The sequence below is a fragment of the Candidatus Nitrospira neomarina genome, assembly GCF_032051675.1.
Taxonomy (GTDB): domain Bacteria; phylum Nitrospirota; class Nitrospiria; order Nitrospirales; family UBA8639; genus Nitrospira_E; species Nitrospira_E neomarina.
Genome location: NZ_CP116968.1, coordinates 57,672 through 115,342 on the forward strand (window position 1 = coordinate 57,672; position 57,671 = coordinate 115,342).

The window sequence follows — 57,671 nt, forward strand, 5'->3', positions numbered from 1 at the left end:
GATTCCCCGTTCCTCAAGGGTATTTTTCAATTACCGATTGTCGGGAATGAGGGGCAGGTGCTGAGGTTGGCAAGGCAGGGCATGGAAAAAGTTGAGGAATGTCTTCATGGTCAAGGTAATGGCTTTGCATCAATAGCATAGGACAAGTTCCATGGTGACCCGACCTCGTATAGTATTAGCCGATGACCATGCATTGGTTCTGGAAGGCCTGGCCAAACTGGTCACGGAGGGCTGTGACCTTGTCGGGAAAGTGGAGGATGGACGAGCTCTTCTCCAGGCCGCTCAGAAGTTGGAACCGGATGTCATCGTCTTAGACATTTCCATGCCAAAATTGAATGGACTGGATGCCGCCCGTCAACTGAAAAAATTACTTCCATCGATCAAGCTGATTTTTCTGACCATGCATGCGGACCCTCTGTATGCAAAGGAAGCTTTTCAAATCGGGGCCTCCGGATTTCTCTTGAAACGTTCTGCGGCTTCAGAGTTGATGCAAGCTATCAATGCCGTAATGAAAGGGCAGTACTATGTGACCCCGGCCATTGCCAAGGATTTTCTGGGTACCATTACTCAGGAAATGCCGGCCTCTCCAGCTGAGGCAAACTCTCTCACGCCTCGGCAGCGGGAAGTATTGCAACTCATCGCCGAAGGCCACAGCACCAAAGAGATGGCGACGATGTTACATGTATCTCCCAAAACCATTGAATTTCATCGAGCCAAGATTATCCGGGAGTTGAATTGTCAAAGCACGGCGGAATTAACGAGATATGCCATTACCCATGGTCTCGTGTCTCCGGAATAGAGAATTGGTGAATTCTTTACACCAGGGATATTTCTCTCGAAAACTAGGGATTTTCCTAGTGGTGATGTGCCCACGCTTGTTGGTATTACCTACCCCATTCAGACAGGTATCAATTTTTTGAAGGGTCAAGTTGCCGTTGCCGGTCTCACATCCTTACCCCAGCTCATGTGACGGGAAATCCTCAAGGGACCTTCCGCGTATTATGTTGGCAGATGATCATCCCATGGTCCTGGAGGGGGTGGCAAAGCTTGTGGAGGAATTCGGCGAGGTCGTGGGGAAAGTGGAAGATGGACGATCGCTGCTTGAAGTCGCTTCACATCTGAACCCGGATGTGGTGATTATGGATATTTCGATGCCGAGTTTAAACGGGCTGGAATCGGCACGCCATCTTCAAAAACTTGTTCCCCGTTGTAAAATTATTTTTCTGACGATGCATGCGGATTCCGCCTATATTACCGCGGCATTTGAGGCCGGAGCCTCTGGATATCTCATGAAACGGTCTGCCGGTTCTGAACTTCAATTGGCGGTCAAGACGGTGTTGGCGGGCCGCCGGTATGTCACGCCTCTTGCCCTGCGGGGGGAGGCCTCGCTTAAGGATTTTCTGGGAGGGGGAAAATCGTTGTTTAAGCTACTCACTTCTCGTCAAAGGGAAGTCTTGCAGTTGATTGCCGAAGGCCGTTCCACCAAAGCTATGGCCAGCCTCCTCAATATTTCCACCAAGACGGTGGAATTTCATAAAGCCAAGGTCATGGAGACGTTAGGGATGCATACCATTCCAGAATTGACTCAGTTTGCGGTTGCCCACGGCTTGATTGAGAAGTAGACGATTCCAATCATTTCTCCCCACTTTATCCTAGGATTTTTTCCGGAAAGGACTAGGGGTTTCCCTAGTTCTTTTTTGTGACGTCGATCGGTATCTTACTCGCTCACCTTAGCGGCAAAAACCCCCTTTACTCTGATGGTTTCTATGGTTGAAACCGATGTGAAAGAGAGGCTCTCGGATGAACCACCTATTTTCATCTTCTCCGTTGGCGGAAGATCTGATGAACAGCGCAGCCGTTCCTCTTCGACCCGGTCGCTTTGAAAAGGGTCTGGCTTTGCAATTTCTCTCCGGGCAATACAGCGGCTGGCCGGTGGTCGATTCCACCAGAGAGATTCTTGGGGTCGTGACCGAACTTCGTCTGTTACAAGCCTGTTCACGCGTGAATTCTCTGGATGAACTCAGGGTCGAAGACACCATGACCACGCCGGTATATGTGTTTGAGCAGGATCCGCTCGATGTCGTGATGAAGGGGATGCTTCACAGTCAGGTTTTGAGGATGCCAGTGGTTCGTGATCGGCAACTTGTCGGAGTCATTTCCCGGGGAGAAGTCTTACGGCATAGCCTTCCGTTTTCTTCGCCTTCCTCCCAATTTGTGTTTTCCTGTGCCTGGTGTGAACGGGTTCATGACCCCTCTGAGGGGGGGGACGGAACAGAGGCCTGGCAAGTGTTGGATGCCTATTTGTCCAGGCATCAACTCACATTCTCTGATATCGAGCCTGCACAAACCTATTGTCCTTCCTGTCTGGAAATTCTTCAAACGCTCCGAACCACATCGCCGAGCGTGTCGACTGTCGAGACCGAGGCTCAGGGTCAGGAAGTCCGTCCCTGTTTGTTGGTGGTCGATGATGATCCTTCCATCTCCGGATTGTTGGATCAGGCTCTTCAGGAATGGGGATATGAGGTGCTAGTTGCGAGAAATGGGAGGGAAGGCCTGGATCTATTGGGCGGCCGTTGCGTGGATGGAATTTTATTGGATATGCACATGCCCATTATGGATGGGCGGACGATGCTGGATGAACTACGATGGCTGGGATATCAGATGCCGGTGCTCATGATGTCGGGCGCGTCGGAGGAACCATTGCTCCGGCGGATGGTGCAGGAAGGTGCTCAAGGATTTTTCCTCAAGCCGTTTCATCTCGTTTCTGTTCAACAAGCCTGCCGTAAGATCTTGCAAAACGATGGGGTCAAGGCAGAGGCAGCCTCTCGATTCCATGTGACTTAATGGAAGACGGAATTCCGGCTAGAGCTGATGGATGTAAAGAGGGACGCATTCATGAACATAAGGCCGGTCGTGTGGATGGAACCCTAAAAACCGCCAGGAGAGAAGTCTGCGCCCATCAACGCCTGGTAGACGAACAGATCAACATTCAAGGCGAGAAAACGGGGCACCTGGTTTGTCGGGAATGTGGTGAGGTCATTCATAAACCGGTGGAAGCCTGAAATCCACTGAGATGAGTGTTATCTCCTGTGTCCTATCGAAAGGAGGTGAAGGTCTGTGACGCTTCTCGTGCTTCACGACACTGAATGTGCCAAAAAGAGTGCGCTGTCTTGGCCGCGACAAGCCACACGGGATTGAACGATTGTATATCTATCTCTTCATCCATGAATGTTCAATCCGGTTTGATCGACGCAGGAAAGAATTTGTCAGAATTCTGCTCATCTGTCTTGAAGATGATATCGAGCTGACCATGATATCAAGGGAATACAAGGCGGAGGTTGATCCAATGAAAGATTTTTCATTCGTGTCCAACAAAGAGGGAGAAATGCAAAATCTGCCAGTTTCTGTCAATGAAAACACGGACGTAAGGAACGATGGTTCTACTGATTCGCTAGAGATCAAAATTGACAATCGGGCCCATGAGATCTCCCAGCGGGGAGGTGAGCCTCGTGGCCCGACTTTAGCCAGTTGGTTGAAAGCCGCAAGGGAGATTTTGTCCGAGGATTCTGAAGGCCCGCAATTGACTGCCTAAAGCCCGTTTGCTGATGCAACCGGTTTAATTTAAATGGGTTCTCATCCCCACGCCGGAATTCTGACGAATCAAGAATTTTTTTCTCATCTCTCTTGAAGCTGGGTCTGCTGGTAACGGCGGGGATGACTAAGGAGGAGGGATAGACTCGGTATTTTGATTCGGACATCTGACAGAACCCTAAGAGAACTTTCTTGGTTTCCTAGAATAATACCCAATATTCCTCTTACTTCTATATCAGGGACCGCGTAGGTAAATTCATAGCTTTCATGACAACATAGCTTTTATACAATTTTTTCCTACATACAAAAGGAAGGAGCTCCGCCCTATGTCTCAATCCCATGCCTTATGGTCCATTATTCTCGCCGGTGGGGAGGGGGAACGAACGCGCCCGTTTATTGAACGATGGTTAGGCTATCCTAAACCCAAGCAGTACTGCACATTCGTGGGAAACCGGTCGATGCTGCAACACACCTTAGACCGGGCGGATCGCCTTGGGGCTCCTCATCAAAAAATCACGGTGGTGGCCCAAACCCATCAAGGGTTCGCAGGTGAGGCCTTAGGAGGTCAGCGGGCAGGACAAGTGATTCTTGAACCGAACTATTGCGGCACCGCCTCCGGGATGTTTCTCCCTCTTACCTATCTCCGGGCGTGGGATCCAAGTGCCACGGTGGTCATCTTTCCTTCTGACCATTTTGTATTTCCGGAAAATCGTTTTCTGGAAATGGTTCGGCGTGCCGTACGCGGGAGTCGTATCCTTCAGGATCGCCTCCTGTTGCTGGGGGTACGCCCCACTCATCTTGAATTGGATTTTGGCTGGATGAATGTGGGCGGGGTGTTGGGTTGGAGTGGAGGATCCTGTGTTCGGCAAGTCGATTCCTTTGATGAGCAACTCGACCACGTCCAGGCCCTCAATGCCATGGCCAAAGGCGCACTCTGGAACACGTCGGTGATCGTGGGGAAAGTTTCCACCATCTGGAAGCTTGGCTGGCAATACGTTCCTGTCATCATGGAACGGTTTGAGCGATTAGGAAAAGCCATCGGGAGCACTCATGAGGGTCGCATGCTTCGTCAGTTATATCAGAAAATGCCCATATTAGATGTATCTTCCGAATTGCTCCAGCGCGTTCCGGAACGCCTGGGGATGATTGAGCTGGAAGACGTGCTTTGGAGTGATTGGGAAGGCTCAGACCGCATTCGTGACACGCTGAATGTTATCGGAAAGGAGCCTGCGTTCCCCTCTGATCTTGTCACCATGCCCTGTTCCGCACCTCATGCACTCTCTTTCCTTGAGGTAACTCGATGAGTCGTAAACCCGTCTTAACAAGTGACGGGAAGGAACCGGAAGAACTGCCTGGCTCAACTCGTCAAGGTAGGAGCGTGTCCGTTCTCTGCTCGGGTATCCCCCGCCGATCCTGAGGGGAACCTATCTTCGAACGACTTAATTCCGTCTGGGTTCCTTTTAATAAATCCAGGGAATCACAATAGGTCTGATTAGCGCTTTTCCTCCCTTGTTGTTGCAATCTTCAACAGTTCCCCATTAGTCCCTGTAGCTTTTTTGGCCAAGTAGACCTTTTCCGGCCTGGTTCGTTTTCTCTGAACCCATTGCAAACAGAGAGAATTGGTCCGAGGCCCTCTCCTGGCATAATCCTCGCTAGAAAAATAATACCGGGTCTAAACTGTTAGGGGCATGTGAAATGCTTTCAGGGCAAAGGAGGTGCGAGTGGAGCCAGGAAGAAAAATTTTAACCTGGGGTTCCTCCGTGGAACGTTCGCCGTGAGGGCCGGTCACGAATTGGTGTCTCGGGGGTGAAAGAAATGGGGGTGAAAGATATAAGATATGTATCGGATTTTAGATGAAAGTGAAGACGGAAGTGTGGGAATACGGGTTATGAGTAAATTATCAGCTGAAGAGTATGATCTCTTGAATGCATACCTGGAGCATCTGATGCAGGAGGTTGGCCCGATTAATTTCTTATGCGATATGGCAACCGTTGAAGGCGAAAATGGGCAAGCCTTATGGGAAGAGATGACCGATAACCTTCGGAACGCTCAAGAATATCAACGAATTGCGGTGGTGGGACACCGACGATGGTTGGAGAGCGAACCAAGGGTTGCTGTTCCCTGGCCCAGTGCTCAATTCAAATATTTCACACCAGACCAGACCGACGAGGCCTGGCATTGGGTAAAGGGGTGAGGATGCTCATGGCCAATGGGGTTTCATCCGGATCCCAGAGAACGTGGCCGTGAATAGGCTTGTAGCGATCGTGGCTGGACAGCTTTTTTGAGTTGGAACCTCCAGCAGGTATCCTTGGACTTTTAATGTCACCTAGGAACTTTTTCCTGGTTGACTAGGGAAATTCCTAGTTCCTTCCTTCCGGGTAATGTTTTATAAGGAACTTTTTATAATGGGGGGATGGCCCTCATTGTGCTTTAGCATTCACGACCCAGGGAGGGAGATGAAGAACATGCTGAGAGCCGGGGCCAATCCGTTGTGGTCGATTATTTTAGCTGGTGGTGAGGGGGAAAGGACCCGCCCGTTTATCGAACAGTGGTTGGGCGGACATAAACCCAAGCAGTATTGTACCTTTACCGGAAATCGATCCATGCTTCAACATACGCTGGATCGGGCAGACCGATTGGTCAGAGCTGAACAGAAGGTCACGGTCATCGGTCGGAACCATCGGGAATTTTTGAATAAAGCTGTGGAGGGAGATATTTCTGGACATGTTATTGTTCAGCCCCAGAATTGTGGAACAGCCGCAGGAGTGTTCCTTCCATTGACCTTTGTTCGAGCCTGGGATGCTGATGCCACAGTCGTCATTTTCCCATCCGATCATTTTGTCTTTCCGGAAGCCCGTTTTCTCGAAACGATCAGGCGAGGGATTCGCGCCAGTCACTTTCTCCAGGATCGTTTGATCCTGTTTGGCGTGTCTCCTTCACATCCTGAATTGGACTATGGGTGGATTAACCTGGGCGAAGTCCTGGGTTGGAGCAGTGGGTCATGTATTCGCCTCGTTGGTTCCTTTCTAGAAAAACCAGACCTCCTTGAAGGGCAACAGGTCATGGCAAGCGGCGCGCTTTGGAATACCTTGGTGATTGTGGCCAAAGTGACCACGCTCTGGAAACTTGGTTGGCAAAACCTACCGGTTTTAATGGAGCGGTTTGAACAGTTAGGAGCGTCGATTGGAACTGTGCACGAAAATGAGACGCTGCACGAGATCTATCGAGAGATGCCTAACCTAGACTTTTCTCGTGGATTGCTTCAAAGGATTCCTGAGCATCTGGGAGTGATGGAATTCGAGGAAGTGCTGTGGAGTGATTGGGGACAACCCGAACGCATTGCCCATACACTCAAAACTCTTGGGAAAAAACCTGCATTTCCTTCCGAAATTTTACAAAGGTCCTTGGCTCCCGCCGATGCCATTCCTCACATAGAGGTGACATGATGGGCCAATAAGCTATTAATTTAACCATCCGAAACATCTCAAAAGTCCTCCTCAGCCGGTAGGTTCAGGGGCGTAGTCAGAACAAAGACGACAGATAAGAGAGGTCCCTTGAGAAATCAGGAGAGCATGACCCCTGGTGGCACCGATTCCATGAACTCTCAATCGATCGTTGGGAAAATGCAAGGAGGTATCACCCGGCGGGCGTATGAATTAATTTATTGTCGAGAGGTGCACCCTGGGCAGGACCCCGATGATTGGGTCGTTGTTAAGCAAGAGATATTGGGCAAAGATAATTCATTATCGCCCAGGAAATCTGTTCATCAGCTAAATGGCAGGAATCCCCGTTCGCACATCTTCCCTTTTTGTCCGGTTTGACGGCCCGGTTTCCTGGAATACTTTTCGCTGTTTGTGTCGATGGATTGCCGCCTGCACAAAGCCATGTTGCCTTTACTATCGCTGAAGAGAAGATGTTTATATGATATGCAGGAAGAGGTTCTGTGGTTTCATCTTCATCTCGGTAGTCGTCCCAATCGATGGGCTTTGCAGGTTTTAGTTGGTCTCAAAATCAACGATGTGACCAACTCCAGACTCCGGGTGACTTTCAACAACCGGAAAAAAACAACACTGGACGGCAAAAACGGGATCGAGAAAACGAGCAGCTTTACAAACACGAATGTCACCTGGCCTGAAAGGCCAAAAGGATTCAATCCTAAAGTCCAATCGGAGAAAGTCGATCTCCCTCAATGGGAAAAGGTGGCGGTATGGGTCGGAAAGGACGGTAGGTAGCAAGACTCCGCTTGTTTCTTCCTCTCTCGGGCTGCCATGGATGAGAATCTATGTGCAGAACAACCAGAGTCTAGCGTTCAGCGCGTAGACATAGATCCAGTCCTGTTCACCAGTTTCCTTTTCCATGGGTTACCCCGTTTAGGATTTTATGGGCCTGATTGAGAGTCTACCTCGTGCAACTGAATTATAATGTTTTCTTCTCATGGAAGAAATGATGCGTAGTTCAAGATGGGCCTTGATCATATTGGGGATTTTTGTGGTATCCACGTTAGGGTGTTTGCCCACACCATTAGTGAGTGGAGACATCAGTTCTTTAGAGGAGTGGTATGGTAGGGCGCGACTGGTCAATGTACCGCTCTGACTTCGCTCCTTTCTCCAGTCAAAATGGTTTCAGATTCGACCTCTCATTCGCTTGTTTTTTCCTCCTTTCCCGGAAAAGCGTTCTAACCCCACTTAAAAACAAATGGGACAACACCTACCGAATCCTGGGTAGTTTCCGGTAATTCACAAAAGGGTCCGTTAAGGCAAAAGGCCGTTACAGGAGGCGGTGGATTGAAAGCGATCCACACGCAATTTTTTGTTGCGTGGAGTGGGATAGAGCTGCGGAAATACGAGTCGGCCTTGACCCAATGCGAATGCATGCCGACGCACCAACCTCTTTTTGTCTCATCCCGCCAAAGCCGGAAACAACCCCTTCAATCCGTTAGCAATAAATTCTACGGCGATGGCGGCCAGGATGAGTCCCATGATACGTGTAAAGATATTAATGCCGGTCTGGCCTAAACGCTGGGAGATCCACGGTGCCAAATGTAAAGACGTCCAAATGCATATGCCGACCGCAACAATCGCAAGGGCAATAAAGGCTTCATGAGCCCAGCCGATTCCTTTATGGGCCTGAAGTACGACGGTGCTCAACGAACCGGGTCCCGCCAGTAACGGAGTTGAGAGCGGGACGATGGCAATGTCCTGTTTCCTGTCGGACTCTTCAGCTTCTTCTTTGGTCTGCACCGTGAGGCTCCGTTGTGCCTGCAGCATGGAAATCGCCAGGAGTAAAATGAGGATCCCGCCACCCACTCTGAAAGAACTCACACTGATTCCGAATATTGCGAGGACCCCTTCACCTGCGACCAAGGCCACCAAGAGGATCAGAGTCGCGGAGAAGGAAGCGATCCTGGCAATGTGTTGCCGGTCTTTCATTTCTTTTCCTGGAGTGAGCGCGATGAAGATGGAGATAGCCCCCAGGGGATTAATGACGGCTAATAGCGCTACGAAGATTTTTACGTATTCGGTGTAGTCAAGCATCCGTTATCTGTATCCAGTCATTGGCAACCTTTAAGCATCCTGGGTAGGGAACCGGGTAGGAGCTCAAAAAATTATGGAATTCCAAAAGGCATAGGTCTTGCTGCTACAACAGATATGATGAGATTTTGTCGGGTCATTTCTTAAGAAGGATGGTACCCAATCTCACACCAACGCATTGTACCTTTTGAGGAGTGACTCTGCACATGTCCTACTGTTTGGGAAAGGTTGGAAGATTCAGAAAAACCCTTTGAGGCGACATTGAGTGAATTCCCAGGTTTGTCATCGGGGAGGGCTGTTCGAATTCCAGATTAACAAGAATTCGTCTTCGCTCAATTTCCGTGAATTGGAATGACAAAGAATGCTCTCAAGCAGAGCATGGAAGAATAATGAGTCAGGCCTTTGAGACTGAGTAGAGAACAAGGGTGTCATACGATAGACTAGGCAGTTGAAGTCCACTTCCATTCCAATGTGTTGAAAGGAGCCCGATAATGAAGGTATTGCTGGCGGTAGAGCAAACCCGCATTTCTGTAGGAGCCATTCGGATACTCACCAAGTTAATCCTTCCCAGCGGTTCAGATCTGATTCTTCTCCACGTGAATCCCGTCCCTCAAAAGATTACGGGTCTTGCGAAGGAACGGATTCTAAAAATCTCTCAGCAGGTTCAGGAGGTCCAAAAGGACGCACTTGAACAGGCGCGTCTGTTTCTGGGAAAGGTTGAGCGAACGTTACGTCCGCAGGATGTGCATTTTTTCCCGATGGTGAAAAGGGGATTTCCTGGAGAGGAAATTTTGAAAACCATTTCAAAGAAGGAAGTGGATCTGGTGGTTCTCGGAACCCGGGGCTATTCCAAAGCGACGGGTTTTTTGCTTGGCAGTGTGAGTCAATGGGTGTTACAGGAAGCGCCATGCTCGGTCTTGATCGCCCGACCCATGGCTCGCGAGAAAAAGGAGGGTCGAGGCATGAACCTTCTGCTGGCCACTGATGGATCTCCCGATTCACGGGCGGCGGTCGCCTTCGTCAAAACCGTGGAGCTACCGCCTTCCTCCCACATCACCATCCTTCATGTCGTCAAAAAACATGTATACGAAACCGAACGGGCTTTGACGGCTGATAGTCAAGATGAGAGCGAATTTGCCAAATTGGCCGAAGAAATTCTGGCGATTCGGGGCCGGGAAGGGGCGAAACTTCTTGAACAGACTCGAAAGGCATTGTCTTCTCCTAACCTTCAGATTCAGGAGCGGTTGGTGTTTGGCAATCCGGCCGACGAAATTCTTAAAGCCGCTCGCTATGTGCGAGCGGATCTCATCGTGATGGGATCTCGTGGATCGACTGGGGTCAAGCGGGTCTTCCTGGGGAGTATATCGAATAAAGTGGTCCACAGAGCCGGTTCTTCTGTGGCGGTCATTCGAAATACAACGAAGAAATGATCCTCCAAACGCGGGGCAGAAAACCCTGTTTGCTATGGAAAAAAATTGTCCTGGTGCCGCTTCTCTTGTGACAGAAGGAAGGGGGCCGCAGGATCTGCCGATCTCTCACTTCCACGCCGGGGAACATATCTCTTGAGTCATCGGGCATTACAGATGTATTGGACAATTTACATCTACGAATAACGGGACGTGTCATGAGCATTCGAAATTTCAACTACCTGTTTAAGCCCCGGTCCATTACCGTGATTGGCGCGTCAAATCGACCTCATCGAGTGGGAAGTGTGGTGATGCAGAATCTTCTGAAAGGGGGATTCGAAGGGCCTATTCTCCCCGTGAATCCAAAGTATCAGGCGGTGTGCGGAGTGCTGGCCTACCCCGATGTGAAGGCCCTGCCGGCCAATCCCGATCTCGCCATTCTTTGCACCCCTCCCAACACTATTCCCCGGTTGCTTCAAGAATTAGGCGAACGCGGAGTCCGGGCCGCGGTTATTCTGACAGCCGGCATCAGGCGAGAATCATCAGGGAAGGAGGGCGCGACCGATTGGACGGACATGCTGGAAACCGCAAGCAAATTCGGTATACGCCTTCTGGGTCCGAATACCGTTGGAATGCTCATCCCCCGGCTGGGACTCAATGCCAGTTTTGCCCATGTAGAAGCGCTCCCGGGATCGCTGGCGTTTCTTTCTCAGTCAGGCGCTCTTTGCACGGCTGTATTGGATTGGGCCCGGTCCAAAGGAATCGGTTTTTCGCATTTTCTCTCCCTGGGAGATAGCCTGGATATCGATGTGGGTGATGTTCTGGATTATCTGGGCAGCGATCCCGATACCCGGGCCATTCTTTTATACATTGAATCCATCACGCATGCCAGAAAGTTTATGTCGGCGGCCAGAGCCGCCGCTCGCAATAAACCGGTTTTAGCGATTAAAGCAGGACGACATCCGGAAGGGGCCACCGCCGCCAGTTCCCATACCGGGGCACTCATCGGTCGTGATGAGGTGTACGATGCCGCATTCTGCCGGGCTGGAATCCTGCGGGTGTTTGAAATTGATGAATTGTTCGATGCCGTCGAAACTCTGGAGCGATCCCGCCCATTACAGGGAGAACGATTAGCGATTGTGACGAACGGGGGAGGGCCGGGTGTTCTGGCCGCCGATGCCTTTGCCGAAGGCGGTGGTGCCCTCGCCGGCTTGTCAGAGGCCACCATCCAAGAATTGACCGCCCTGTTGCCGGCAAGCTGGTCGCACGGAAATCCTGTTGATATCGTCGGGGATGCGAGAGGAGACCGCTATGCGCAGGCATTGACCAGTATCCTGAACGCGCCGGATGTGGATGCGGTCATCGTGACCCATGCTCCCACAGCAGTCGTCACCAGCGAGGAGGCTGCGCTGGCCGTGGTGAATGCGGTTCGCGCCTCGTCCTCCAAGAAAAATGTGTTGACCAGTTGGCTCGGTGGCCAAACAACCCTTCAGGCCCGGCGCATGTTCGCCGAGGCCAATATCCCCACCTATGGCACACCTGAAAAGGCGGTGCGCGCATTCCTGCACCTGATTCGATACTCCCAGCGACAGCGCATGCTGATGGAAATTCCCCCATCCATTCCACGTGAGTTTCAACCGGCCACGTCTTCCGCACGATACGTGATTGAACAGGAGTTAGCGCAGGGGCGTTCTCAGTTGAATGAGCCGGAGGCAAAGGCCATTCTGGCTGCCTATGGCATTCCCACGGTGGAGACCCATATCGCGTCGACCCCCGACCAGGCCATTCGCTTCGCGGAGCAGGTGGGATTTCCCGTGGCATTGAAAATTCTTTCTCCCGACATTACTCATAAAACCGATGTCGGGGGAGTCGTGCTTGATGTGGAAAACGCCAAGGCCGTTGCCACAGCGTTTCAGGGAATGAGAGAACGGTTGGAGCACCTTCATCCGGGAGCGGAGATGCGTGGTGTGACCGTCCAACCGATGGCCAGACGGCCTGGTGCATACGAATTACTGGTGGGGGTGACCGTCGATGCCGCGTTTGGCCCGGTCATTGTGTTCGGTCAAGGGGGCATTGCCGTTGAGTTGTTGGGGGACCATGCCATGGCTCTCCCTCCTTTGAACATGAAATTAGCCAAAGATCTGATTAAGGCGACGAGAATTGCTTCCTTATTGCAAGGCTTCCGGACTCATCCTGCCGTCGATCTTGAAGCGCTCTGCCTGACCTTGATGCAAATTTCTCATCTCGTGCAGGATTTTCCTGAAATTGTTGAGCTGGATATTAATCCCCTTCTCGCAGACCAGAATGGGATATTGGCGTTGGACGCCAGAATGAAAATTGCCCCTTCTCGCATTTCCGGTCCGCACCATTTGGCCATTCGTCCCTATCCGGAAGAACTTGAGGAATGGATGACGCTGGGATCGGGGAAACGGATTCTGTGTCGGCCCATTCGTCCGGAAGATGAACCGGCTCATAACGAATTTTTTTCGCGGTTGTCCCAGGAGGATATTCGCTTCCGGTTTTTCGGACTCATTCGGGAATTACCCCATTCACAAATGGCTCGCTTTACGCAGATTGATTACGACCGGGAAATGGCGTTCATTGCGGTAGGCAAGGATGAGGGGAACCGGTCTGAGACCCTTGGTGTGGTGCGCACGGCCAATGATGCCAACAATCACACGGCAGAGTTTGCCATTATCGTCCGGTCGGATATGAAGGGACAGGGTTTGGGACGATTGTTGTTGGAGAAAATGATCCGGTATTGCCGGAAGCGGGGCATGGCACAGATCATCGGCCAGGTCTTAACGGACAATACCGGGATGCTGGAGTTGGCGCGGCGAACCGGATTTACCAAAAAACTTACAGCAGAGGGAGATGCGATTGAGATTACGCTGAGTCTCACCTCCGGAAGGCCCTCTGAATAAAGGAGAGAGGTTGGTGGCAAGGTACCTGCTCCAAGGATAACTTTCATCCTATGAAAGCCGAAGTGAACGATTCCCACCTATTCCCAAACATTTGGAGACAATCATTATGTATCAACACGTCACCGCGCCGGATCACGTGATTGCCATGCATCTCAGGGGAAAACTTACGGGCGACGACATCAAAACGTATAAGGGTATTCTTGATGAAAAACTGCTCAGCCATGATCAGCTTAGCATGGTGGTGGACTTCACAGGCTTGTCGGACATGAACGCCGATGCATTTGTCGAGGGGACGAAGGCTGATCTCGAGCTTCTCAGGCATATCAATCAATTCACCCGCTTTGGCTTTGTTTCGGATAAAGAATGGCCCCAAGCCCTCATCGGGTTCATGAGCGATTTATTTCCGACCGTGGAGATGAAGGTCTTCCCGCCCGACGAGGGCGATGAGGCCATCCAATGGGCATCGGAGCTGCTGAAGACACCAAAATTCCAAGCTCCGGCTTTCCGCTTCCTCCCCACATCAAAAGACGAGGTCCTGGCCTTTGAGATTAATGGAGTGATTTCGGGGAAGGAAATGCCCGAGGTCATCAAAAAATTCGAAAAATTTCTGGAGCGGCACCAGAAGGTGCGGTTACTGAACCGGATCAAACACTTCGGGGGGATCGATCCGGCAATATTTATGCAAAGCGGCCTTCTTTCGATAAAGCTGGCGGCCATTCAGAAGGTCGAGCGCTACGCCATCGTTGCTGCGCCAAGCTGGATGTGCAAGGTCATTGAGACCGTCAATCCCGCGTTTGCGGATATGGATATGCGGACATTTCCGGAAGATCAGGAAAGCGAGGCATGGGCTTGGTTGGGAGCAGAACCCGCTCAATAAACTTACCGGCAGCTTGGCCATGACAAGAATACAGGTTCGTTATGGTACAAAGAACAGTTCAATCGCATGACCTGCCGGCATTCGATCAACCCTATTGGTTTGGGATCATCCATCATGAGGTCAATCCGTGCACTGATCACGTTCCTGCTCAGCCTACAGGTCATAGGCTGTACGACCGTGGGTCCGGACTATGCCCCGCCGGAACGACAGACGCCCAAGACGTTTAGCAGTGAGCTGACAGGTGGGCTTCGCGCAACTCCAAACGATAAAGCCACTCTGAGTCAATGGTGGACGACCCTGAACGATCCGGAACTGAATACGCTGATTGAACCGTCGCGGGGAATCTTGATTTGCGCCAGGCCGCGGCGCGCATAGCAGGGATGATGGAGTAAGGTTGTGTGTTGATGCGATATTGAGAGATTGGAATTCGCAGATATCACCAACACTTTTGTTAATTCGGCATGACCGGAATGGTCGATCATGAACCCGTGTGCAGAACAGAGGAAAACTTGATTGCCACAACCGTTCCCAAGGGTCGCTCTCATGGGCATTAAGGGATGGAGACGAGCATGTTCCTTGTTTTATCTCAAGTGAAGGCCAGGGACATGTGACAGGAATAAACGATGAACGAAGGGCATGCCGATAATCCCGTAACCCGGGAGAAGTATGACGCGGTGCTTTTTGACTTGGATGGCGTTATTACGAACACAGCCAAGATGCATGCGACATGCTGGAAGAAGATGTTTGATGCGTATCTGAAGAAGCGCTCTGCCAAAACGGGTGAATCGTTTCGTCCTTTTGATCTTGTCACAGATTATACTGTGTACGTTGATGGGAAGCCCCGGTTTGATGGGGTACGAGATTTTCTGTTATCTCGCGGCATCCGGATGGCCGAAGGAACCCCCGATGATCCTCCCCTGACGGAAACCGTGTGCGGGCTGGGGAATCATAAAAACCAACTGATAGAGGCATTTTTAGAAACAGATGGGGTCGAGGCCTACGAAGGGACCGTCGCGTTCCTCAGGCTTGTTCGTGATGAGGGAATCAAAACAGCTGTGGTGACCTCGAGCCAGAACGGCAAAGCCGTCATCAACGCTGCGGGCATCGAAGATCTCTTTGATGTGGAAGTCGATGGGAATACCATTGTTCATCAACATTTGGCGGGGAAACCCGCTCCGGATTCCTTCTTGAAAGCGGCCGAAATGCTTGACGTCCAGCCCGCGCGTGCGGTGGTGGTCGAAGATGCCATCTCCGGTGTGCAAGCCGGGGCCAAAGGGGGCTTCGGACTTGTGATCGGCGTGGCCCGGAAAGGCAATGCGGAAGAACTGAAACAACATGGGGCCCATCTCGTTGTCGCCGACCTGGGCGAGTTCGTTCGGTGAATGCGCTGGGTTCCCATGAAAAGAAGGAATTCTGTATTTCAGAGTCAAGTGTATCAGACAGGGTCTGAATGGACTTTTTCACCAAACATTTGTGAGGTCGTGACGCATGATTCACCATGAACGCCTGATTCCGCCCCCCCACATTTATCCGCCGGATGAATGGAACCTGGTGGAAAAGCAGTTCAATCCGGATTTTTTGTCTCATACCGAAACCATATATTCAATTGGCAATGGCTACCTTGGCATGCGTGGATGTCCGGAAGAGGGAGTGCCTGCCGCCCAGAATGGTACGTTTGTGAACGGCTTTTATGAATCATGGCCGATTCTGTATGGCGAGGAGGCGTATGGCTTTGCCAAAACCGGCCAGACCATTGTGAATGTGACGGATGCCAAAAAAATCAAACTCTATGTCGATGATGAACCGTTCCACCTTTCCAACGCCACCCTGCTGAGTTTCGACCGTCGTCTCAATATGAAATCCGCCACGCTGGACCGGCAGGTTGTGTGGGAGACGCCATCAGGAAAGCAGGTGTTAATTACATCGCGACGTCTCGTGTCATTTCCCCATCGACACCTTGCGGCCATTTCCTACGAAGTTACCATGCTGAATGCCGAGGCACCGATCGTCATTTCTTCAGAGATGCTGTACCTTCACGATCAAAGCAAGCGGGACGGTGACCCCCGTCAAGGGAAAGGGTTCATGGAGCGAGTCCTTCACCCACGGAAGCATAACGTCAAAGATCGTCGGGTGATCCTGTGCCACGGAACCAAAAACAGCAAGCTGACACTCGCCTGTGCCATCGACCATGAACTCAAAACCGAATGTCCTCATTCCTACAAATGCAAGAGTTCTGAAGATTTCGGAGCGGTCGTGTTTTCGGTCGAGGCCCAGCCGGGCATGAAGGTCCACCTGTTGAAATACATCACCTATCACACAACGGACACTGCCTCTCCTGAAGGGTTGTGCGACAGGGCCGAACGGACCCTGGATCGGGCCATGGGCCATGGATTCGATGGCATTCTGGCCGACCAAGAGCAATACATGGATGATTTCTGGAAAAGGAGCGATGTCCAAATTTGCGATATCGACCCAGAGTGGGCCAAACGTTCCACCATTGAAATTCAACAGGCCATTCGCTTCAACCTGTTTCATATCCTGCAGGCAGCAGGGCGGGCTGATACCCTCGGTGTTCCGGCCAAGGGTCTCACCGGCCAGGCCTACGAAGGCCAGTATTTTTGGGACACTGAAATCTATCTCCTTCCCTTCTTGATTTATACCTCCCCGCGCCTTGCCAAGAACCTCCTCATGTTTCGGTATCGCATGTTGGATCATGCCAGAGAACGAGCACGAGCGTTGAATCAGAGAGGGGCTATGTTCCCTTGGAGAACCATTAACGGTGAAGAAGCCTCGGCTTATTATGCGGCGGGAACAGCCCAGTACCACATCAATGCCGATATTATGTATGCGCTGAGAAAGTATGTGAATGCCACCGGCGATGAGGAGTTTCTGTATGACTATGGAGCAGAAATGCTGGTTGAAACGGCACGATTATGGAGTGACCTCGGATTCTTTTCGGAGCAAAAGGACGGAAAGTTTTGCATCCATGGCGTGACCGGACCCGATGAATACAATACCGTTGTTAACAATAACACCTATACCAATCTCATGGCTCGTGAGAATTTGCGGTATGCCGCGGCGACCATCGAGGTGCTGTGCGAAAAGAAGCCCGACGTGTTCGCTGCCTTGGTCAGCAAGACGGATTTGAAAATGGATGAGGTCAAGGAGTGGCGGAGTGCGGCGGAGAACATGTACATCCCTTATGAAGAGAAAAGAGGAATTCATCCACAGGATGATGTCTTTTTAGACAAAGAGGTGTGGGATTTGAAAAATACACCATCAGAGAAGTTCCCATTGCTCCTCTTTTACCATCCATTGGTCATCTATCGATATCAGGTGATTAAGCAGGCGGATATTGTCTTAGCCATGTTTCTGCTTGGGCAGGATTTTTCTCCGGAACAGAAGAAACGCAATTTTGACTATTATGACCGTTTAACTACAGGAGATTCTTCTCTGTCATCATGCATTCAGAGTATTGTCGCGACGGAGATTGGCTATACGCAAAAGGCCTTTGAATTAGGCCTGGCCGCCCTGCTGATGGATCTGGCTGATATCGGTGGAAACGTTAAGGATGGTTGCCACATCGCTTCGATGGGAGGGACGTGGATGGCTCTGACATACGGGTTTGGCGGGTTGCGGGATGACGATGGAATTCTTACGTTTAGACCCAGACGCGCCAAGGGCCAACCGGCAAAGTTACGGTTTCCTCTGACCTATCGCGGCCAAATCCTGGATGTGGAACTCGGCCCGGATTTAGCCACGTATTCATTACGGGAGGGCGATGGCCTGGTGATCCGCCACGAAGAGGAAGAGATTCGACTTTCACCAACGACTCCCATGGTCACCCGACCGATCGTCAAGCGGGTTTCCTCCTGAGGCAAGTCAACCGTGCGGGTTGTGGTGCTCCTTCTATGGGAAAATGCCAGATTTTCGCCAATAATCATAGCTCGGAAGAATACCGCTCCCAAATACCACATCCTCCACACGATGCACGATCAGCGTTGTAAAGGCGAATCGGGCGTGCGGATGGCAAGCGGATGACCAAAGTTGTAGGCGCGCAACAGATACCGCATCCACCTTCATCATTGTCAAACCACAAAGGGTATGAAGAGATTGGCGGTGGAAACCAACGAGAGGTTCACGAAAGTCATTGTAAAGTCTTAGCTGTTTGAATGCCGCGTCATGCCTTGAGGTGTCGCCATCACCTCCCGTCGAGGTGATGGTGTCGACAGGCCCACAATCCCAGTTACGGAAAAACTCAGCCCTATGGTTTTCCTGCCTTATGAATGGTTGTCAGGCGAAGCCCGCATTAGGAACCCTGTGTGAAAAACGGCGGCAGTCATGCCGGAGTCTCCAAGGGTCTGGATAGCTTTTGGAAAGGCTCTTTGGCTGGATTCTTGACCAGGAAGTCTTTCTCTTGAGAATCTGCATCCGTCATGCTCTGAAGGAGATCTTCGGCTTGTTGGTATGATTGATCTGGATTGTCCGCCATCAGAAGGAAATGCCCCATTTTGCGTCCCGGCGCGGCGTGTGTTTTTCCATAAAGGTGAAGCCGGACCTGCGGATGAGCCAGAAGTCGATCCCATCTGGGCGGACCATTTCGCCATAGATCTCCGAGGAGATTCACCATCACGACGGGATGCATGAGGGAGGTATCCCCCAATGGTAATCCGCAAATGGCGCGGAGATGTTGTTCGAATTGGGACGTCACGCAGGCCCCAAAGGTGAAATGTCCACTGTTATGAGGCCGGGGAGCGATCTCATTGATCAACAAGGTGTCGTCCTCGAGAAGAAACAGCTCCACCGCCATGACTCCGCAGTAGTCAAGCGCTTCTGAAAGGGAAACGGCAAGCTCCTCCGCCCGTAAACGGATCGTGTCCGCCACCCGGGCCGGAACGCGTGTGGTATGGAGGATGTTCTGCCTATGTGCATTCTCAGCCAGGGGATAGAGTTGAATATCTCCCTGAAGACTGCGGGCGAGCACGACCGATAGTTCCATTTTGAAGGGCGCGACGGCTTCCAAAACACACGGGACTTCCTTTAATTCTCGCCAGACCTCATTCAGATGGTCCACGCCGGTAGCCCGGATTTGGCCTTTACCGTCATATCCTGAACGGCGCTTCTTTAAAATAGCCGGGAATGTCACGTGTTGAGCCGCAGCGGTCAAGGTGGTGTGATCTTTGACCGAGGCGAAGGGAGTTTGTGGAAAGCGGTGATCTTGAAGAAATTCTCTTTGCACCAGTCGATCCTGGATGAGAGCGAGCACGGAAGAGGATGGACGGGTCGCTTGGCCGGTTTCAATGTCGGCAAGAAGCATCCAAGGCACCAGTTCGGTCTCGATGGTCACCACATCAACCTGAGAGACAAAGTCCATCACGCGTTCCGTGTTCGTCAGCTCTGATTGCACACAAAAATCCGCAACCTGGGCGGCCGGACAATTCTCAACGGGATCTAACACGCCAATCCGATACCCCATCCGCCGGCCTTCCATGGCCAGCATGCGCCCAAGTTGGCCTCCGCCCAATATCCCGATCGTTCCACCAGGAAGGATGATATTCATATGAGTTTCTCCAGTGCTGGGGTGTGTCGTTGGTCATAATAGGCCTTGAGTCGCTGGCCGATGCCGTGATCAGATACGGCAAGAATGGCTGCTGCCTGCAAGGCGGCATTGACCGCTCCATCTTCTCCGATCGCATGGGTCGCAACCGGAATGCCCTTTGGCATTTGGACAATTGATAAGAGCGAATCAAAGCCTTGCAGGGCTCGAGACCGAACCGGCACTCCGAGAACCGGAAGAATCGTTTTTGCTGCGGCCATTCCCGGCAAGTGTGCGGCTCCTCCTGCCCCGGCAATGAGCACATGGATGCCACGGCTTTGGGCCGAGCCGACATACTCAAAGAGAAAATCCGGTGTGCGGTGGGCTGACACAATCCGGCATTCATGGGGAACGGCCAATTCCGTGAGGATCAGACTTGCGTGCCGCATGGTCTCCCAATCACTGCTGCTCCCCATGATAATCGCCACGAGTGGATTGGAATTATCAGATTCAGAATTCATCGAATAGGTTGCCTCCCCCAAAATATTCCCACTTTAACAGCATCCAAACTGAAAGCACCCGGCCCAGTGAACAGATCGAGCCTCGTCCTTTGTTTCCCCGGTTCAGGCTCTGACCGTATTTGTCGCAAGCCCCTCTTCTCAGTCCACCCTACTGTACCCCGCTTCACCATCATAATTCCATAATTTCTGCACCGCCGGCCACCACCACTTCCGGCTGAACGATTCCAGGACCGTGGTCCCAGGCAGTTTGGAAATCCTTTGTCCCAATAAACCCGCATCGGTATTCTTCATCAGCAGGTCCTGGCTCAAATACTCTGGTCACGCTTTTGTCCCCCGATTGCAAATGAATTCGTATTCGAACGGGGCAATTCCCTTGAATTGGGGATTACCCCCCTTGAACCGGTATCGTCAACAGATCATTTCGGCGATGACGTGGTGGTCGGAAAGAAAATTTGACAGAGAAAACCGGCTTTTGATTCGGAAATCTCTCCCCACCACGTGACGGCGTTTCGGAATCGCATACCCCGCTTGAAAGTTTGTACCACTTTCAACGGTGAAATTCCTCAATCCATCCATGCCGACAGCCAAAAACTGACACCAGATACAACAATTCATGAGAGTCCCGTGGAATAAGAATTTTGCAGAGTTCGACTCTTAGGGCTTCCTTTTCACGTTTTCTATAAATTCCATATTCCACGAAAAGCACTGTAGATATTTGCCACGTCCATGCAAAGTTTTTTGTAGCCAAATGGGTCATCGGTTTGGGGGTCGGTAAATGATGTCTGACGTCGGAAGCCCGATACAAAAGAAATTTTCATAATGGTACCGAACTTGAAAAGAATGGGAGAAAACACCAATCAAGTGAGCGAAACTATTGGAAGAACTGAAAGATCTTCACCCTGCTTGCATTCGCAGAAGCAAAAATTTTGAGAAGGGTTTTTGGGTTTAATGAAAAAGGGGACTCCATGAAAGACCAAAACACGGCACAGGGAGAACGCTGGTCAGTGATCTTGGCTGGAGGAGAAGGGGAGCGAACGCGTCCATTTATTGAGCGGTGGCTGGGGTATCACAAGCCCAAACAGTATTGTTCCTTTGTGGGCCATCGTTCCATGTTGCAACATACGTGGGATCGTGCGGACTTCTTGACGCATCCTGACCACAAAATAACCGTCATTGCTCAGAACCACTTTCGAGAAGTGGTATCTCAGTCGGCGAATCGATCCTGTGGCCAGGTGATTGGACAACCTCGGAACTGTGATACCGCTGCAGGGATTTTTCTTCCATTAACATATATTCGGGCTCAGAATCCCCATGCGACAGTGGTGCTGTATCCAGCAGACCATTTTGTATCCCCCGAACATCGATTTATGGACACGGTGGAGAAGGCTATTCAGGCGACCACCCTCTTCCATGATCGAATCATGCTCCTCGGTGTCAGGCCCACGTCTCTTGAGCTCGAGTATGGATGGATCGAACCAGGAGGCCCCCTGGGATCAAGTGGCGGACTGTGCGTGAGACGGGTGGATGCCTTTCTCGAGAAGCCAAACGCTATCCAGGGGCTAGCCGCTCAGGTTAATGGGGCGCTTTGGAATACCTTTATCATGACCGCCAAAGTCGAGACCTTATGGAGATCGGGGTGGAAATGTTTGCCCGAAGTCCTCGAACGGTTTGAACAATTGGAAAAAGTTATAGGCACACCTCAGGAGAGTCGGACTCTTCGTGAAATCTATCATGATATGCCGAAGCGGAACTTTTCATCTGATCTTTTGGGTTGTGCCCCTGAATCGGTTGGAGTGCTTGAACTCAAAAATGTCCTGTGGAGCGACTGGGGTCGGCCTGATCGTATTGCTGACACTATTCGCGCGATAGGAAAACCCCCGGCTTTTGGATTGGAATGCCTGACGGAAACGCGGCATACACGCAATGAGAGTCAATTGACGGAGGTCTTGTGATGCGAACGAGTCAACAAACAGGGAGCCGTGAAGCCGCCATGAATCCCATTTCCCCCTCGGGCTCAAGAAAAGCCGTTTTGAATAAAAAAGGGGAGGCTAACTCCTCACGGTCGGTTGTTTTTTTCCGTCATCCCCGCCCGTAGTAAGCGGAGATCTATGCCACTGGATCACAAAATGAATTTCCCATAACAGATGTTGGAAATGACGAGTGGTCAAACAAAAAACCCCAATATCTCAATTTGGGGAGTAATGGTTCACCTTTAGCCGGGAGGTTGCTATGTCTCAATTTTATCGAAATCTTGGACTGACGAGTGTGTTGACTGTTGTGATGATGGGAGGAATATCTGTGCCGGCGATGAGCGCTGGTTCCGGCCCGGCAGATGGCTATGATCTTCATGTCCAAGCGCCGCATCTCATGGCCAATGGAGAGATTGGTGGTCCATTTCACCATTTCTGTAAGGGAATCTCAGATACTATTTTTCAGTGTCTCTTGTTTGAGACCACTGATGCCAATGCTCCCCTCGTCGCCGTGGAATATTTTGTGGCCAAGAAGGCCTCCCGAAAGCTTCCGTTGATTCAATGGCACCGATACTTCCATGATCATCAGGAGGAGATTGACACCGGTCGCTTGTTTATCCTCGATGTCGATGATGAAAACAAGAAAAAAGAAATTGCTGAAGCCGCAGGCAAAACCGATGGGGTCATCTATCATCTGTGGCAAAAAGGACAGGCGTTTCCAGACGGAACCGTGACCTTTCCACAATCGATTGGTGTGCAATTTCCCCAACCTAACTAATTGGCAATGAGCTGACGGGGGATCTCAAAAATCCCCCGTTCTTTCCGGATATCGATGCCAAAACTCAAAATGGAGGCTTGCCTATCTCCAGCCAGGTTGTGAGGGAAATGATGGGTCAAACAATTTATGCATTATGACGTAGGAGAAATGAATACACGACAGTTTGGCATATTGGTCATGACGACTCTTTTTGCCGGGGTGATGGGTGGGGCTCTGTCCAACCTTGTTTTCGTGAATACGGGAGTATTGGCCGAGGAAACAGAACAAACAAAGAAAGTGGTGACGGCGGAGGAATTCCGCCTTGTGACGAAGGATGGGCAACCCCGGGCCACGCTGCTTCTGTGGAATGGGGAATTGCCGGCTCTGACCCTCGCGAATGAAACCTGTCATAACCGTGTGTTCCTCGGTGTCTTTAATGAAGCACAGCCGGCATTGATTCTCAACGATAAAGGCTGTAAGCAACGAGCGGCTCTGGATCTGCAGCCGGATGGATTGCCTTCCCTCACTCTCAGAGACAAGCATGACGTTCCACGTGCCCGGCTCCGTGTGTTGCTGGATGGAAGTCCTGTCCTGACCCTCTTTGATCAGAACGGCCAGGTTGCCTGGTCACCGTCATTATCCTCCTCCGAGCGTTAGAGGTCATTTAGAGAATGGCATCGTCTTGTTATGGAAGGGATAGAACATCCGGGAGGAACACAAGGACGTTTCCATAATTGAATCCGGCCATCCGGATCGAACATGTTGTGCGAGGTTATTCTTGAAAGGAAGAGAGAACTCTTCAATAGAGACTTCTGTTGAAATCAAAGGAGGCGAGACCGATGAGCAAAGAAAAATTCCACCATACCGCTAACATGCAGTGGGAGAAACTGCAAGAGTTCCCTGGGCCCGCAGACGTCAAGATTGTTCGAGAAGACCCATTTCTTGGCGCCAAGACCATGCTGGTTCGGATTCCTGCCGGCGGCCGGATTACGCCACATAGCCACCGCGGCATCGTTCAGCATTTTGTTCTTGAGGGTCAATACGAGACGGACGGCCAGGTATGTGAACCGGGCAGTTATCGGATGATGCCGGAGCATTGTAATGTGTCTCCTATTTCCACAAAAGAGGGAGTGACCATCCTCATGATCTATGACCCGGTTTCCAACTAAGCTTGGTATATTCGGTCCCTGCGCGACGGGGGAACTTTATAAAAGAGATTTTATGAACAATGTGTGAGTCTTGTTGTCTGTCGATGAATGTTGAAGGTTTTCCATTTGAATGGGAGGGGGTTATATGACTATTCAAGGGGTCCCAGCCACAGGGTTTAAGACTGTCGGACAAATTGTGCCAACCAATGAATTGAAATTCGGTAGGAAGCTGAATGCCCTAGCGGCGGCAATCGAGTTACTTTCCCATCATACCCCTGGGGGGCCGGTCGTCGACGAAAAAAACCATTTTATCGGGTTTATCAGTGAATTTGATGTCCTCCGTGCTTTGGAAGCGGGAAAAGACCTGAACAAAGTGACGGTCGAAGAGGTGATGAAAAAAGATCATATTTCAGTTGTTGATACGACATCGATCAAGGATGCCGTGCACATCATGGAAGAGAAACGATTGTTGAGTTTGCCGGTAGAGCGAAAGGGGGAGGTGATGTATACCGTGACACGGCATGATCTATTGAGGGCCTGGATTGGATTGGGTTTGGGCATAGAAGATGGGAATGAGTAGATAAATGGATTGGCGTTCACTCCCAGTATGGGAAAGACCACGTCACTTATAAGACCGACATGTTCATTGAGGATGAAATCTTAGAGATGTGGGAGAGGGTGAGGGGTTGGATCATACTGAGAGTGGAAAGTGACATCCTGGTCTTTGTGAGGGCATGAGGGGTGGTGCATGAATTCAGAATCTAACAGCTATGTCACCGTCAGGGTTTTTGACCCTTCAGATCCCGGTGAATGGGAACTTCTCGGGCCGGATGAAAAGGCCATTGAAGGATGGCATCTTCTGTCTGTGGGGCGTGACCATTCGGGGAGGTACTCGCTTCATGTGACCTTTGATCAATTTCACTGTGTCAATGCGGAAGGCCAGAAGGTCAACGTCCATCTGAGTGGGGTTTCCGCTCAGAAGTTGGAGGACGTATCACCTCCTCCGATTGCCCGTACACATCGCACCCCACGGCATGGAATTAAATAATCCGCTGATAAAAGAAGAAGAGAGCAGAGGAAAGTCACACAGTGTCTAGATGAGGATGGGACCTCAAAACAATGTAGCTTAGTCTGGGCGGAATGCTCCTGATAAGAAAGGAATGATGTAGAGATCGTATATGTCTAGGCGCAATCCAGAGCGTCTGGGTCGAAAGGGAAGCGAGGTGGAATGTTTTTTTAACCTTCACGACACTCTACGTATTTGTCATCCCGTACATACATTTAGAATACTTTGCAAGTCGATAATTCCAGGAATCAAGGGTTTTTCACAGCTGCATTAGAAGGTGCTTTTTTTATAGGTTGAGTAAAAGGAGCACTGAGAGGGTAAGTGCCGGTTTTCGTGGGAAAGGGAAGATATTGAAACTTGAAAAGAGAGAACTGTTTTATTGACTTCTTCTCAAGGTAGCAAGAGGTAAGCAACGCTTTAAGCAGGAGGGATTTTTATGCGTACATTGGCATATGTATTGATAGGCGTGTTGGGTGGAATGGGTGTGATGAGCCTAAGCCAAAAGGGAGGACCAAGTCCCACTATGTTGGCACCGGTGAGTTATGCGATGACGTCTTCAGAACAAGCTTCCGATTTAGCAGATGAGAAGCCCTGGACAGGTGACGATCTCTTGGAGATGGCGCAGGTCTATGATCACCAGGCTGATGAGCTTCAAAGTGAGGCTGTGCGATTGGAACAGCGAGCCATAAGCCTTGCAAAAAAGCCACATATGGATCCCAAGGGGTTTACCAGGTCGGGGTGGATGTTGATTGCCTCAACGCGATGGAAGTCGGCAAAAGAATTACGAGAATTGGCCGCCATGCATCGTTCGGAGGGACAACGTATCCTGGCATTGGAAAAAAACGGTGAGGTCCCCACGGAAGATTTAGATAAGGAAGGGAATGCCTCTCAGAAGCATGGCACATGAGTTGGGGTGTTTTTCAAGTGCACGTGAGGTTAGGGCGCCCCTAAGTCCAACCGGCAGCCCTTGTTCGTGCCAAAACATTCTTTGGATACCACCATTATTTGTTCAGCATGACCTGGCGGTGGAAATAGGAGCGGGGGAATTTTCTTGCTCGACCTCAAGAAGATTCTTCTCTAGTGATTAAGGCCCATGATGTCATGGCAGACCTTTTCAAAGGATTTGAGAAATTTCACGAGGAAATCCATCACCATAAACAGAGCTTGTTCAAAAAACCTGCTCATCACTAAGAACCTCAGGCCCTGTTTATCACCTGTTCCGATTCCCGCATTAACCCACATCTGCTTACGCAAACTGAGCCTGGAGACTTGTTTATCCTGCGAAATGCGGGCAACCTGGTTCCACCGTATGGAGCCGCGATCGGTGGCACCACGGCGAATATCGAATTTGGTGCGTCGGTCTTACAGGTCAAAGAAATCATCGTTTGGCGTCATACTGATTGTGGTGCCATGAAGGCGTTGGTTCGGCCGGAATCGCTTCAAGATCTTCCAGCTGTCAGGGATTGGCTTCGCATGGCTGCAAGTACACGTCAAATTGTCAAAGAAATGTACCAGGAACTCAAGGGTGAGGAATGGTTTGTCGCGACGATAAAAGAGAATGTGTTGTTCAGCTTGAGCATTTGAAGACTCATCCTGCGGTCGCCAAGCGGTTCCGCATGGGGAATTTGACGCTCCATGGATGGATCTATTCTATCGCCACAGGAGAGGTGTGGCTGTACGACCCGCATCAAGAAAAGTTCGTTTTCCCAAAATGCGCTAAAAAGGTCAAGGATGCCTAGATGTGGAAGCTCTTCCTGAATTTGGCATGTAGGATGACTCATGATGAAGAAGCTGCAGTATAACGAGCTTTTCACGATGACCTGGAAAGATGTGCAACGCGATTTCCTGGCGTCCATTGTGGTGTTTCTGGTGGCATTGCCATTGTGCATGGGGATAGCCATTGCTTCGGGTGCCCCTCCCGTAAAGGGGATTATCACCGGTATGGTCGGTGGCCTCGTTGTCGGATTTCTTGCCGGTTGTCCGCTGCAGGTCAGCGGCCCGGCTGCCGGTCTGAGCGTGATCGTCTTCGATGTCATTCAGCGCTTTGGCCTGGGCAAACTCGGGATCGTGGTATTGGTGGCAGGAGGAATTCAAATCCTGGCGGGATTTCTTCAGTTGGGTCAATGGTTCCGAGCCGTTTCCCCTGCAGTGATTCAAGGAATGTTAGCGGGAATCTGCGCGCTCATCCTGGCAAGCCAATTTCACGTGATGATTGGGGACACGCCAAAAGGAAGCGGACTTGAGAATATTTTGACCATTCCCGAGGCGGCGTGGAAAGGGTTGATCCCTCAGGAGGGAGTTGACTCGAGTCATTTAGTGGCGGCCCGCATTGGCATCCTCACGATCGCAGTCATTATTCTTTGGCAATTGCTGGTGCCTAAAAAGATTCAATTTATTCCTGCTCCGCTGGTGGGGGTATTGGTCGCGAGTGGAGAAGCGTACATGCAAAATCTCTCCATTGAATATATTGAATTCCAGGAGAGCCTCGGTAGCTCGATCCATTTTCTGAGGATGGGGGATTTTGCCTCCCTTCTCGATCCGTCCCTATTGTCCATGGCCATCGCCATTGCCTTTATCGCCAGTGCGGAAACCCTTTTATGCGCCACTGCTGTCGACCAGATGCATTCGGGACCGCGAACCCGATATAACCGTGAAATGTCTGCCCAGGGCATTGGCAATCTTTTATGTGGATTCCTTGGGGCATTACCCATGACCGGCGTAATTGTCCGAAGTAAAGCCAATCTTCAGAGTGGTGCCCGAACGCGTGTCTCAGCCGTGCTCCACGGTGTCTGGTTACTCTTGTTTGTCGGACTTTTTCCTGAAATACTCGAGTTGGTTCCCATCGCAAGTTTGGCCGCTCTTCTCGTCTACACCGGCTATACCCTCATCAATGTCCAGGCGATTCGGACACTTTCAAAATTCGGCCGGGGAGAAGTCGTCGTGTATGCGGTGACTGTGGTGACCATTGTGACAACCAACCTCTTAATTGGAGTGCTTGCAGGGCTTGGTGTGGCACTTGCGAAGTTAATTTATTCAACCAATACCCTTCAGGTTTCGGTGGACCGCAGCAAGAACAATAAACCGATTTCCATCAAATTTTCAGGTACGGCCACGTTCGTAAATCTCCCCAAATTTGCCAATGCGTTGGACAACGTTCCGTTGAAGAAAGACGTTCATCTCGATTTTGATGATCTACGGTGTATTGATCACGCCTGCCTGAACTTGCTGAGTTCCTGGAAGAAATTTCATGAGACCCAAGATGGAACAGTGTCCGTTGATTGGGAAAAATTGGAATCAAAGATGCTTGAGAAGCAGACAACTTCTCGCTAACTTTAACGGGTATTTGACATTCAATTTCCTTAAAATGTTCAAGACATACCGGGAGGGTCTTGCCTTTTCCTCTACGTCCTTTGGGCGTTTGATTGTGAATGACAAATATTTTGTCAAGATTTTCCCTCTACCCATGTTCTTTTGCTTTTTGTTTAACTGAAAGCACGCACGCAGAAATGGTTGTTTCCCGTCATCGTCGGGTTCTTGCCCAGGAGACCATGGCCCTGAGTAAAAACCGATGTTCGACGGTGCCGGTGTGGCGCCGCCAGGATTCAGGGGGAACGTCTCGGAGACTGTGAAAACCGAAATATCCGGGCCCGGCCTCGTGACATATCTTTACTAGAAAGGCTGAGGAGAGAAATGTGGTAAAACGGAAGGAGGCCAAATGGATGCCTTAATGTTACTGGGGGGATTGGCGCTCATCATCGGGGTGATCGGCTTTGTTGTTTTGGTGAAAGGTTGGAAAAAAAGACCTCCTGGACCTGAATAACCCGATGGTGCTCCGTTTCCGCCGATAAACAGCTAGGTTTGGGCCTTTGCAGGTGCTATCCCTGTTCAAATTATTCTCGATGGAGAGAGAGTCTTACTCCCAATGAGCATTGAAATCAAATGGAAGAAGGAGGAAGACGCTTGGCATTCTTGAAGCATCCGAAGGTATAGCGACATATTTCTGTTCCAAAATGTCCTGGAATTTCATCAGGCAGACGATTTTCGGATACCGTTCGCAATAGAGTGCAGGGAGCAAAGCTAGTGTTGGGAACAAAGAGTATATGACAGCCGTTGAACATCATGGTGCGGAAAGTGCAGAGGGGTCTATTTACTCATTGAGAATCACGGGGAGGCTGACAATGGGGCCACCTCGGGGTTAATCCAACGCGCTGTTCGATTCGCATCAATAAAAATTCCTTTTCTCCCCAAGAGGTCAAAAATGGCAAGGATGCCTTGATGCGGAAAACATGCCAATAAGAAATATCCGGGTATGAAAATTGTGTGTAGTAATTCCCCTAAAAGGGTTCGGATATGGGGCAATTTGCCTCTATGAGGAATGTCTCTTTCTTTGATTGTGTACAGGCAACCATGGTCCTGTGTGAGTTGTAGAGAATGTTCACTGATGTATTTACGAAATGGAAATGGTATAGAATTTGTATTCTCTGAATTTTGGAAGAGTGGCGGAGTAGTCCCTTGGGATTTGAGAGGGAGGTTATATCGGAATGATTATGATTGTGACATTTCACGAGGAATTTCGAGGAAAGATTTCCGCTTTTCTTTCTGAGAAGGGGTATGAAGTCTGTGTTCCTCCTCATAGACAGGATGTCATATCCCTGGTCAAGGAAAAATCCCCCTTAGTTGTCGTGTTGGACATGTATGTGGCGGAACCAAACGGACTAGACGTGCTCAAGGAGCTACGAGTCCAAAAATATCATGGAGGAATTGTGGCGCTGGCCGGAACGTCGGTGCGTTCCTTAATGTCTCAGGCTTCCCAGCTCGGGGTGGACCAGGTGATTGGAGGATTTCAAGGCGATGGCGGAGCGGTGAATCTTGATCAGGTGGAGTCAGCGATAAAAATGGCATTACACTCAAGCATTGCCAGACGCGCATTTGAATTGTATGTGGCACGGGGGCGGACGAAAGGGAAGGACCTGGAAGATTGGTTGGAAGCCGAGCGGCAAATTTTCAAGAAGAACTTGCCGTGGTCATCAGGGGAAAGCAAACAGAGAGCTAAAGCCGAAGCCGGATCTCAGAAGCCAAAGAAATCCCAAAAAAAATCAACTTGAAGGAACAAAAGTTTATTCAAGGTGAATGGACAAACATCCAAGAATGTTTTGCGGAAGTCATCAAGAATCAAGAAAACGTCAATTTCATCTTAATCCGTCAACTGAATAGTTTTTCATTGCATTCAGCCGGTAATCATGGTGTATCTGGCTAGAGGAAGTGGAATCGTATTGCATCCGACGTCCCTCCCGGAGGGATGGGGCATTGGGGATTCAGGACCCACGGCCTATCAATTGAAGGCTGCCGGTCAGAGTTGGTGGCAGATGTTGCCACTGGGCCAGACCGGATATGACAATTCCCACTACATGTGCTTTTCCGCCTTTGCCGGAAATCCCTTATTCATTAGCCCGGAAAAACTTGTGGAGGATGGACTTGTATCGGTACCCGATGCGGGACGGCCTCCGCCTTTTTCAGCTGACCATCCATGGGCGATGGGTGAAAGGTCCGGAAGGCGAATTGTTTGCAACCGTGAATGCCGCACTGGGAGATTTGCCGATGATCGCCGAGGACCTTGATGTGATCACTCCGGAGGTGGAGGCGTTACGGGATACCTGTGGTTTTTTCGGTATGCGAATTTTACAAATGGCCTTCGGCAACGATCCCAAAGCCCATCATGATCGACCCCATCACTATACCCGGAATTCCATCGTTAATACGGCCACTCATGACCATAATACGACGGTCAAATAAAAGCCTTTGCGAGAAAGGGAGATGATTGATGAAAATTTTAGTGGCGGTTGATTCTTCCGAACATGCGCAGGAGGCCATTCGATTTGTGAAATCGGTGGATTGGCCCAAGGCATCAGAAATCTATTTAATCCATGTGATCGAGATGAAACATGCGTCCCCTCTGATACCGTCGGGTGGACCTTCCAGTTGGGACCGGGTCATTTCCGAGGCAAGGGGAAAACTGTTCACCGAAGCGAAGGGTCTTCTTGAGCGCACGAAGAAGGAGATTCTCGAAGAAAGGGCTATGACCATTAAGTTTCTGGTGATGGAAGGGCTTCCGGGTGCGGAAATTTTACAGGTGGTGGAGGACTATCAAATCGACTTGGTCATCTTAGGAACCCGTGGCCTTTCCAATGTGAAACGGTTTCTTTTAGGGAGTACCAGTGATTGGGTGATGAGGGAAGCCCCGTGTTCAGTGTTATTGGTTCGTGAAAAACTCAGTAAGGTGACGATGGGAAAATCCGCCGCCAAGATTCTTTTAGCCACCGATGGGTCAGCGGTGGCTTTGAGTTCTGTGGATATGCTCGGTCTATTGACCTGCAGGACCCCTCCAAAGGTGACGGTGACGCATGTGGTGGGAAGACCGGCTTACCTGGAGGGTTGGTATTGGGGAAAAGGAAAAGCCGCATTTAAACAGTTAGCCGAACAAGTATCGGAAAACGCTCAAAAAGAAGGAGCGAGGCACCTGGAAGAGATGGGCCAAAGAGTCAAAGAACTCGGCATGGAAGTCGAGACAGTGTTGACCAAAGGAGATCCTGCTGAAGAAATTGTCAAAATTGGCGAGCGTTCGAAGGCAAAATTGATCATGGTTGGATCAAAAGGTTTCAAGGGGGGGAAGCTGGTCCCATTGGGAGGGGTCGTCAGAAAAATTGCTCGCTATGCTCCCTGTTCGGTGTTGCTCACACGCCCTGGCAGATCCGAGAAAAAAGTTTGATGAGTGATCTTTTCTCCAGGAACACTCAAGACCATCAACCTGTAAAGGACGGAAAGGCCAGGGTGTTCCCACAGGGAGGCAGGGAATTTTGAACCCGCTTCTCATGGGTTGTCCTTCAATCAATTGAAATGAGTACGATGCCGTTTTCCGATCGAAAAAAGTCAGACATGTGCTGGCATGCTCTGGATGGTGAATCCGTCCTCAAGGAAGTGGCCAGTCAGTTGGGGGGCCTAACTCAGGATGTTGCTGCCCAACGTCTGGCTCTCTATGGCCCCAATCGTCTACGTCCGCCTAAAAAGCAATCCTCCTGGCAGCGGTTTCTCACCCAGTTCCACAATATTCTCATTTATATTCTCCTGGGAGCGGGTGTCGTGACCGCCATTCTGGGCCATTGGGTGGATACCGGTGTGATTCTCGGTGTCGTGGTCATCAATGCCGTCATCGGATTCCTTCAAGAAGGCAAAGCCGAAAGGGCGATGGATGCCATTCGCCGGATGCTGTCCGTACAAGCCTGTGGACTTCGTGATGGCACCCGTTGTCCCATTCCAGCGGAAAGCCTTGTGCCTGGGGATATTGTGTTTCTTCAATCCGGGGACAAGGTCCCGGCGGATCTGCGTCTTCTCAAGGTGAAAGATTTGCGTATTGAAGAAGCCGCCTTGACCGGTGAGTCCGTCCCGGTTGACAAACACATGAAACCGGTGCCGGAAACCGCGTCTATTGGTGATCGAAAGGGCATGGCCTATTCGGGAACTCTGGTGACCTATGGAACGGGAACCGGGGTGGTGGTCGCGACTGGAGATGCCTCCGAAATTGGACGGATCAGCGCCATGCTGGCCAGGGTGCAGACCTTGACCACCCCACTTCTCCGGAAGATCGGAGAATTCGGGAGCCGGTTAAGCCTGGCCATCGTTATCGGAGCGGTTGGTGTGTTCCTCTTCGGAGTGTTGTTCCGGGAGTATGGGTTCAGTGACATGTTTCTGGCCAGCGTAGGATTAGCCGTTGCCGCCATTCCCGAAGGCCTTCCGGCCATTATGACCATCACGCTTGCCATCGGGGTGCAAGCGATGGCCCGACGTCAAGCGATTATTCGACGGCTGCCGGCTGTTGAAACCCTTGGCTCTGTGACTGTTATTTGTTCAGATAAAACCGGCACGCTGACACGAAATGAAATGACCGTTCAAACGCTGGCGACCGCGGCGTATACCGTAGATGTCAGTGGTGTTGGTTATGATCCTCATGGCGGATTTTCTCTGCTTGGCAACCCGGTTGTGCTGGCTGACCTTCCGGACGTAATGGAACTCGCTCGTGCCGGAATGTTGTGTAACGATGCGGATTTGTCCCACGTGGAGGGGGTCTGGCAGATCAACGGAGATCCGACGGAGGGGGCGTTGGTTACCCTAGGGAGAAAAGCCGGATTGGATTACCGATTCGAACATGAGATGTGGCCACGAACGGATGTGATCCCCTTTGAATCGGAACATCGGTTTATGTCGACGTTGCATCACGACCATGCCGGGCATGGATTTATGTATATCAAGGGTGCCCCTGAACGGGTGTTGGAGATGTGCGCGTTTCAGAGGAGTTTGGGGGAGGATCATCCCTTGAACAGCCGGTCGTGGCATGATCGGATCGAACAGATGGCGAGTCGTGGACAACGAGTGCTGGCGGTGGCCGTTGCATCCACCAATCACGAACATCGAGAGTTACGGTTTCGAGATGTGGAGCAGGGCCTGACGATGTTAGGTCTCTTCGGCATTATTGATCCCCCCAGAGCCGAAGCCATTGAAGCGGTCCGGCAATGCCAACAAGCCGGGATTCGGGTCAAAATGATTACCGGCGATCATCTCGTGACGGCGAGAACAATTGGTTTCCAGATGCATATCGGAGATGGGAAACAGGCTCTCTCGGGACAGGTGCTGGAAACCTTGAGCGATGAGGAATTGAAGCGTGTTGTTCGGGATATCGATATCTTTGCCCGGACAAGTCCGGAGCATAAGTTACGGCTTGTGCAAGCTCTCCAAGCCGGTGGGGAAGTGGTGGCCATGACCGGAGATGGGGTGAATGACGCGCCGGCACTCAAGCGGGCGGATGTTGGAGTGGCGATGGGAGTGAAGGGAACGGAAGTGGCGAAGGAAGCGGCGGAAATGGTGCTGGCCGATGATAATTTTGCCTCCATTGCCCATGCCGTCGAGGAAGGCCGTCGGGTTTATGACAATATTCAAAAGTCCATTCTGTTTATTCTTCCCACCAATGTGGCTGAAGCCGGAGTGATTGTATCCGCCATACTGTTAGGAACCATGCTGCCGATTACGCCGGTACAAATTCTGTGGGTCAACATGATCACCGCCGTGACATTGGCCTTGGCTCTAACCGTCGAACCTCCTGAATCGGATGTCATGCGACGTCCCCCTCGGAGCCCCGGGGAAGCCATTTTGTCACGGTTTCTGCTGTGGCGAATCGGATTTGTCTCCATCTTAGCGGTAGCCGGCACGTTTGGATTGTTCCTATGGGAAACTGACCGGGGGGCAACTATCGAAACCGCGAGGACGATAGCCGTCAACATGCTGGTGGTCTTTGAAGCCTTTTATTTATTAAATGCCCGGTCTTTTTATGGTTCGGTTCTGTCCCGCAACGGATTGCTTGGAAACCCCTATGTTCCTCTGACCATAGGAATGGTGTTAGGCATTCAAGGTCTCTTTACCTATACCGAAGTGATGCAGACGCTATTTCATACTACCGATATTGATGGACTTGCCTGGCTTCGAATTTTTGGAATTGGCGCGGTGATTTATTTGCTGGTGGAACTGGAGAAATCTGTATTTCGGATTATTCTGAAACTCAGAACTCCCGATCTGAAAATTTGACAAATGGGTTGTGAGTCAAAATGGCTTTCGAGTAGGCATCGGAAAGGTTTTGTGAGGAAACAGCACAATAATCTGTGCCTCGTACAAAGAGAAAAGACTGATATTGGGAAAAGGGTGAAATGGAGGAAAAAAATGAAAACCGGTGTGTCAAAAAAATCAGCAGTGACCAGGGACGAACTTCAGCGTATGGATGCCTATTGGCGTGCGGCGAATTATTTGTCCGTGGGGCAGATCTATCTTCATGATAACCCTCTACTCAAAAATCCGTTGTCGCTCGACCACATTAAATCGCGACTCCTGGGGCATTGGGGGACGACTCCGGGATTAAACTTTCTGTATGTCCACTTGAATCGGGTTATTAAGAAGCATGATCTCAACATGATCTATATTGCCGGTCCCGGGCATGGCGGTCCGGGGTTGGTGGCCAACACGTATTTAGAAGGGACCTATACCGAGGTGTATCCCAACATCTCCCAGGATGCCGAAGGCATGAAAAAGCTTTTTAAACAGTTTTCTTTTCCGGGCGGGATTCCCAGTCACGTGGCTCCCGAAACCCCGGGATCCATCCATGAGGGTGGTGAGCTCGGCTATTCGCTGTCGCATGCATTTGGCGCGGCGTTTGATAATCCGGATCTGATTGTGGCCTGTGTGGTGGGTGATGGCGAAGCTGAAACCGGTCCCCTGGCGACGGCCTGGCATTCCAATAAATTTTTGAATCCGAAGTTGGATGGCGCCGTGTTACCCATTTTGCATCTCAACGGTTACAAAATCGCCAACCCCACGGTGTTGGCTCGAATCAACCATGACGAATTGAACAGCTTATTGGTCGGATACGGCTATAAGCCGTTTTTCGTGGAAGGGCATGACCCGGAGGCCATGCATCAGGTCATGGCGGACACGCTGGATGAGGTGATGAAGGAGATTCACGCCATTCAGCATCGGGCCAGGGAAAAGGGGGAGACCGCACGGCCGTGTTGGCCGATGATTGTCTTGCGAAGCCCCAAGGGGTGGACCGGTCCAAAAGAAGTCGATGGGAAGAAGACCGAGGATTTCTGGCGTTCGCATCAGGTTCCGTTTTCTGAGATGGCAACCAAAAAGGATCATATTAAATTGCTTGAAAAGTGGATGAAGAGCTACAAACCTGAGGAATTATTTGACGGGACCGGCAGACTCATTCCAGAACTGGCCGAACTGGCTCCGCACGGCGAACGGCGAATGGGGGCGAATCCTCATAGTAACGGTGGCTTGCTGCTCAAAAATCTCAAGATCCCTGATTTTCAGAATTACGCGGTGGAAGTCCCTAAACCCGGAAAGGTCGTGGCTGAAGCCACGCGGGTGATGAGCGCTTTTCTCCGGGATGTGATGAAAAACAACATGAGCAATCGGAATTTTTTGGTCTTTGGTCCTGATGAAACCGCTTCAAACCGGCTAAGTGCGCTATTTGAGGTTACAGGCCGGCGCTGGGTTGCCGACACCATTCCGGAAGACGATCACTTAGCCCTGGATGGGAGGGTGTTGGAAATACTCAGTGAACATACCTGTCAGGGTTGGTTGGAAGGATATTTACTGACGGGACGACACGGGTTTTTCTCGTGTTACGAGGCGTTTATTCACATCATCGATTCGATGTTCAATCAACATGCCAAGTGGCTGAAAGTCACGGGGAGTGAGATCCCGTGGCGAAGACCCATTGCCTCCCTCAACTATCTCCTGACCTCCCATGTGTGGCGTCAGGATCACAATGGATTTTCTCATCAGGATCCTGGATTTATCGACCACGTCGCAAATAAAAAAGCCGAGGTCATTCGTATTTATCTTCCCCCTGATGCCAATAGCTTGTTATTCGTGACGGATAAATGTCTCCGGAGTCGAAATCGTGTCAATGTTATTGTGGCCGGCAAGCAACCTGGTCTGCAGTATCTGAACATGGATGCAGCCATCAAACATTGCACCGCCGGTATCGGGATTTGGGAATGGGCCAGTAACGATAAAGGGGGAGAACCCGATGTCGTCATGGCCTGTGCCGGTGATGTTCCAACCTTGGAAACATTGGCTGCGGTAGACCTTCTTCGCAAGCAGGTTCCGGACCTGAAGGTTCGGGTGGTGAATATTGTGAATCTCATGAAACTTCAACCTCAGAGCGAACATCCGCACGGGTTGTCGGACAAGGAGTTTGATACCCTCTTTACGACGGATAAACCCGTCATCTTTGCTTTTCATGGATATCCCTGGTTGATCCATCGTTTGACGTACCGGAGAACGAATCATAAAAATCTTCACGTTCGAGGCTATAAAGAAGAAGGCACGACGACCACACCGTTTGATATGGTTGTTCTTAACGACCTTGACCGGTATCATCTGGTGGCGGATGTGATCGATCGTGTGCCGAAACTAGGATATCTTGCGGCCTATGCCAAGCAGGCGATTCGCGATAAAAAGATCGATCATAAAACGTACATCGCCAAGTACGGCGACGATATGCCGGAAATTAAAGATTGGAAATGGCCGTTTTAGTTTTCACGCCCCATTAGGATAACGATGGGTATGCCGATGTATAGCCTGCTCCATTACCATAATTCGACCGCCTAGATTATTGTGGTATTCTCTCTCATGTGGATGCCCTAGATTTCTCGTTTACCCCGATTAATCTTTTAAGGAGTCATGCGATGGACCGCCGAGATATTTATATTACGGAATTCGACCTGAATCGACTCACTGAACTATTAGGAGTTTGGCAAACATTCAAAGGTAGCAAAAGTACCAGCATTCATCTGGAAAGCTTAATGGAAGAATTGGATCGGGCACATATCGTTCTCCCAAAGGATATTCCAGCTGATGTCGTCACGATGAACTCACGCGTCCGGCTATCAGACATGAGCAAAGGGGAAGAGCTGGAGTATACCTTGGTCTTTCCGCGTGATGCGGATGCTGCGACAGGAAAGATTTCTATTCTTGCCCCTGTTGGAACGGCCATTCTCGGGTATAGAGTAGGGGACACCATTGAATGGCCGGTCCCCATAGGGACGAGGAACTTAAAAATTAAAGAGATTCTTTATCAACCTGAGGCGGCGGGAGATTTCCATCTGTAAATTTCTCCTTGCTCTACCCATTCACATGAACCACATGGAATCGTGTTAAGATAAAGACGTAAAAAACCGATTAGCTGAACAGACCGGAGGAATGTTTTATGGATCATGCTGCCGGTCACCACGAGGGATAGAATTTCCAATAACATCTTGCCTGTCGAGTAGATCTTCCGGGACAAATGCGTTGGTTATCACTATGGAAGGTGTCTCATTTATGAAGAGATCCTTGCCCCAGATCTGTTCACAATGGATTTTTTATTCCAGGGCCCGTCCGGTTTGTCTGTTGGATTTGGCGTCTTTTTTCCCATACCTTTATAGCAGGGAGTACTGCCGCTGTCATTAAATCCCTGATCGTGTAGAATCCCTCAGTCAACTTGAATGGGACGGAGGGATGGAATCTTATGAAACCGCAATCTTCGGTTTTTTCGTCTCGCTCACACCCGCATCTCTATGAAATCAATACCTGGGTGTGGTTGCATGACCTCTCTCAGAAAATGAACCGAACGATTCGTCTTGGTGACGTGCCTGATCAGGAGTGGGATGAGCTTCAGGCAAAGGGATTTGATTACCTGTGGCTCATGGGCCTATGGGAGCGCAGTCCTCTTGGCCGGCGGATTGCAAGACAACATGCTGATTTACAGAAGGAATACACCAAAGCGCTTCCCGATTGGCAGGAATACGAGGTCGTAGGTTCCCCTTATGCCATCCGGGCGTATCAGCCTGATCCTGAGCTGGGGTCCTGGGAGCAATTGAAGGACGTATTGGGAAAACTTCATGACCGCGGAATCAAATTGATTCTGGATTTTGTGCCCAATCACACCGCATTGGATCATGAGTGGACCACCAGACATCCGGAGTATTATGTTCAAGGAACCTCCAGAGATGTCACAAATTTCCCTTCCCGGTTTTTTCCCATCGAAACATCACAAGGCATTCGATATCTGGCACATGGCAAGGATCCCAATTGTCCTGCATGGACGGACACCGCGCAATTAGACTACTTCAATCCTGATACGCGTGAGGCGCTGATGCGCGAATTGCAACAAGTAGCCAATTATTGTGATGGCGTTCGCTGTGATATGGCCATGTTGGTGCTCAATGAGGTGTTTGCACAGACGTGGGGAAATCATGTGAAGGGCGAGGTCTTCCCTTCCGGGGAGTTCTGGACAGAAGCCATCTCTCTCCTGCCGAATTCTATGTGGATTGCCGAGGTCTATTGGGATCGGGAATGGGAGCTTCAACAACTTGGCTTTCACTTTACTTACGATAAAAGATTGTATGACCGGCTTCGCCATTCGACTCCACATGAGATCGCCCTGCATCTTGAGGCTGATACGATCTTTCAAAGCAAACTTGTGCGGTTTTTGGAAAATCACGATGAGCCGAGAAGTGCTGTGGCGTTTGGTAACGTCCGTCTCCCTGCGGTCGGGGTCCTGATGGCCACATTGCCGGGCATGCGTTTGTATCATCAAGGGCAACTCACTGGAAAACGTATCCGGATTCCGGTTCAACTCTGTCGAGCCCAGGACGAACCCCCTGATGAAGCGACCGTCGCGTTTTACGACCGAATTCTGGCGATCACCAATGAAGACGTGTTTCACGCCGGGAAATGGGCCATGCTCACTGTGCATTCTTCCGGCGACGATTCTTTCAATAATGTCGTGGCGTATCAATGGACAACCGAGCGGGATTGGAGACTCATCGTGGTGAACCTGAGTCCCATGGTGGCCCAGGCGTATATTTGCCTAAACGGAGTGCTTGTAATGGAATCGCACACCTCCCCCAACTACGCCTTGTATGACCAGTTCAGCGATCTATCCTTTGAGGGTAGACGAAAGGATCTCATCCAAAGCGGATTGTACGTCCGTCTCGATCCTTTCGGATGTCATATCTTTTCTGTGGGAGATGGATCCGTTGAGGATGGAAAAAGTGAAAATAAGATATGAAGTTCAGAGTATATGAACGTGAATAGATTCATTCCGTGACCCCACCCCAAGTTTTCAGGCGAAGGATTTTGCTCCGGCACCCGGCTTTCACTGAAGGCGTCAACTTTTCGAACTGGTTCTTGCAATAAAGCTTGTGATCAGTTGCTCTAGTTCTTTGCTTCCACATGAGGGACATGTTGCGGCCCCGGTTTCATGTTCTTTCAGCGTGAGGGCTAGAAGGCATTCCTTGCCACATTTGAGACATTTGTAATCATACAGAGGCATGACGATCCTCCTTCTTGGGTTCTCCGCACAATCTGGAGAAGTTTATTGCGGGTGTTCGGATGAACCTGTTCATTCGGACTTATTTTCCCGTCCTGGGTCACGGAGGCGTGGAACCGTGGACGGTTTCCAGAGAACGGCGGCCCCCCCACTCTGCGACAATGTGAGCTATTTCACTTAAGCGGTGAGCCGGGCATCCAAAAATGGTTGGGAGAATACTATTGTTGGAGCCAACTGTGTAAAAAGAATTTTTTAATTCGTCCATGTTTTATCAATTTTCCTGGCGAATGTGTGTGAAGGCTGTTTTTGAACCTTGGATCCTCCTCGACGACAATTTTAGATCCTGGGTTGATAGGGGGCTAATTGCCGGATATAGCCGATTACCTCCCGAATCTCCTCTGAACTCAATCGATCCCACCAACCATGCATGGGGCTAAAGACCAAGCCCCAAATAACGCTCGCACGAAGGTCTAACTCGCTTTTGCCTGTGGATTCCGGAGAATGGAAATCTGTTGGGGGCACGATTAATGTGGATGAATCCGGGCCCCTTCCGTCGCCCGCCTTCCCATGACACCGGAGGCAATGCAGACGATAAATGGTTTCTCCCGCAGAGATCATAGTGGTCTGCTGAGCCCGGACTTCTCCAAGCCATAACACGATGCAGACACAACTGATAACGGATATGACCAGACTGAGAAGGCCTTGTTCTTTTTTCATCGGGTGAAGTCAGTACGTTTCATGGAAATGCGATTTTGTCGCATCTTGCAACACCCCTTCCCTTTTCCATGGACCCAAATTGCACCACTTTTCGTGTGCTCAATTTTGACTTAGTCTTTTTGCTCTAATCCCAAACCCACCCATGCCCGTAAAAGATCCTGCCGGGTCAGGCATCCTATCACCACACCATTTTCCTCCACTGGAAGTACCAGAAAATGATGGTCTTTCATGATTTTGACAGCCTCCGCTAATGTGGTGGAACTAGGAATGGCAATAGGGTCCCGCACCATAATCTCCTTTGCGGTTAATTGGCTGACATCCCGCCCCGCTTCCAGCACGGCCAGCACATCAAATTGGCTGATGAACCCAACGCAGTGCCCGTTAGGATCGACCACCGGCGCGCCTGGCAAGGAAGATGTGAGAAGTTCTTGTGTTATGGCCAATCCATTCTGATCGTGGTGAAAACGGAAATCATGGAGTGTGGCGACTTGTTGGATTGTTCTGAGGCCGACAGTGGCGACCGCATGAAGACCCATGTGTTCCTCCTCTCTCTTTCACTCATAACCCCATAAAAGTCTTTTCACACGGATGGAGTGAATGAAAATTTAAACGGTTTGAGACGAAATCAGGTATGACTTCCATCCCGAATATACAATCCTCCAACCTCCAGAACTGTTCCGTCACTTAAGGTGATGGATAAAAACTCTTGACTCTTCATGAGAGATTTGACTTCACCCGACCATCTGGATGGCTCAACAGACACGATTGTTTTTCCACAAATTTTTACCTTTAGCCGTTCTACGTTATCTTGTTTCATGTGTTGGCCTCTGTCTTGTGATGGTTGAAACGTGTGCATGGGATTGTTTCCGTAAGGACCATGAAATCCGAATCTTTGCTTCTCCCTGATTTGAAGCAAGCCTCGTGCCTTTATGGACAACCTCTCTCTCGTCATCCCGCCGGTTATCAGCGGTGAATCATCCCCAATGAAGACCTGAGGGATGTCTGATGAATACTGGCGGGCATGACAGACTGTTTTCCTTTTCCCCGTCAGTCGTGAAGAAAGGTATAAAAGTTGCCTTTTCATTCCCTGGACATTATTCACGCTGTTTGGGATGGTTGTTCATGGAGATGTGTGACCGCGGATGAAGGGATGAAGAAAGTAGACCAGTAATTTCCTCTTTGTTGATAAGTCAATAAATGGGTGTTTCACCCAACAATTACCAGGAGGAAGGGTGTATGAGTTTGGAAAGAAACGCAGGATCAGCGTGACCGCCCCATGTTCCATGGTGAAATGGATTTCTCTTGGAGTTCCATTTGTTTTGATGGCTCTTACTGTGGCGAGTGTTACCTTGGATGTGGAAGCTCCTACTGTGGTGGTCAGAGGCACCATCGATGAGATCATCAGACTGGTGAGCGACGAAGGTCTCAAGACGCCGGATCAAGCGACCCATCGTCGGCAATTGTTGGAGGAGATTATTGGACAACATTTTGATTTTGAAGAGATGGCCAAACGATCCCTGGCCGCACATTGGAGAAATCGAAGTGAGGCGGAACATCAAGAATTTGCGACATTGTTTCAATCGCTTCTTTCGAAAACCTATGCAGGCAAAATTGAGAACTATTCCGGAGAAAAAGTCCAGTATCTCAAGGAACGGCTCAAAGACTCCTTTGCAGAAGTGCAGACCACTATTGCGTCAAACAAAACGGAAATCTCTCTTGATTACCGGCTCCTACTCAAAGATGGCAACTGGCGGGTGTACGATGTGGTGGTCGATGGAGTGAGTCTCGTGAAAAATTACCGGGTTCAATTCGATCGCATTATTCGGGATTCCTCCTACGAAGAATTGGTGAAAACCTTGCGAGACAAGTCCGGTGACATTACCGCTCCCTGAGGGATTCCTAGGATGAAGACCCGTATTCTGATTCATCAGGCACCAGCCGTGCCGGTCGACGCGCAACCTCTTGAAATTGTCGAGCGGAAAGGCAAGGGGCATCCCGATACGATTTGTGATGCCCTTGCTGAAGCCGTGTCCATTCAACTGTCCAAGGTGTATCAGGAAACCTTTGGTCGTATTTTGCACCATAATATCGATAAATGCCTGCTGGTGGCGGGTCAGGTGAAATTGCATCTGGGCGGTGGTCGGGTCACCCACCCGATGCGCCTGATCCTTGGGGACCGGGCTTCCTTCGGCGTTCCAGGAAAAACGATCCCCGTGTCTGACATCGCCGTTGAGACGGCGCGAACGTGGATCAAGAGCCATTTGCCCAATGTGAATCCCGATACCCACATGAGGTATCAAATTGAGTTGCAACCGACTTCTGCTGAACTCGGGGCGATTTTTGAACATGGATCGGGGGTACTTCCCGCGAACGATACTTCAGCCGGGGTCGGCTATGCTCCGCTGACTCCCACCGAACGATTGGTGGTGGATCTTGAGCAGTATGTAAACGGGACCCGGTTTAAGCGGGCGTTTCCGGAAACCGGTGAGGATGTCAAAGTCATGGCCGTTCGAATGGACTGGATGCTGTCACTGACGGTGGCCATGCCGTTTCTTGCCAAGCGGATCACCACAGAAAAAGCTTATTTTGCTCGAAAGGCGAAGGTCCTTCAGAATGTGCAGCGCTTTATTAATGAGCAACCTCATTCCTGTAAACGAGTGGACGTGGTCGTGAATGCGCTTGATCGCCCGGGTCAAGGACTGAAGGGCATGTATTTAACACTGTTGGGAACCTCTGCGGAGCAGGGAGATTCAGGACAGGTGGGACGGGGGAATCGCATTTCAGGGGTCATCGCGCTGAATCGACCAATGAGCGGGGAGGCCGCGGCCGGGAAAAACCCTGTCAGTCATGTCGGGAAAATTTATAATGTGTGGGCTCGTGAACTGGCCCTGAAGGCATATGAACAAATACCAGGGGTCCGCGATGCCACGGTATGGATGGTCAGTCGGATCGGTGCACCGGTGAACGAACCACTGGTTGTCTCAGCTCAGGTCGGGGTGAAGAAGGGATTTTCACTAAAGCGGATCTCGGGGGAGGTCCAGGAATTGATCAAACATGAGCTGGCCGACATGGAAAGTTTTTGTGATAACTTGGCCAAAGGGCAATTCGGAGTCTACTAAACAAAATAAATCGCAGGTCCGGAGGGATGAACGGGGTAGATCCACTTTCGTATTTCATGGAATTCAAATAACCGGAATGAGTCAATGGTGATAATAATGTCAAAGATAACAAGGGTTTGATCCATTGAGAATAGAATGGAAACAGCTCGCATTGAAGACCAATTAAAAACTGTGTGATTTGCCGGAAGAGAAATGGGGCATTTTCCCTCATTAAGGAGCACCATATGTATTTCCTGTGGTTTTCAGAGCAAAGATTAGCCTTCAAGGTTTCTATTATTCTTTTGTTTTGTTATAGAAGGATTCATACCTTCTAATTTTTGCAAAGTAAATGCAACAGAACCTCGATATTAGCTCGCTGCCGCGCGAACAAAATAACCTCCGCATCATGGCCGATAGGATGCCCGGCATGATCTGGATTGCGGGAATGGATACGCGCTGCACGTATTTCAATACGTCATGGTTAACGTTTACGGAACGAACGCTTGAGCAAGAGCTGGCGATGACGTGGACAGACGGGATTCATCCCGATGATCGCCAGCGATGTCTCGACACGTACTTGGAAGCGTTCCACGGCTGGCTGAGCTTTCGAATGGAGCACCGCCTGCGCCGGGCGGATGGCCAATATCGTTGGGTCTTACATAGCGGCGTGCCTTGGATGACAGAAGACGGCGACCATGGCGGATACTTGGGGTCGTGTGTCGATGTCACTGATCTCAAACGATGCAAAGGGGCTCTCCAAGCTCAGCATGAAGATCTCGGGCACCTCATGCAGGCCCGCACGGCCTCCCTGCTCGTGACCAATGCCCGCCTGCAACAGGAGATGGCTGAACACAAGCAGGCCGAGCATCAGCTGATTGAACAGCAAACTCAACTTCGTGTCTTGGCGGCAGAAGTCTCGGTGGCCGAAGAACGGGAACGGCGGCGAATTGCCATCGGTCTGCATGACGACATCGGGCAGGTCCTGGCGCTTCTCAAGCTCAAAGCAGGTGAGTTGACGGAATCGGAGGCCGACGGAAAAACCGGGCAGCTCCTCAAGGATATCCGCGACTTGGTGAATCAAGCCGCTCGGGCCACCCGCTCAGCCACGTTTGAGTTGAGTTCCCCGGTTCTCTACGAACTGGGGCTGGAGGCCGCCATCCAGAGCCAGGGTGAGCAGCACACACAACAAAACGGCCCCGCATTCCATTTTAAAACCGATCACCAGGTGACCATGCTGATTGATAACACGCGCGTCGTGATTTTTCGTATCGTCCAGGAACTATTGCGCAACATTCGGAAACACGCGTGCGCATGTAACACGACAGTCTCCATCTGTCGTAATGGGGAACACCTGCAACTGACCGTGGAAGATGACGGAGTGGGATTCGATGCGTCCCGCATCGGTCACAGGGTTGGTCCAAAGGGTGGGTTTGGTCTTTTCAGCATCAGGGAACAAGTGAAGGGCATCGGGGGGCGCTTCAAGATCATGTCGTCCCTGGGCTGTGGGACTCAAGTGCTCATTGTCGTTCCGTTAGGGTAAGTCATCGCTGTGTGGTTATCCGCGACCATGCTTCATGTCCAGACGATGAGTGGTGCACCGCATACACACAGGGAGACCGCACATGAATACCCGAATTCTTCTGGCCGATGATCATCAGATTATCCGTGAGGGTCTTGCTTCTTTGTTGGAAAGGCAATCTGACATGGAAGTAATCCAGCAAGTCAGCGACGGGCTCCAAGCCGTGAACTTGAGCCGCGACTTGAGACCAGATGTGGTCGTCATGGATGTGACCATGCCCGGGTTGAACGGCATTGAGGCAACCCGCCTGATCACCAATGGCGTTCCTGCGGTGAAAGTGCTCTGTCTTACCGTGCATGAAGACACACGGTTCATTTCAGCCGTGCTCGACGCCGGTGCCTCAGGCTATGTGCACAAGGACTGTGCGTTTGAAGAACTGGTCACGGCCATTCATACCGTGATCGGGCACCAGATATACCTCTGTCCCCGAATCGCCGGCACGGTGGTGGATGACTACAAGGCCCGCCGGCCTGAATCAGTCGCTTCAGTCTTCTCGCAGTTGACAGAGCGAGAACGGGAGATTGTGCAGCTGCTCGCAGAAGGGCAAAGCACCAAAGCGATTGCCGATCGGTTGTGCCTGAGCGTGAAAACAGTCGGCACGCACCGCGAACATTGCATGGCCAAGTTGCAGCTCCAAAACCTGGCCCAGCTCACCAAGTATGCCATCCGGGAAGGCCTGACCTCCGTAGACTCGTAACCCGTCGACACGAATAGTGCTCGAACACCCCTGAAACCCTCAGGCAATCCCCTCGCCATCCGCCTGTTAATGACTCACAAATACCGTGACTTCCGTGTCCCTCCCCTTTGAAAGGGGAGGTGGGGTAGGGTAGAAACCCCCAAAACAAACACTCTCGTTGACTGGTAGGCGCCCCTCGCGGTGATGGTCTACTTCCATCTCAGGTTTTTAGCACCTCAATCTCAGCAATTGCCTGATTGTCGATAGAGCACAAGATTGTCAACAATATGACGTATTCCCATGCGACCGAACCATTCTAGTGACCATGAGAATGTAACCTCTATTCGACCAAACGAGCCCAGATAGCAGGTGAAATGCTGAACGCGACTGTGTGCTCCTCCGAACAAGACCGAACCAGAACCATGAGGAAGACATGAACGCAGATAAGGAATACCGGCATGGCCATCACCATTGTCCTGGCTGACGACAACCGGGCATATCGTGAGCACCTGCGGAACAAGCTGAATCAAGAACCGGACATGAGCGTGGTGGCCGTAGTGGAGAATGGTCAAGCGGGGGTTTGGGCGATTCAAGACCTGGCACGGCAGGGTCAGGCCCCCGATCTGGTTATCGTGGACGTCACCATGCTCCCCATGAATGGCATGGAAGCCACCCGCCAAATGCTGTCCTCGCACCCGAGGGTGAAAGTATTGGCGCTCTCCATGCACGACAACAAACAATTTGTGGAGGCCATGGTCCGGGCCGGTGCGTCCGGCTATATGCTGAAAGACGACTCCTTCGCCGACCTCACCCGCGCTATCCGCACCGTGGCTGCAGGCCATACCTATTTCAGCCAAGGCCTGAACCTCCCCGGCTCCGGCGGAAAACCGCCGGCCACTCCAGGGGTCGGGCCCTAAGATCCGCCGACCTCACGCTGCATAGGTGGCCGTTACCCCAAGCTCCACCTCGCCCCTTGCCTCAACCTACCAACCCTTAACTCCTGACCCAGACTGCCTTATCCCCTCACATTGTTCGACGCCTCCCGCCCGGTCCCAGGGGTGGAGGCTCGTATCCATCGGCGGGCCTTGTGTGAGCCCTTCGACAAGGCTTGTATGGTGTCTACAGCTCAATTTTTGAGAAGCTAAGGAGAACTGGGGTGGAGGGACATCGACTACCATCTGCCGCACAGCGGACAGACTCCCTGAGAACTCTCCCACCCACACCACAAACGTCGATGAAGAATCTCGCGGCAGGGACTCTGACCGCCGATTTACCTGCAAGCTCACGTTGGTGTGTGCCACCCCAGTGTCATTCATTCATTTCTTTCTAGGAGGCTACGATGATACAACCCGCTCTGAATGTCGGCGTGGATGTGGCCAAAGACGCCGTTGTAGTCGCGTGCGCTGAGTCACGGTTTCCGGTCCAGAGTATTTCCAATCAGCGGGCCCTCTTGCGGGCATGGCTGAAATCTCTCCCGGCAGGCAGCCGCATCGGCTTGGAATCCACTGGCGATTACCACGAATTGCTGGCGGACCTGGCACAGGCCCTAGGGCATACCGTCTTCCTGCTGAACCCTTTGGAGACTCGGCACTACGCCAAGGCCATGGGCAACCGGGCCAAAACCGACCGGGTGGATGCGGAATTAATCGCCAGACTCATCGCCCAAGAGCATAGGCGCTTGCGCCCCTACACGCCCCCCACGCCCAACCAACGCAAGCTGGACCGGCTCATTCGCCGGCGCGCTACGATCGTCCGCCTCAAAGGCACGCTGAAGCTGAGCATGCGTAATTTGGGCGGCTTTGCCGCCGAACTCAAGGCCGTGGTGAGCAAGCTGGAGGCCTTGATTGCCAAGATTGATGCGACCCTGTCCGCGCTGGCTGCCGGCTCACCTCAACACCAGGAGGCGCAACAGCGGGTGCAAACCATTGTGGGCGTCGGTCCTTTGGTCGGCATCAGCTTGACCAATACGCTGCAGCGTGTGCCGTTTCGCAAGGCGGATGCCTTCGTCGCCTTCACCGGGTTGGATCCGCGTGCGAATGACTCGGGGCGCAAAGCGGGGCGCCGCCGCTTGTCCAAACGCGGCCCCGCCGAGTTGCGCCGGTTGCTGTTTAACGCCGCGATGGCGGCCATCAAAACTAAAGTCTGGAAACCGATCTACGAATCGTACCGCACGCAAGGCTGGAGCACGACAGCCTCGTTGGTGATCATCGCTCGTAAAATCGCCCGGGCCGCTTGGTCGATTCATCATTACCGTACAACATTTCATCCAGAGCGGATCACACAAGGTTTGACATAAACCATAGAATCTCAGGGCAGGCTCCGCGAGTTGGCCTGCCTTCTCGTGGCTCCCGTCCGCCCACTCTTGATGTGACCAGGCGGGGCGTCACTGGTTTTGGGTCCTTTTGCCTAACCAAAAGGACCTGGGCTGCCGGGACGAAATCCGGCATTTATCGTACCTGTTCATAATCCCCCGTTTATGTCATTGAGTAATACCAACCCCCTGTCCCCTCACAGGGCCTCTCTCAGGTTTTTTGAACCCCAAAATCAGCAATGGCCTGATTGGCGGTCCCTGGTAAAAGGATTACCCTGCGCACGAATCACGCAGTCGACCCCCACCGTATGATTCAGGACTCAAGGAACCTCGCAATCGTAGGGGAACCCTATGCAGTCTGACGCGTCCGGCCCAAGAACTGAGCGCCCATGGCGCGGACCGTTATATATATGAGCCGATACCACACCCGGCGATGATGCATGGCAAGACCTGACCTTTCATATGCCCTTTCATACAAAGAAAATAGCCTACAGCTAATTATCTAATCATCCAGGAGATTTATGATGTCCACCTTGCGTCTACCGCCAGCCCAGGAGGCTTTGCAGCAATTCCGGGAAAATCACCCCGAGATGAATTCCATTCAGCAAATCGTCAGCATCCCAGAAGACGAATTTGTGAAACTGTATGGAAAGAAGCTGGCAGGCGGAGATCGAGAGGCGAGACAAATTCATAGAACAGCGGCCAATCTTCAGGAAAGTGCTGCGTTGCTTTGGGTAAATATCAAAGATGCCGTTTCTCCCTATTTGAAACAAACACTATTCAACAATCTGCCAGAAAATCTGCCGGAAGCATTCATTAATCAGCAGGAATCAATTCCTGGATACAATCGGCTATTTGGCAATCTGGATTTTATTGAGTGTGATCACTACCGCTCTATTTTTGGTCCGGCGGCGTATTTCGTGGATCTGATGCGGTTCGTTGAGCAAAATATTACTCAAAAAAATCCAATTCCGTCATGGTGTTCTTTGGAAGAGCGTAGACCTGATTTAGCTCGAATTCGGTTGGATGCGATCAATACCAGCGATCTGATTCCGTATATTGATCTGGTTAATGAGTTACTGGAAGCTTTTGTAAAAACAGGGGGGGGCGCCGATCGTGACACCTACGAGGTGGTCAAGGATGAGATCTTCCCAATGTCCCTGCCATTCGATTTGCCGTTGGCAGAAATTCGGAGTTATTTGAAACAACTCAAAACCAGTTTGCATCAGATCTATCAAACTTTTGAACCGTCTCTGGGTCAGAACGAGACAATAATCAAACATCTGATCACCAGAGAATTTCTGGAGTTATCGCCCAAAGAGTTTAGTGTAATCATTTCAGAAATTTCGCAACCTGCTGATTTATCCCAACGCTATGGGGTTGTTGATGCCTCATTACCTGGCAATGCAGGGTTAGAAAATGTGGAGGTGTTCTTAGCGCAAACAGGGTTGACCCGCAAACAACTGAATGAATTGATCTTTCAGGATTTAGATCGACATGAGGTGAATGCAGGGCTGTCTCGGTTATTATTTATCAACAATGTGAATGATGGGTTGGGGTATCTGACGATCGCCCCCAACACACCAGACCCCGAATATCCCAACCTTCTTTTTGACAAATTGCTCAACTTGAGCTCTCAAAAGCTGGATCGCATCTATCGATTTTTGCGGCTCTCCCGCAAGTTGGGCTGGTCGTTTGCAGAGCTGGATTGGGCGCTGCGATCGCTAAGGTCCCCCTATGTTGCCGAAACCGCTCTCCGATTTGACGGTATCAACGATTATGTGGCCTGCCGTAATGTGAGCCAAGTAACGGGCAAGGAGTTCACGGTTGAAGCCTGGATCAATCCATCCCGCGCTGGCAGCCACGTGATCTTGAGTAAGGGGAGTCAGGCGGACCAGCAACTACACTTTATGGTGTGGATTAATGCTTTCAACCAATTATCGTTTTATGGGCGGACACCTGCCAACCCCTTTGAAATGGCGAGTCTTTACACGATTCCCAGCGATGCCTTTACCCATATTGCGGTGATGGTAGCGGAGAAGACCGTCCGGTTTTATATCAACGGCAGACCCGATCAGGGTGCTACCTTGACGACACCGCTGGAGGTGGTGGGCGAAGATCTCAATATTGGGCGTGACCTGACCGCTAAATTTTTTGCCGGGGTGCTTAAGGAAGTCCGGATTTGGAAAGTTGCCCGTACTCCTAATCAAATCGCAAACGACCGCTACGGCCGCCTTGCTGATGAAACGGAGAACCTGATCGGCTACTGGCCACTAATCGAAACCGTTGATCACTCATTAACTGACCTATCTGGGAGTGGCAACCACGGCAAGCTGGGCGGTGAGGGATTTGCTGCCCAACCTCAATGGGTGCGTCGAGACCTGGTGCTGGATTCCCCACAGCAGCTTCAGTCCCAAGCTTCTGTATACTTTCCCCAGGACTACACATCGCAGCCTGTGGAGGCAATGCGCCCGTTACCTTCCCCGCCGATCCTTACTCGGGAAACAGTGCTGCATCTGGACGGCGATAATGATGTGCTCGTGATTCAAAACGCGAAAAACTGGGGCTTGGGTCGGTTAGATCGGTGGACCCTGGAATTGTGGTTCAATGCCACCGATCGCAAGAAGCTGGCTAATCGTCAGCAGGTGCTTTTTACCCAGGGAGATAAGGAAGCTGGCCTGAGCATTTACTTGTTTAAGGATCGACTCTATGTGCTTCAGTGGTGCAACAACTTTGAGCAGACTGAATTCCGGTCGTCCCTGCTCCTCACGCAAAAAAATCCTAAATTTACCTACGATCACTGGCACCATCTGGCGGTGACCCATAACGAGTTTCCGGCCACGGACCCACCGTTGCCCCTTGATGTGATTGAAGTTCGAGCCTTTTTGGATGGGACCCCCCTCACCACCGCAGACCAGACGACCGAGGTGGCTCCAGGATTTCGCCTGAGCCCGGTGGGCGCTGTCTGTCTTGGGGGGCTGGCGGAGGGAATGATCACCGGGTTTGATGACGGCCCCACGAAGCCGGGCACGGAAGATCAGCACTTCTTTGCCGGGCAGATTACCGAGCTGCGTCTGTGGCGGACGGTCAAATCGGCGGAGGAGTTGAGGCGCGATCGCATCGTGGCCCCCATGATTACCCCCGATCTGTTGGCCTATTTGCCGTTGGATGAAGGTACTGGCTGGTTAGTGCGCGATAGGGCGGGGGCACAACATGGCAATCCGTTTACGGGGACACTGCAACAGCGCCAAATTGCCCTGCAAACTACCCATACCGATACCGAGCTGGTGAATATCTATTCCCATTACGACAAGCCAGAGGCATTGGCCTGGAAGGATTACTTCTACGCGGGAAGACTGCGGATTGCCAACAAGAATGATGCCGTTGGGGTCACGTTCCTGAGTCGTCATCCTGACGGTACTGGTACAGATCAGTACTACCGCCTGAGTCGGGATGCCGATCACCCCACGTTCCATCTGGTGGCCCATCCGGCTGGGGTACAAGCTCTAAAGAGTGCTGACCCGGCTAGCGACAAGACGGTTTCCACGATTCAGCCCAAGGCGAATGTCTGGCATCACTTTTTGATCCGGGTAAAAGACACCGGCACCCGAACCACCATTCAGGCGAAAATCTGGCCGGCGGGCAAGGAGGAGCCCGCTGATTTTCAGATCGAGGCTTACGACGACAACCCCGATATTCGGATCACATCCGGCACGGTGGGTGTATGGACGGTAGGCAACAATACTGATTCACGACGACAGTTCGACAACTTGTGCGTCTGGCCGACGACTAGTACCAACCCCAACCCGGCTGATCTGTGGCTAGATATTAATTTTGAGGCCCAATCGCAAATGCCAGAGCCAGAACACTGGCGCGACACAGGCGATCGCATCATCCCCCTCGGTAAAGAACGTCTATTTAGAGAGCTAAAGATCACTGGCAGTCCTGGTCGTGCCGCCTTCGGCACGGACTCCACCCTGAACAACATTCATGCTCACTATCATAGGCCGGAGGTCGATGCTTTCGCCTGGCAAGACTATACCTACGAAGGTCAGATGCGGATCACTGAAGCCAACAGCGGTATTGGTGTCACGGTCCTCGGTCGTGATCCAGAAGCCATTGACCAATACTACAGCTTACGACGAGACGCCGAGCACCGCACCTTCCATCTGGCTGCTCATCCGGATGGGGTTCAGCCTGTCCGTAGCCTGAACCCGCAAACCGATCAAACCGATTCCGGGATCGATCCGGCGCCTAACACCTGGTATCGCTTTAGCCTGCAGGTCATGTCTAAGCAGACTGTGAACCGGACCGAAATCCGCGGCAAGGTTTGGGAAGTAGGCACCCCTGAGCCCCCGGCATTTCAGATGATGGCCTATGACGATAGCAGCATTCGCCTCCAGTCGGGTACGGTCGGGGTCTGGGCAACCGGCCCGGGCTCAAAATACTTTGACCAGCTGCGTGTCATCCAAAAGCTGCTCCTCTCCGAGTCCTTTCAGACCTATGCCCCCGATCAAGATCCGCTCAACTGGAGAAATACCGGTAAGGACAATAGCCGTGAGGAAGACAAAACCCTCTTCAAAACGGCTCAGATTGATACCACTATTGCATTTCGTACCGTCTCTACAGACACGAATATCCATTCCCACTACGTGGCTCCCGGTGTGCTCGATTGGGGCAACTACATCTATACGGGCAGGCTGTACGTCACCAACCCTAACGCGGGGATTGGGGTGACATTTCTCAGTCGCTATGCCGATGACACGGTCGAGCCAGGCAAACATGACCATTATTACCGCCTGAGACGCTATTCGACGAAGAAACCCGCCACTTTCCATATCTCTCCCCATCGAGGCGATGGGAAAACCTCCGATGAGCTGATCAAAGGTAAGGCTGACTCTGGGATCAATCCCAAGTCAAACACCTGGTATCGGTTCCACATTGAAGTCGAAGACACGGGGACACGCACCAATATCCGAGCAAAAGTCTGGCAGGATTCCGAGCCAGAGCCTGCTGACTTCCAGATTGACGCCTATGATGATGCCAAGGATCGCCTCAAAACCGGCACGGTCGGTCTTTGGGCATTAGGCCAAGGCGCTAAGTATTTCGACGATTTGCAAGTGTTTCAGCCTCTCTTACTGTCAAGCAAAGTCAACCCCGAGCACTGGTCGGACACACCGTCACGCGATCGCCACGAGCTCAACGACACCCTATTCAAGGCCATTGATATCCAGGACAACCAACTGCAGTGGACAACCATCGATGCCTTTCCCCTACTGCGCCGTCCGCTCGCGCAAACGGCGCTGGAGTTTAATGGAAATGGCCAATATCTAGCCGGTGAGCTGGAATCAGAGCGAGTCCTGACCGAATTGTCGGTAGAAGCCTGGGTCAAGCCAAGCGGAACCAGACCCAATCCCATCCTTAGCATCGGCGAAATAGCAAACGGCAATACCGCTCTGACTGCGTTTGGCCTCAATGAAGATGGGCACCTGACGCTGACTACGGACGGGACAGCGCTAGCAGGATCCACCGAAATCAACACAACGGAATTTACCCATGTTGCTGTGCGGGTGCAGGCAGCCAGCGTGACCTTCCTGGTCAACGGAGTGGCGGATGCGCCACCGTTGAAGCTGACTACTCCGTTCAAGCTGAAGATGACGGGTCTCGAAATTGGCCGGAATGGGGGTAGCCAGATCCTGCAGTACTTTGCAGGGCAGATCAAAGAGGTGCGGCTCTGGAACATGGCCCGCACCAATGAACAAATTGCAGCTGGTCGGTATCAACGTCCGGAGGCATCGGACGCGCTGATGGGATACTGGCAGTTGGGAGGTAAGACCGGCAATCAGATCCGCGTTGGCTCCCCCCAACAGCCGACACTGAAACCGGGTATGCCAGCAGCACCACCGGCTCCGATTGGGGTCAACCTGCCGGATACCGGGTTCTGGAGCGCGCAGCGGAAAATCCTCACATTCAACGGCAGCCAATCGGTGCACTATGCCGATCCGGGTGATCCCCATGAACGCCAACAACGAACCATCGAAGTCTGGTTCCAGGTTCGAAATAAGACAATTTCTCACCGCAAGCAAGTGATCTATCACGAAGGCGATGGGCAGCGGGACTTACTCCTCTATGTCTACGACAGTGAACTCTATTTCGTGGGATATAACATGCCCACTGACGAAAGCCGGTGGGAGACTACGCATGAAGAGAATTGGTGGGTGAACCCGGTCGATCTACAGCGGGTCTGGCGACTTAAGACCGACCGGATTGAATCGGGCCGGTGGCACCATGCCGCAATTGTTTTAGATGGTAGAGACGAGGTGCGTCCAGAGTCGCTACGGGGCTACCTGGATGGCAAGCTGGCCGTGATGGGGCCGGGATCAAAACTGTGGCAGCACAAGACCACCTTCAGCCTAAGTCGTGCCCAGAGCACAGTGCAGTTTCATGATGGCGAAGGCCAAGGGGTGGACAGCTCAGGGCTGAGCGGGGGCATCTTGCAGGTCCGCCTTTGGAACCGTGCGCGTACAGCGCAAGAGATTGCAGACAACTGGTCTCAGGATCTGGATCTCACGCTCCCCCCACCGGATCTAGACTTGCTCTGGAATCTGGATGAAGCATCGGGCATCCAAATTCCGGACAAATCGGGCAAGAAACGCTTGGGCAGCTTCGAAGAAACAGAGCAATTGCAATTCCTGCGGCAATCCCTGCAAGACTTGCCGGTGAGTGCCCTCACCCCGGTCACCTTAGACGAAACCGCACTCCACCAGATTGCCGATATCAAGCGCCTCAAGGACGAACATCACTTGTCCATCGATCGCTTGACGGCACTGTGGTCCACCCTGAAGCATGTCGGGCGAGAAGACAGCTCCACCTTATTTGATCAGGTATTCAATACCCAAGGTGATAAGACAGAACGCTGGGATTATCACCTGGATCGCCCCATTCGCTGGGATAGAACCGGGCAGGAGAGTCGCAACCGCGATCGCCAGACCCGTTCAAAACTGATGGCATCTCTGCAAGTGTCCAGTCAGGATCTGGATGCGCTCGTCAAACACTTGAGCGGTGCCGAAATCAGTATCGAACTGGACACCCCATACCTGACCCGTCTCTATCGACTGGCTCGACTCCCGAAGCTATTAAGACTACCCGTGATGGAATTTCTGGAGTTGCTGAAGACAATGAACCAGACATCTATTGAGACCCTGTCTGATGTCTTGAGGTTGAGGGATCGGGTCGCCTGGATGCAGCGCACCGGGATATCGGTAGCCGAGCTGATCTTTTTTGGCAAGGCGGTGACCACAGAGCATGCGGAACTTTTCTCTGAAACCGATCTGCGCACCCTGGCCAAGCAATTGGGAGAGCAAGCGAAAGACATCCTGGTCAGCGGGGAGTCGTTTGCCACGACCGAGATCAGTCAGGCGCAATCCATGACGATTTTTCAATTTCTGCAAGACCACGCCTTGGTAGAGGTCATCAATTCAGCCGAGTTAGTCAAGGCAACCGAGTTAGTCAAGCTCACTGCCATGCAAAAACAGATACAGGCACTCGCGGCGGTCAAGCCCGGCCCGGCCCTGAGTGATCTGAGCGGGTTGACCGAGTACCTGGCCACCACCGAAAACTGGATGGGCGAGTTTGACACCCTGAAAACAGAACTCGACTTTCTCCGCAAGGGCCTGGGCGACCAAGTTCGGGAAGCGCTCATGGCTCAGAACCTGCTGGCCGACAATGGATTGGTTCACCGTCAGCAGCCTGATAGCTTCAGTGATGAAAAGTTATTGAAACTGTTGCCTGCACCCGATCAAAAAAAACCTGCCATTCTCAAAAAACGCGCTCGAATTCGAGAGTGGCTAGAGCAACGCCTCGATCGGCAAGAGCGACAAGAGCAGATTCAGGGCACGGTTCACGAGACCCTCACCCGGTTGCGAGCGGCCCTATCGGAAGCATTGTCGCAGGGCTTGACTGATATGTTTGAGGAATCAGGAGATCTGGTCAACGTCGTGATTGACTATTTAGACGGCCAAGAAAATGCCGTCGATGCGGTTGCCTTCATCAAAGAGATCTACACCATTCAGGCGGCCGACTCGCCCATTCCGGGCAACCTGTCGATATACCTGGCCAAGTTCGTCAAACTTCTCTATCTGCTGGCTAAATTTGAATTGAGTGTGAAAGAAGCGAAGGCGTTCTTAAAAAAACCAGAGATGGTGTTCACGTGGGCAACGACTCCCCTGGCATTGACAGACCTCCTGCAACCATCCTTAGACAACCTCGATCGCCTAGCCCAGTTTCAGCAGCTTAAGACGGCCTTTAACGATGAGGACGGTCAGCTGATCGGGGTGTTGGGTCTGGGAGCCATCGACCTGTCGGAGCTTAGTGCCAACGACGAGAATGTACGGCAATTGACTGCTCTGACAGGCTGGGAACCCCCCCAGCTGATAACATTAGCTAAATCCTTGGGCGGCAAAAACCACAACCAGGTGGAGGTGTTGCACCGTTTGCAGCAGTGTTTTGCCTTGGCTCAATCAATGGGAAGCGATGTTGACTTCCTGATTCAATTATCCAGCACCCAGCATCTGGATTTTGCCTTCTATAGCCGGCAAGCGGCAATACTGCTCAAGGTGTTGCGGGCTAACTATAGTGCGGAAGAATGGGCCAAAGTCTATAAGCCGATCCGAAACCAACTCGCCGTCCAAAAACGGGATGCCCTGCTGGCGCTGGCCATGAAAAAACTGGACGCTCATCACTACGAAGGGAGAAAAGATCCGGATATTCTGTATGAATACTTCCTGCTCGATATGCAGATGGGCAGTGAAGTCGAGACCTCGCGCATCGTGCAGGCCACAGCCAGCTTACAACTCTATGTGCAGCGTTGCCTGATGAATCTAGAAGCGGGTGTAAATCCCGCTACCATCCCGCTAAAGGAATGGGAATGGGTCAAAAACTACCGCGTCTGGGAAGCCAATCGCAAAGTCTTCCTGTATCCGGAAAACTACATCGAGCCGGAACTGCGCCGCACCAAAACCCCCTTGTTTAAAGAATTAGA

Annotated in this window: 44 protein-coding genes and 4 pseudogenes (1 of these 48 only partly in view); 40 read left to right on the top strand and 8 right to left on the bottom strand. The window is 51.3% G+C overall.

The window, feature by feature from the left end; genetic code table 11:
• Positions 1-151 precede the first annotated feature (151 nt).
• The 9 genes from PQG83_RS00285 (at position 152) to PQG83_RS00325 (ending at position 7,823) form a co-directional block, all read left to right on the top strand.
• Positions 152-799: a response regulator gene (locus tag PQG83_RS00285; protein ID WP_312745380.1), complete on the top strand. Its 648-nt coding sequence runs from the start codon at positions 152-154 to the stop codon at positions 797-799.
• A gap of 202 nt (positions 800-1,001) precedes the next feature.
• A complete protein-coding gene (locus PQG83_RS00290) occupies positions 1,002-1,622 on the top strand; it encodes a response regulator (RefSeq protein ID WP_312745382.1) in 621 nt (206 codons plus the stop codon).
• 178 nt (positions 1,623-1,800) lie between these two features.
• Positions 1,801-2,844, top strand: a complete 1,044-nt coding sequence (locus PQG83_RS00295) for a response regulator (protein ID WP_312745385.1) — start codon at positions 1,801-1,803, stop codon at positions 2,842-2,844.
• A complete protein-coding gene (locus PQG83_RS00300; protein WP_312745387.1) occupies positions 2,844-3,062 on the top strand; it encodes a hypothetical protein in 219 nt (72 codons plus the stop codon). Before PQG83_RS00295 ends, PQG83_RS00300 begins: the two co-directional genes overlap by 1 nt.
• Before the next feature lie 86 nt (positions 3,063-3,148).
• Positions 3,149-3,592, top strand: coding sequence for a hypothetical protein (locus PQG83_RS00305; RefSeq protein ID WP_312745389.1), 444 nt, complete (start codon positions 3,149-3,151; stop codon positions 3,590-3,592).
• A gap of 325 nt (positions 3,593-3,917) precedes the next feature.
• The gene (locus PQG83_RS00310; protein WP_312745390.1) at positions 3,918-4,895 is read left to right on the top strand and encodes a sugar phosphate nucleotidyltransferase; all 978 of its coding nucleotides are present in this window, start codon (positions 3,918-3,920) and stop codon (positions 4,893-4,895) included.
• A 533-nt stretch (positions 4,896-5,428) separates the two neighbouring features.
• Positions 5,429-5,785 carry a SpoIIAA family protein gene (locus PQG83_RS00315; protein ID WP_312745392.1) on the top strand — a complete coding sequence of 119 codons (357 nt, stop codon included), beginning with the start codon at positions 5,429-5,431 and terminating at the stop codon, positions 5,783-5,785.
• Between the two features lie 271 nt (positions 5,786-6,056).
• The gene (locus PQG83_RS00320; RefSeq protein WP_312745395.1) at positions 6,057-7,037 is read left to right on the top strand and encodes a sugar phosphate nucleotidyltransferase; all 981 of its coding nucleotides are present in this window, start codon (positions 6,057-6,059) and stop codon (positions 7,035-7,037) included.
• Between the two features lie 480 nt (positions 7,038-7,517).
• Positions 7,518-7,823, top strand: a complete 306-nt coding sequence (locus PQG83_RS00325) for a hypothetical protein (RefSeq protein WP_312745397.1) — start codon at positions 7,518-7,520, stop codon at positions 7,821-7,823.
• A 666-nt stretch (positions 7,824-8,489) separates the two neighbouring features.
• Here the strand turns inward: PQG83_RS00325 and PQG83_RS00330 are convergent.
• Positions 8,490-9,125 carry a YchE family NAAT transporter gene (locus tag PQG83_RS00330; RefSeq protein WP_312745399.1) on the bottom strand — a complete coding sequence of 212 codons (636 nt, stop codon included), beginning with the start codon at positions 9,123-9,125 and terminating at the stop codon, positions 8,490-8,492.
• Positions 9,126-9,613: 488 nt separating this feature from the next.
• Between PQG83_RS00330 and PQG83_RS00335 the strand changes: the two genes are divergently transcribed.
• From PQG83_RS00335 to PQG83_RS00360, 7 genes and pseudogenes are all read left to right on the top strand, one after another.
• Positions 9,614-10,552, top strand: a complete 939-nt coding sequence (locus PQG83_RS00335) for a universal stress protein (protein ID WP_312745401.1) — start codon at positions 9,614-9,616, stop codon at positions 10,550-10,552.
• Positions 10,553-10,746: 194 nt separating this feature from the next.
• Positions 10,747-12,855: pseudogene (locus PQG83_RS00340) on the top strand (acetate--CoA ligase family protein); the annotation flags it as partial.
• Between the two features lie 114 nt (positions 12,856-12,969).
• Positions 12,970-13,452, top strand: a pseudogene (locus PQG83_RS20800) (GNAT family N-acetyltransferase); the annotation flags it as partial.
• Between the two features lie 106 nt (positions 13,453-13,558).
• Positions 13,559-14,329 carry a SpoIIAA family protein gene (locus PQG83_RS00345; RefSeq protein WP_312745406.1) on the top strand — a complete coding sequence of 257 codons (771 nt, stop codon included), beginning with the start codon at positions 13,559-13,561 and terminating at the stop codon, positions 14,327-14,329.
• Between the two features lie 114 nt (positions 14,330-14,443).
• Positions 14,444-14,704, top strand: a complete 261-nt coding sequence (locus tag PQG83_RS00350; protein WP_312745409.1) for a hypothetical protein — start codon at positions 14,444-14,446, stop codon at positions 14,702-14,704.
• 248 nt (positions 14,705-14,952) lie between these two features.
• Positions 14,953-15,711 carry an HAD family hydrolase gene (locus PQG83_RS00355; RefSeq protein ID WP_312745412.1) on the top strand — a complete coding sequence of 253 codons (759 nt, stop codon included), beginning with the start codon at positions 14,953-14,955 and terminating at the stop codon, positions 15,709-15,711.
• Between the two features lie 106 nt (positions 15,712-15,817).
• Positions 15,818-18,205 carry a glycoside hydrolase family 65 protein gene (locus PQG83_RS00360; protein WP_312745414.1) on the top strand — a complete coding sequence of 796 codons (2,388 nt, stop codon included), beginning with the start codon at positions 15,818-15,820 and terminating at the stop codon, positions 18,203-18,205.
• Positions 18,206-18,668: 463 nt separating this feature from the next.
• Here the strand turns inward: PQG83_RS00360 and PQG83_RS00365 are convergent, their stop codons facing one another.
• The 3 genes from PQG83_RS00365 to PQG83_RS00375 form a co-directional block, all read right to left on the bottom strand.
• Positions 18,669-19,889 carry a 5-(carboxyamino)imidazole ribonucleotide synthase gene (locus PQG83_RS00365; RefSeq protein ID WP_312745415.1) on the bottom strand — a complete coding sequence of 407 codons (1,221 nt, stop codon included), beginning with the start codon at positions 19,887-19,889 and terminating at the stop codon, positions 18,669-18,671.
• Positions 19,886-20,386 (bottom strand): 5-(carboxyamino)imidazole ribonucleotide mutase, encoded by a 501-nt coding sequence (gene purE, locus PQG83_RS00370; RefSeq protein WP_312745416.1) that lies wholly within the window; start codon positions 20,384-20,386, stop codon positions 19,886-19,888. Before purE ends, PQG83_RS00365 begins: the two co-directional genes overlap by 4 nt.
• 169 nt (positions 20,387-20,555) lie before the next feature.
• Positions 20,556-20,708: a hypothetical protein gene (locus PQG83_RS00375; RefSeq protein WP_312745417.1), complete on the bottom strand. Its 153-nt coding sequence runs from the start codon at positions 20,706-20,708 to the stop codon at positions 20,556-20,558.
• A 643-nt stretch (positions 20,709-21,351) separates the two neighbouring features.
• Between PQG83_RS00375 and PQG83_RS00380 the strand changes: the two genes are divergently transcribed.
• From PQG83_RS00380 to PQG83_RS00455, 17 genes and pseudogenes are all read left to right on the top strand, one after another.
• Complete coding sequence (locus tag PQG83_RS00380) at positions 21,352-22,338, top strand: sugar phosphate nucleotidyltransferase (RefSeq protein WP_312745418.1); 987 nt, start codon at positions 21,352-21,354, stop codon at positions 22,336-22,338.
• Between the two features lie 277 nt (positions 22,339-22,615).
• Entirely contained in the window at positions 22,616-23,134 is a 519-nt protein-coding gene (locus tag PQG83_RS00385) for a DUF1264 domain-containing protein (RefSeq protein ID WP_312745420.1), read from the top strand.
• A 147-nt stretch (positions 23,135-23,281) separates the two neighbouring features.
• Complete coding sequence (locus tag PQG83_RS00390) at positions 23,282-23,770, top strand: hypothetical protein (RefSeq protein ID WP_312745422.1); 489 nt, start codon at positions 23,282-23,284, stop codon at positions 23,768-23,770.
• Between the two features lie 182 nt (positions 23,771-23,952).
• Positions 23,953-24,282, top strand: coding sequence for a cupin domain-containing protein (locus PQG83_RS00395; protein ID WP_312745425.1), 330 nt, complete (start codon positions 23,953-23,955; stop codon positions 24,280-24,282).
• 124 nt (positions 24,283-24,406) lie between these two features.
• Positions 24,407-24,841 (top strand): CBS domain-containing protein, encoded by a 435-nt coding sequence (locus tag PQG83_RS00400; protein WP_312745427.1) that lies wholly within the window; start codon positions 24,407-24,409, stop codon positions 24,839-24,841.
• Between the two features lie 168 nt (positions 24,842-25,009).
• Positions 25,010-25,309, top strand: a complete 300-nt coding sequence (locus PQG83_RS00405; RefSeq protein ID WP_312745429.1) for a hypothetical protein — start codon at positions 25,010-25,012, stop codon at positions 25,307-25,309.
• Between the two features lie 454 nt (positions 25,310-25,763).
• Entirely contained in the window at positions 25,764-26,234 is a 471-nt protein-coding gene (locus PQG83_RS00410) for a hypothetical protein (RefSeq protein WP_312745431.1), read from the top strand.
• Positions 26,235-26,569: 335 nt separating this feature from the next.
• A pseudogene (locus tag PQG83_RS20805) lies at positions 26,570-27,066 on the top strand (carbonic anhydrase).
• Positions 27,067-27,106: 40 nt separating this feature from the next.
• Positions 27,107-28,657 (top strand): SulP family inorganic anion transporter, encoded by a 1,551-nt coding sequence (locus PQG83_RS00420; RefSeq protein WP_312745436.1) that lies wholly within the window; start codon positions 27,107-27,109, stop codon positions 28,655-28,657.
• A gap of 1,211 nt (positions 28,658-29,868) precedes the next feature.
• Positions 29,869-30,432, top strand: coding sequence for a response regulator (locus PQG83_RS00425; protein WP_312745439.1), 564 nt, complete (start codon positions 29,869-29,871; stop codon positions 30,430-30,432).
• A gap of 135 nt (positions 30,433-30,567) precedes the next feature.
• A pseudogene (locus PQG83_RS20810) lies at positions 30,568-30,741 on the top strand (4-alpha-glucanotransferase); the annotation flags it as partial.
• Between the two features lie 61 nt (positions 30,742-30,802).
• Complete coding sequence (locus PQG83_RS00430; protein WP_312745441.1) at positions 30,803-31,120, top strand: 4-alpha-glucanotransferase; 318 nt, start codon at positions 30,803-30,805, stop codon at positions 31,118-31,120.
• Between the two features lie 28 nt (positions 31,121-31,148).
• A complete protein-coding gene (locus PQG83_RS00435; RefSeq protein WP_312745443.1) occupies positions 31,149-32,093 on the top strand; it encodes a universal stress protein in 945 nt (314 codons plus the stop codon).
• A gap of 128 nt (positions 32,094-32,221) precedes the next feature.
• Entirely contained in the window at positions 32,222-34,957 is a 2,736-nt protein-coding gene (locus PQG83_RS00440) for a cation-transporting P-type ATPase (RefSeq protein ID WP_441303063.1), read from the top strand.
• A gap of 132 nt (positions 34,958-35,089) precedes the next feature.
• Complete coding sequence (locus PQG83_RS00445) at positions 35,090-37,471, top strand: phosphoketolase family protein (RefSeq protein WP_312745447.1); 2,382 nt, start codon at positions 35,090-35,092, stop codon at positions 37,469-37,471.
• A 152-nt stretch (positions 37,472-37,623) separates the two neighbouring features.
• Complete coding sequence (rnk, locus tag PQG83_RS00450) at positions 37,624-38,046, top strand: nucleoside diphosphate kinase regulator (RefSeq protein ID WP_312745450.1); 423 nt, start codon at positions 37,624-37,626, stop codon at positions 38,044-38,046.
• Positions 38,047-38,444: 398 nt separating this feature from the next.
• Positions 38,445-39,989 (top strand): alpha-amylase family glycosyl hydrolase, encoded by a 1,545-nt coding sequence (locus PQG83_RS00455; RefSeq protein ID WP_312745452.1) that lies wholly within the window; start codon positions 38,445-38,447, stop codon positions 39,987-39,989.
• Positions 39,990-40,088: 99 nt separating this feature from the next.
• Here the strand turns inward: PQG83_RS00455 and PQG83_RS20815 are convergent, their stop codons facing one another.
• The 4 genes from PQG83_RS20815 to PQG83_RS00470 form a co-directional block, all read right to left on the bottom strand.
• Entirely contained in the window at positions 40,089-40,253 is a 165-nt protein-coding gene (locus PQG83_RS20815; RefSeq protein ID WP_376753545.1) for an FmdB family zinc ribbon protein, read from the bottom strand.
• A 333-nt stretch (positions 40,254-40,586) separates the two neighbouring features.
• Positions 40,587-40,967 (bottom strand): c-type cytochrome, encoded by a 381-nt coding sequence (locus PQG83_RS00460; protein WP_312745455.1) that lies wholly within the window; start codon positions 40,965-40,967, stop codon positions 40,587-40,589.
• 110 nt (positions 40,968-41,077) lie between these two features.
• Positions 41,078-41,503: a CBS domain-containing protein gene (locus PQG83_RS00465; RefSeq protein ID WP_312745458.1), complete on the bottom strand. Its 426-nt coding sequence runs from the start codon at positions 41,501-41,503 to the stop codon at positions 41,078-41,080.
• Between the two features lie 89 nt (positions 41,504-41,592).
• On the bottom strand, positions 41,593-41,784 hold the full coding sequence (locus PQG83_RS00470; RefSeq protein ID WP_312745461.1) for a hypothetical protein: 192 nt from the start codon (positions 41,782-41,784) through the stop codon (positions 41,593-41,595).
• Between the two features lie 505 nt (positions 41,785-42,289).
• Between PQG83_RS00470 and PQG83_RS00475 the strand changes: the two genes are divergently transcribed.
• The 7 genes from PQG83_RS00475 to PQG83_RS00505 form a co-directional block, all read left to right on the top strand.
• Positions 42,290-42,859, top strand: a complete 570-nt coding sequence (locus PQG83_RS00475) for an MlaC/ttg2D family ABC transporter substrate-binding protein (RefSeq protein ID WP_312745464.1) — start codon at positions 42,290-42,292, stop codon at positions 42,857-42,859.
• A 12-nt stretch (positions 42,860-42,871) separates the two neighbouring features.
• Positions 42,872-44,086 (top strand): methionine adenosyltransferase, encoded by a 1,215-nt coding sequence (locus tag PQG83_RS00480; RefSeq protein WP_312745467.1) that lies wholly within the window; start codon positions 42,872-42,874, stop codon positions 44,084-44,086.
• 328 nt (positions 44,087-44,414) lie between these two features.
• Positions 44,415-45,605, top strand: coding sequence for a PAS domain-containing sensor histidine kinase (locus PQG83_RS00485; RefSeq protein ID WP_312745470.1), 1,191 nt, complete (start codon positions 44,415-44,417; stop codon positions 45,603-45,605).
• Between the two features lie 82 nt (positions 45,606-45,687).
• Positions 45,688-46,341 (top strand): response regulator, encoded by a 654-nt coding sequence (locus tag PQG83_RS00490; RefSeq protein WP_312745473.1) that lies wholly within the window; start codon positions 45,688-45,690, stop codon positions 46,339-46,341.
• Positions 46,342-46,778: 437 nt separating this feature from the next.
• A complete protein-coding gene (locus tag PQG83_RS00495) occupies positions 46,779-47,237 on the top strand; it encodes a response regulator (protein WP_312745476.1) in 459 nt (152 codons plus the stop codon).
• Positions 47,238-47,659: 422 nt separating this feature from the next.
• Entirely contained in the window at positions 47,660-48,616 is a 957-nt protein-coding gene (locus PQG83_RS00500) for an IS110 family RNA-guided transposase (protein WP_312745243.1), read from the top strand.
• A 536-nt stretch (positions 48,617-49,152) separates the two neighbouring features.
• On the top strand, positions 49,153-57,671 hold the 5' portion of the coding sequence (locus PQG83_RS00505) for a Tc toxin subunit A-related protein (RefSeq protein WP_312745479.1). The gene runs 5,143 nt beyond the window's last position; the window shows 8,519 of its 13,662 coding nt (coding positions 1-8,519); the start codon lies at positions 49,153-49,155; the stop codon falls past the right edge of the window.

Bases quoted from the DNA above. Each gene is read 5' to 3' on its own strand.
- PQG83_RS00400 (WP_312745427.1), top strand. From the start codon at position 24,407: ATGACTATTCAAGGGGTCCCAGCCACAGGGTTTAAGACTGTCGGACAA.
- PQG83_RS00480 (WP_312745467.1), top strand. From the start codon at position 42,872: ATGAAGACCCGTATTCTGATTCATCAGGCACCAGCCGTGCCGGTCGAC.
- purE (WP_312745416.1), bottom strand. From the start codon at position 20,386: ATGAATTCTGAATCTGATAATTCCAATCCACTCGTGGCGATTATCATG.
- PQG83_RS00310 (WP_312745390.1), top strand. From the start codon at position 3,918: ATGTCTCAATCCCATGCCTTATGGTCCATTATTCTCGCCGGTGGGGAG.
- PQG83_RS00495 (WP_312745476.1), top strand. From the start codon at position 46,779: ATGGCCATCACCATTGTCCTGGCTGACGACAACCGGGCATATCGTGAG.
- PQG83_RS00320 (WP_312745395.1), top strand. From the start codon at position 6,057: ATGCTGAGAGCCGGGGCCAATCCGTTGTGGTCGATTATTTTAGCTGGT.
- PQG83_RS00285 (WP_312745380.1), top strand. From the start codon at position 152: ATGGTGACCCGACCTCGTATAGTATTAGCCGATGACCATGCATTGGTT.
- PQG83_RS00290 (WP_312745382.1), top strand. From the start codon at position 1,002: ATGTTGGCAGATGATCATCCCATGGTCCTGGAGGGGGTGGCAAAGCTT.
- PQG83_RS00315 (WP_312745392.1), top strand. From the start codon at position 5,429: ATGTATCGGATTTTAGATGAAAGTGAAGACGGAAGTGTGGGAATACGG.
- PQG83_RS00435 (WP_312745443.1), top strand. From the start codon at position 31,149: ATGAAAATTTTAGTGGCGGTTGATTCTTCCGAACATGCGCAGGAGGCC.
- PQG83_RS00405 (WP_312745429.1), top strand. From the start codon at position 25,010: ATGAATTCAGAATCTAACAGCTATGTCACCGTCAGGGTTTTTGACCCT.
- PQG83_RS00380 (WP_312745418.1), top strand. From the start codon at position 21,352: ATGAAAGACCAAAACACGGCACAGGGAGAACGCTGGTCAGTGATCTTG.
- PQG83_RS00440 (WP_441303063.1), top strand. From the start codon at position 32,222: ATGAGTACGATGCCGTTTTCCGATCGAAAAAAGTCAGACATGTGCTGG.
- PQG83_RS00425 (WP_312745439.1), top strand. From the start codon at position 29,869: ATGATTATGATTGTGACATTTCACGAGGAATTTCGAGGAAAGATTTCC.
- PQG83_RS00355 (WP_312745412.1), top strand. From the start codon at position 14,953: ATGAACGAAGGGCATGCCGATAATCCCGTAACCCGGGAGAAGTATGAC.
- PQG83_RS00410 (WP_312745431.1), top strand. From the start codon at position 25,764: ATGCGTACATTGGCATATGTATTGATAGGCGTGTTGGGTGGAATGGGT.
- PQG83_RS00460 (WP_312745455.1), bottom strand. From the start codon at position 40,967: ATGAAAAAAGAACAAGGCCTTCTCAGTCTGGTCATATCCGTTATCAGT.
- PQG83_RS00350 (WP_312745409.1), top strand. From the start codon at position 14,444: ATGAGGTCAATCCGTGCACTGATCACGTTCCTGCTCAGCCTACAGGTC.
- PQG83_RS00485 (WP_312745470.1), top strand. From the start codon at position 44,415: ATGCAACAGAACCTCGATATTAGCTCGCTGCCGCGCGAACAAAATAAC.
- PQG83_RS00390 (WP_312745422.1), top strand. From the start codon at position 23,282: ATGAATACACGACAGTTTGGCATATTGGTCATGACGACTCTTTTTGCC.
- PQG83_RS00295 (WP_312745385.1), top strand. From the start codon at position 1,801: ATGAACCACCTATTTTCATCTTCTCCGTTGGCGGAAGATCTGATGAAC.
- PQG83_RS00445 (WP_312745447.1), top strand. From the start codon at position 35,090: ATGAAAACCGGTGTGTCAAAAAAATCAGCAGTGACCAGGGACGAACTT.
- PQG83_RS00500 (WP_312745243.1), top strand. From the start codon at position 47,660: ATGATACAACCCGCTCTGAATGTCGGCGTGGATGTGGCCAAAGACGCC.
- PQG83_RS00345 (WP_312745406.1), top strand. From the start codon at position 13,559: ATGTATCAACACGTCACCGCGCCGGATCACGTGATTGCCATGCATCTC.
- PQG83_RS00335 (WP_312745401.1), top strand. From the start codon at position 9,614: ATGAAGGTATTGCTGGCGGTAGAGCAAACCCGCATTTCTGTAGGAGCC.
- PQG83_RS00325 (WP_312745397.1), top strand. From the start codon at position 7,518: ATGCAGGAAGAGGTTCTGTGGTTTCATCTTCATCTCGGTAGTCGTCCC.
- PQG83_RS00420 (WP_312745436.1), top strand. From the start codon at position 27,107: ATGATGAAGAAGCTGCAGTATAACGAGCTTTTCACGATGACCTGGAAA.
- PQG83_RS00395 (WP_312745425.1), top strand. From the start codon at position 23,953: ATGAGCAAAGAAAAATTCCACCATACCGCTAACATGCAGTGGGAGAAA.
- rnk (WP_312745450.1), top strand. From the start codon at position 37,624: ATGGACCGCCGAGATATTTATATTACGGAATTCGACCTGAATCGACTC.
- PQG83_RS00475 (WP_312745464.1), top strand. From the start codon at position 42,290: ATGGCTCTTACTGTGGCGAGTGTTACCTTGGATGTGGAAGCTCCTACT.
- PQG83_RS00360 (WP_312745414.1), top strand. From the start codon at position 15,818: ATGATTCACCATGAACGCCTGATTCCGCCCCCCCACATTTATCCGCCG.
- PQG83_RS00490 (WP_312745473.1), top strand. From the start codon at position 45,688: ATGAATACCCGAATTCTTCTGGCCGATGATCATCAGATTATCCGTGAG.
- PQG83_RS20815 (WP_376753545.1), bottom strand. From the start codon at position 40,253: ATGCCTCTGTATGATTACAAATGTCTCAAATGTGGCAAGGAATGCCTT.
- PQG83_RS00330 (WP_312745399.1), bottom strand. From the start codon at position 9,125: ATGCTTGACTACACCGAATACGTAAAAATCTTCGTAGCGCTATTAGCC.
- PQG83_RS00465 (WP_312745458.1), bottom strand. From the start codon at position 41,503: ATGGGTCTTCATGCGGTCGCCACTGTCGGCCTCAGAACAATCCAACAA.
- PQG83_RS00385 (WP_312745420.1), top strand. From the start codon at position 22,616: ATGTCTCAATTTTATCGAAATCTTGGACTGACGAGTGTGTTGACTGTT.
- PQG83_RS00455 (WP_312745452.1), top strand. From the start codon at position 38,445: ATGAAACCGCAATCTTCGGTTTTTTCGTCTCGCTCACACCCGCATCTC.
- PQG83_RS00365 (WP_312745415.1), bottom strand. From the start codon at position 19,889: ATGAATATCATCCTTCCTGGTGGAACGATCGGGATATTGGGCGGAGGC.
- PQG83_RS00300 (WP_312745387.1), top strand. From the start codon at position 2,844: ATGGAAGACGGAATTCCGGCTAGAGCTGATGGATGTAAAGAGGGACGC.
- PQG83_RS00470 (WP_312745461.1), bottom strand. From the start codon at position 41,784: ATGAAACAAGATAACGTAGAACGGCTAAAGGTAAAAATTTGTGGAAAA.